50 protein-coding genes, 26 tRNA genes and 1 pseudogene (1 of these 77 running past the window's edge) are annotated in these 57,671 nt (G+C 42.6%); 22 read left to right on the top strand and 55 right to left on the bottom strand.

Annotated features, from left to right (window positions below):
- From V7K35_RS06865 to V7K35_RS06840, 5 genes and pseudogenes are all read left to right on the top strand, one after another.
- Positions 1-781, top strand: the 3' portion of a protein-coding gene (locus tag V7K35_RS06865; RefSeq protein WP_334795784.1) for a phosphoribulokinase. The gene continues 224 nt to the left of window position 1, outside the view; 781 of the gene's 1,005 nt are visible here — the last part of the coding sequence; its start codon lies off the left edge, out of view; it ends in the stop codon at positions 779-781.
- 270 nt (positions 782-1,051) lie between these two features.
- Positions 1,052-2,326 carry a methionine adenosyltransferase gene (gene metK, locus V7K35_RS06860; RefSeq protein ID WP_334795783.1) on the top strand — a complete coding sequence of 425 codons (1,275 nt, stop codon included), beginning with the start codon at positions 1,052-1,054 and terminating at the stop codon, positions 2,324-2,326.
- 554 nt (positions 2,327-2,880) lie between these two features.
- Positions 2,881-3,843 carry a protochlorophyllide reductase gene (locus V7K35_RS06855; RefSeq protein WP_335077449.1) on the top strand — a complete coding sequence of 321 codons (963 nt, stop codon included), beginning with the start codon at positions 2,881-2,883 and terminating at the stop codon, positions 3,841-3,843.
- 285 nt (positions 3,844-4,128) lie between these two features.
- Positions 4,129-4,591, top strand: a pseudogene (locus V7K35_RS29615) (DUF29 domain-containing protein).
- A 309-nt stretch (positions 4,592-4,900) separates the two neighbouring features.
- Positions 4,901-5,521: a TMEM165/GDT1 family protein gene (locus tag V7K35_RS06840; RefSeq protein WP_335077443.1), complete on the top strand. Its 621-nt coding sequence runs from the start codon at positions 4,901-4,903 to the stop codon at positions 5,519-5,521.
- 116 nt (positions 5,522-5,637) lie between these two features.
- On the opposite strand, the gene V7K35_RS06835 is transcribed toward V7K35_RS06840, so the two are convergent.
- Positions 5,638-6,531, bottom strand: a complete 894-nt coding sequence (locus V7K35_RS06835) for a tetratricopeptide repeat protein (RefSeq protein WP_335077441.1) — start codon at positions 6,529-6,531, stop codon at positions 5,638-5,640.
- Between the two features lie 378 nt (positions 6,532-6,909).
- Here V7K35_RS06835 and V7K35_RS06830 point away from each other — a divergent pair, with 378 nt between their 5' ends.
- A complete protein-coding gene (locus tag V7K35_RS06830; protein WP_335077439.1) occupies positions 6,910-7,932 on the top strand; it encodes a hypothetical protein in 1,023 nt (340 codons plus the stop codon).
- Between the two features lie 123 nt (positions 7,933-8,055).
- Here the strand turns inward: V7K35_RS06830 and V7K35_RS06825 are convergent, their stop codons facing one another.
- The 4 genes from V7K35_RS06825 to V7K35_RS06810 form a co-directional block, all read right to left on the bottom strand.
- Positions 8,056-9,225, bottom strand: coding sequence for a homocysteine biosynthesis protein (locus V7K35_RS06825; RefSeq protein WP_335077486.1), 1,170 nt, complete (start codon positions 9,223-9,225; stop codon positions 8,056-8,058).
- Between the two features lie 224 nt (positions 9,226-9,449).
- Complete coding sequence (locus tag V7K35_RS06820; RefSeq protein WP_335077437.1) at positions 9,450-10,043, bottom strand: hypothetical protein; 594 nt, start codon at positions 10,041-10,043, stop codon at positions 9,450-9,452.
- 147 nt (positions 10,044-10,190) lie between these two features.
- Positions 10,191-11,918 (bottom strand): succinate dehydrogenase/fumarate reductase flavoprotein subunit, encoded by a 1,728-nt coding sequence (locus tag V7K35_RS06815; protein ID WP_335077436.1) that lies wholly within the window; start codon positions 11,916-11,918, stop codon positions 10,191-10,193.
- A gap of 352 nt (positions 11,919-12,270) precedes the next feature.
- Positions 12,271-12,588 carry a hypothetical protein gene (locus V7K35_RS06810; protein WP_273765957.1) on the bottom strand — a complete coding sequence of 106 codons (318 nt, stop codon included), beginning with the start codon at positions 12,586-12,588 and terminating at the stop codon, positions 12,271-12,273.
- A 981-nt stretch (positions 12,589-13,569) separates the two neighbouring features.
- Between V7K35_RS06810 and V7K35_RS06805 the strand changes: the two genes are divergently transcribed.
- Positions 13,570-14,418, top strand: a complete 849-nt coding sequence (locus V7K35_RS06805; RefSeq protein WP_335077434.1) for a hypothetical protein — start codon at positions 13,570-13,572, stop codon at positions 14,416-14,418.
- Between the two features lie 419 nt (positions 14,419-14,837).
- On the opposite strand, the gene V7K35_RS06800 is transcribed toward V7K35_RS06805, so the two are convergent.
- The 6 genes from V7K35_RS06800 to V7K35_RS06775 all read right to left on the bottom strand — a co-directional run bounded on the left by V7K35_RS06800 (position 14,838) and on the right by V7K35_RS06775 (position 20,325).
- Positions 14,838-16,160: an ABC transporter substrate-binding protein gene (locus V7K35_RS06800; protein WP_335077432.1), complete on the bottom strand. Its 1,323-nt coding sequence runs from the start codon at positions 16,158-16,160 to the stop codon at positions 14,838-14,840.
- 192 nt (positions 16,161-16,352) lie between these two features.
- A tRNA-Ser gene (locus V7K35_RS06795) sits at positions 16,353-16,444 on the bottom strand.
- 80 nt (positions 16,445-16,524) lie between these two features.
- Complete coding sequence (crtB, locus tag V7K35_RS06790) at positions 16,525-17,457, bottom strand: 15-cis-phytoene synthase CrtB (protein WP_335077430.1); 933 nt, start codon at positions 17,455-17,457, stop codon at positions 16,525-16,527.
- Positions 17,441-18,880: a 15-cis-phytoene desaturase gene (pds, locus tag V7K35_RS06785; RefSeq protein WP_335077428.1), complete on the bottom strand. Its 1,440-nt coding sequence runs from the start codon at positions 18,878-18,880 to the stop codon at positions 17,441-17,443. Before pds ends, crtB begins: the two co-directional genes overlap by 17 nt.
- A 64-nt stretch (positions 18,881-18,944) precedes the next feature.
- A complete protein-coding gene (locus tag V7K35_RS06780) occupies positions 18,945-19,103 on the bottom strand; it encodes a hypothetical protein (RefSeq protein ID WP_335077426.1) in 159 nt (52 codons plus the stop codon).
- Positions 19,104-19,368: 265 nt separating this feature from the next.
- Complete coding sequence (locus tag V7K35_RS06775) at positions 19,369-20,325, bottom strand: phytanoyl-CoA dioxygenase family protein (protein WP_335077424.1); 957 nt, start codon at positions 20,323-20,325, stop codon at positions 19,369-19,371.
- A 398-nt stretch (positions 20,326-20,723) separates the two neighbouring features.
- On the opposite strand from V7K35_RS06775, the gene V7K35_RS06770 reads away from it, so the two are divergent.
- Complete coding sequence (locus V7K35_RS06770; RefSeq protein WP_335077422.1) at positions 20,724-21,812, top strand: glycoside hydrolase family 3 protein; 1,089 nt, start codon at positions 20,724-20,726, stop codon at positions 21,810-21,812.
- Here V7K35_RS06770 and V7K35_RS06765 read toward each other — a convergent pair.
- The 24 genes from V7K35_RS06765 to V7K35_RS06650 all read right to left on the bottom strand — a co-directional run bounded on the left by V7K35_RS06765 (position 21,813) and on the right by V7K35_RS06650 (position 24,233).
- Positions 21,813-21,883: transfer RNA gene (locus V7K35_RS06765), tRNA-Lys, on the bottom strand.
- Positions 21,884-22,038: 155 nt separating this feature from the next.
- Positions 22,039-22,121 (bottom strand) — tRNA-OTHER (locus tag V7K35_RS06760).
- 7 nt (positions 22,122-22,128) lie between these two features.
- Positions 22,129-22,202: transfer RNA gene (locus tag V7K35_RS06755), tRNA-His, on the bottom strand.
- A 6-nt stretch (positions 22,203-22,208) separates the two neighbouring features.
- A tRNA-Ala gene (locus V7K35_RS06750) sits at positions 22,209-22,282 on the bottom strand.
- Between the two features lie 114 nt (positions 22,283-22,396).
- A tRNA-Thr gene (locus V7K35_RS06745) sits at positions 22,397-22,469 on the bottom strand.
- A gap of 8 nt (positions 22,470-22,477) precedes the next feature.
- Positions 22,478-22,554 (bottom strand) — tRNA-Met (locus tag V7K35_RS06740).
- A 10-nt stretch (positions 22,555-22,564) separates the two neighbouring features.
- A tRNA-Leu gene (locus tag V7K35_RS06735) sits at positions 22,565-22,637 on the bottom strand.
- A gap of 4 nt (positions 22,638-22,641) precedes the next feature.
- A tRNA-Pro gene (locus tag V7K35_RS06730) sits at positions 22,642-22,714 on the bottom strand.
- 86 nt (positions 22,715-22,800) lie between these two features.
- Positions 22,801-22,873, bottom strand: a tRNA-Pro gene (locus V7K35_RS06725).
- Position 22,874: 1 nt separating this feature from the next.
- A tRNA-Leu gene (locus V7K35_RS06720) sits at positions 22,875-22,952 on the bottom strand.
- Positions 22,953-22,958: 6 nt separating this feature from the next.
- Positions 22,959-23,035, bottom strand: a tRNA-Leu gene (locus V7K35_RS06715).
- 6 nt (positions 23,036-23,041) lie between these two features.
- Positions 23,042-23,117, bottom strand: a tRNA-Gln gene (locus tag V7K35_RS06710).
- A gap of 3 nt (positions 23,118-23,120) precedes the next feature.
- Positions 23,121-23,193 (bottom strand) — tRNA-Gln (locus V7K35_RS06705).
- Positions 23,194-23,239: 46 nt separating this feature from the next.
- Positions 23,240-23,314 (bottom strand) — tRNA-Asn (locus V7K35_RS06700).
- A 6-nt stretch (positions 23,315-23,320) separates the two neighbouring features.
- Positions 23,321-23,395, bottom strand: a tRNA-Phe gene (locus tag V7K35_RS06695).
- 15 nt (positions 23,396-23,410) lie between these two features.
- Positions 23,411-23,485, bottom strand: a tRNA-Arg gene (locus tag V7K35_RS06690).
- 4 nt (positions 23,486-23,489) lie between these two features.
- Positions 23,490-23,578, bottom strand: a tRNA-Ser gene (locus V7K35_RS06685).
- A gap of 4 nt (positions 23,579-23,582) precedes the next feature.
- Positions 23,583-23,665 (bottom strand) — tRNA-Tyr (locus tag V7K35_RS06680).
- Between the two features lie 8 nt (positions 23,666-23,673).
- Positions 23,674-23,744, bottom strand: a tRNA-Glu gene (locus V7K35_RS06675).
- A 72-nt stretch (positions 23,745-23,816) separates the two neighbouring features.
- Positions 23,817-23,888: transfer RNA gene (locus V7K35_RS06670), tRNA-Trp, on the bottom strand.
- A 3-nt stretch (positions 23,889-23,891) separates the two neighbouring features.
- Positions 23,892-23,967: transfer RNA gene (locus tag V7K35_RS06665), tRNA-Ile, on the bottom strand.
- Between the two features lie 15 nt (positions 23,968-23,982).
- Positions 23,983-24,056 (bottom strand) — tRNA-Cys (locus tag V7K35_RS06660).
- A gap of 3 nt (positions 24,057-24,059) precedes the next feature.
- Positions 24,060-24,136 (bottom strand) — tRNA-Glu (locus V7K35_RS06655).
- A gap of 4 nt (positions 24,137-24,140) precedes the next feature.
- A tRNA-Asp gene (locus V7K35_RS06650) sits at positions 24,141-24,233 on the bottom strand.
- A gap of 507 nt (positions 24,234-24,740) precedes the next feature.
- Between V7K35_RS06650 and V7K35_RS06645 the strand changes: the two genes are divergently transcribed.
- The gene (locus V7K35_RS06645) at positions 24,741-25,577 is read left to right on the top strand and encodes a polysaccharide deacetylase family protein (protein ID WP_335077420.1); all 837 of its coding nucleotides are present in this window, start codon (positions 24,741-24,743) and stop codon (positions 25,575-25,577) included.
- A gap of 34 nt (positions 25,578-25,611) precedes the next feature.
- Here V7K35_RS06645 and V7K35_RS06640 read toward each other — a convergent pair whose 3' ends face one another.
- From V7K35_RS06640 to V7K35_RS06630, 3 genes are all read right to left on the bottom strand, one after another.
- Complete coding sequence (locus tag V7K35_RS06640) at positions 25,612-26,004, bottom strand: alr0857 family protein (protein WP_335077418.1); 393 nt, start codon at positions 26,002-26,004, stop codon at positions 25,612-25,614.
- A gap of 16 nt (positions 26,005-26,020) precedes the next feature.
- The gene (locus V7K35_RS06635) at positions 26,021-26,527 is read right to left on the bottom strand and encodes an HNH endonuclease (protein ID WP_335077484.1); all 507 of its coding nucleotides are present in this window, start codon (positions 26,525-26,527) and stop codon (positions 26,021-26,023) included.
- A gap of 114 nt (positions 26,528-26,641) precedes the next feature.
- Positions 26,642-26,890: a hypothetical protein gene (locus V7K35_RS06630; protein ID WP_334794634.1), complete on the bottom strand. Its 249-nt coding sequence runs from the start codon at positions 26,888-26,890 to the stop codon at positions 26,642-26,644.
- Positions 26,891-26,962: 72 nt separating this feature from the next.
- On the opposite strand from V7K35_RS06630, the gene V7K35_RS06625 reads away from it, so the two are divergent.
- From V7K35_RS06625 to V7K35_RS06615, 3 genes are all read left to right on the top strand, one after another.
- Positions 26,963-27,298 (top strand): hypothetical protein, encoded by a 336-nt coding sequence (locus tag V7K35_RS06625; protein WP_273765967.1) that lies wholly within the window; start codon positions 26,963-26,965, stop codon positions 27,296-27,298.
- Positions 27,299-27,820: 522 nt separating this feature from the next.
- Entirely contained in the window at positions 27,821-29,839 is a 2,019-nt protein-coding gene (locus tag V7K35_RS06620) for a sensor histidine kinase (protein WP_335077416.1), read from the top strand.
- 8 nt (positions 29,840-29,847) lie between these two features.
- Positions 29,848-30,456 (top strand): SRPBCC family protein, encoded by a 609-nt coding sequence (locus V7K35_RS06615; protein ID WP_335077414.1) that lies wholly within the window; start codon positions 29,848-29,850, stop codon positions 30,454-30,456.
- An 81-nt stretch (positions 30,457-30,537) separates the two neighbouring features.
- Here the strand turns inward: V7K35_RS06615 and V7K35_RS06610 are convergent.
- Positions 30,538-30,610 (bottom strand) — tRNA-Glu (locus tag V7K35_RS06610).
- 325 nt (positions 30,611-30,935) lie between these two features.
- Between V7K35_RS06610 and V7K35_RS06605 the strand changes: the two genes are divergently transcribed.
- Positions 30,936-32,855, top strand: a complete 1,920-nt coding sequence (locus V7K35_RS06605) for a cation:proton antiporter (RefSeq protein ID WP_335077412.1) — start codon at positions 30,936-30,938, stop codon at positions 32,853-32,855.
- Between the two features lie 73 nt (positions 32,856-32,928).
- On the opposite strand, the gene V7K35_RS06600 is transcribed toward V7K35_RS06605, so the two are convergent.
- Positions 32,929-33,588 (bottom strand): cytochrome b N-terminal domain-containing protein, encoded by a 660-nt coding sequence (locus V7K35_RS06600; RefSeq protein WP_335077410.1) that lies wholly within the window; start codon positions 33,586-33,588, stop codon positions 32,929-32,931.
- A 364-nt stretch (positions 33,589-33,952) separates the two neighbouring features.
- Positions 33,953-34,648: an esterase/lipase family protein gene (locus tag V7K35_RS06595; RefSeq protein ID WP_335077408.1), complete on the bottom strand. Its 696-nt coding sequence runs from the start codon at positions 34,646-34,648 to the stop codon at positions 33,953-33,955.
- A 610-nt stretch (positions 34,649-35,258) separates the two neighbouring features.
- Between V7K35_RS06595 and V7K35_RS06590 the strand changes: the two genes are divergently transcribed.
- The gene (locus V7K35_RS06590; protein ID WP_335077407.1) at positions 35,259-36,815 is read left to right on the top strand and encodes a hypothetical protein; all 1,557 of its coding nucleotides are present in this window, start codon (positions 35,259-35,261) and stop codon (positions 36,813-36,815) included.
- A gap of 280 nt (positions 36,816-37,095) precedes the next feature.
- Here the strand turns inward: V7K35_RS06590 and petJ are convergent, their stop codons facing one another.
- The 6 genes from petJ to V7K35_RS06560 form a co-directional block, all read right to left on the bottom strand.
- A complete protein-coding gene (gene petJ / locus V7K35_RS06585; protein ID WP_273765975.1) occupies positions 37,096-37,440 on the bottom strand; it encodes a cytochrome c6 PetJ in 345 nt (114 codons plus the stop codon).
- A gap of 247 nt (positions 37,441-37,687) precedes the next feature.
- Positions 37,688-38,107, bottom strand: coding sequence for a plastocyanin (gene petE, locus V7K35_RS06580; protein ID WP_335077405.1), 420 nt, complete (start codon positions 38,105-38,107; stop codon positions 37,688-37,690).
- Between the two features lie 402 nt (positions 38,108-38,509).
- Complete coding sequence (gene psbV, locus V7K35_RS06575) at positions 38,510-39,001, bottom strand: photosystem II cytochrome c-550 (RefSeq protein ID WP_334794642.1); 492 nt, start codon at positions 38,999-39,001, stop codon at positions 38,510-38,512.
- Positions 39,002-39,133: 132 nt separating this feature from the next.
- Positions 39,134-39,349, bottom strand: a complete 216-nt coding sequence (locus V7K35_RS06570; protein WP_335077403.1) for a hypothetical protein — start codon at positions 39,347-39,349, stop codon at positions 39,134-39,136.
- A 149-nt stretch (positions 39,350-39,498) separates the two neighbouring features.
- Entirely contained in the window at positions 39,499-40,335 is an 837-nt protein-coding gene (locus V7K35_RS06565; protein WP_335077401.1) for a carbohydrate ABC transporter permease, read from the bottom strand.
- A complete protein-coding gene (locus V7K35_RS06560; RefSeq protein WP_442939695.1) occupies positions 40,332-41,258 on the bottom strand; it encodes a carbohydrate ABC transporter permease in 927 nt (308 codons plus the stop codon). Before V7K35_RS06560 ends, V7K35_RS06565 begins: the two co-directional genes overlap by 4 nt.
- A 182-nt stretch (positions 41,259-41,440) precedes the next feature.
- Here V7K35_RS06560 and V7K35_RS06555 point away from each other — a divergent pair, with 182 nt between their 5' ends.
- Positions 41,441-42,091, top strand: a complete 651-nt coding sequence (locus V7K35_RS06555) for a hypothetical protein (RefSeq protein ID WP_335077400.1) — start codon at positions 41,441-41,443, stop codon at positions 42,089-42,091.
- Positions 42,092-42,231: 140 nt separating this feature from the next.
- Here the strand turns inward: V7K35_RS06555 and V7K35_RS06550 are convergent, their stop codons facing one another.
- Positions 42,232-43,122: a proline iminopeptidase-family hydrolase gene (locus tag V7K35_RS06550; protein ID WP_335077398.1), complete on the bottom strand. Its 891-nt coding sequence runs from the start codon at positions 43,120-43,122 to the stop codon at positions 42,232-42,234.
- Between the two features lie 56 nt (positions 43,123-43,178).
- Here V7K35_RS06550 and V7K35_RS06545 point away from each other — a divergent pair, with 56 nt between their 5' ends.
- The 3 genes from V7K35_RS06545 to V7K35_RS06535 are packed head-to-tail and all read left to right on the top strand — an operon-like array spanning position 43,179 to position 45,329.
- Positions 43,179-44,555 carry a hypothetical protein gene (locus V7K35_RS06545; protein ID WP_335077397.1) on the top strand — a complete coding sequence of 459 codons (1,377 nt, stop codon included), beginning with the start codon at positions 43,179-43,181 and terminating at the stop codon, positions 44,553-44,555.
- 12 nt (positions 44,556-44,567) lie between these two features.
- A complete protein-coding gene (locus V7K35_RS06540; protein ID WP_335077395.1) occupies positions 44,568-44,972 on the top strand; it encodes a hypothetical protein in 405 nt (134 codons plus the stop codon).
- Positions 44,973-44,978: 6 nt separating this feature from the next.
- The gene (locus V7K35_RS06535) at positions 44,979-45,329 is read left to right on the top strand and encodes a hypothetical protein (RefSeq protein WP_335077393.1); all 351 of its coding nucleotides are present in this window, start codon (positions 44,979-44,981) and stop codon (positions 45,327-45,329) included.
- A gap of 154 nt (positions 45,330-45,483) precedes the next feature.
- Here the strand turns inward: V7K35_RS06535 and V7K35_RS06530 are convergent, their stop codons facing one another.
- Positions 45,484-46,704: an ABC transporter substrate-binding protein gene (locus V7K35_RS06530; protein WP_335077481.1), complete on the bottom strand. Its 1,221-nt coding sequence runs from the start codon at positions 46,702-46,704 to the stop codon at positions 45,484-45,486.
- A 229-nt stretch (positions 46,705-46,933) separates the two neighbouring features.
- On the opposite strand from V7K35_RS06530, the gene V7K35_RS06525 reads away from it, so the two are divergent.
- Positions 46,934-48,352 (top strand): MFS transporter, encoded by a 1,419-nt coding sequence (locus V7K35_RS06525; protein ID WP_335077391.1) that lies wholly within the window; start codon positions 46,934-46,936, stop codon positions 48,350-48,352.
- An 82-nt stretch (positions 48,353-48,434) separates the two neighbouring features.
- On the opposite strand, the gene accD is transcribed toward V7K35_RS06525, so the two are convergent.
- The 5 genes from accD to V7K35_RS06500 all read right to left on the bottom strand — a co-directional run bounded on the left by accD (position 48,435) and on the right by V7K35_RS06500 (position 54,049).
- Positions 48,435-49,385 carry an acetyl-CoA carboxylase, carboxyltransferase subunit beta gene (accD, locus tag V7K35_RS06520; RefSeq protein WP_334796923.1) on the bottom strand — a complete coding sequence of 317 codons (951 nt, stop codon included), beginning with the start codon at positions 49,383-49,385 and terminating at the stop codon, positions 48,435-48,437.
- A 592-nt stretch (positions 49,386-49,977) separates the two neighbouring features.
- Positions 49,978-50,847, bottom strand: a complete 870-nt coding sequence (locus V7K35_RS06515; protein ID WP_335077389.1) for a prepilin peptidase — start codon at positions 50,845-50,847, stop codon at positions 49,978-49,980.
- 130 nt (positions 50,848-50,977) lie between these two features.
- Positions 50,978-51,238, bottom strand: a complete 261-nt coding sequence (locus V7K35_RS06510; protein ID WP_094329947.1) for a hypothetical protein — start codon at positions 51,236-51,238, stop codon at positions 50,978-50,980.
- A 194-nt stretch (positions 51,239-51,432) separates the two neighbouring features.
- The gene (gene leuB / locus V7K35_RS06505) at positions 51,433-52,521 is read right to left on the bottom strand and encodes a 3-isopropylmalate dehydrogenase (protein ID WP_335077387.1); all 1,089 of its coding nucleotides are present in this window, start codon (positions 52,519-52,521) and stop codon (positions 51,433-51,435) included.
- Positions 52,522-52,774: 253 nt separating this feature from the next.
- The gene (locus V7K35_RS06500; RefSeq protein ID WP_335077385.1) at positions 52,775-54,049 is read right to left on the bottom strand and encodes an APC family permease; all 1,275 of its coding nucleotides are present in this window, start codon (positions 54,047-54,049) and stop codon (positions 52,775-52,777) included.
- Positions 54,050-54,171: 122 nt separating this feature from the next.
- Between V7K35_RS06500 and V7K35_RS06495 the strand changes: the two genes are divergently transcribed.
- Together V7K35_RS06495 and V7K35_RS06490 are read left to right on the top strand one after the other, a co-directional pair.
- Positions 54,172-55,092, top strand: coding sequence for an NADP-dependent oxidoreductase (locus tag V7K35_RS06495; RefSeq protein WP_335077382.1), 921 nt, complete (start codon positions 54,172-54,174; stop codon positions 55,090-55,092).
- A gap of 357 nt (positions 55,093-55,449) precedes the next feature.
- The gene (locus V7K35_RS06490; protein ID WP_335077381.1) at positions 55,450-57,012 is read left to right on the top strand and encodes a GAF domain-containing sensor histidine kinase; all 1,563 of its coding nucleotides are present in this window, start codon (positions 55,450-55,452) and stop codon (positions 57,010-57,012) included.
- A 58-nt stretch (positions 57,013-57,070) separates the two neighbouring features.
- Here V7K35_RS06490 and V7K35_RS06485 read toward each other — a convergent pair whose 3' ends face one another.
- Positions 57,071-57,310: a hypothetical protein gene (locus V7K35_RS06485; protein WP_335077379.1), complete on the bottom strand. Its 240-nt coding sequence runs from the start codon at positions 57,308-57,310 to the stop codon at positions 57,071-57,073.
- A 157-nt stretch (positions 57,311-57,467) separates the two neighbouring features.
- Between V7K35_RS06485 and V7K35_RS06480 the strand changes: the two genes are divergently transcribed.
- Positions 57,468-57,599 carry a hypothetical protein gene (locus tag V7K35_RS06480; RefSeq protein ID WP_335077492.1) on the top strand — a complete coding sequence of 44 codons (132 nt, stop codon included), beginning with the start codon at positions 57,468-57,470 and terminating at the stop codon, positions 57,597-57,599.
- Positions 57,600-57,671 lie beyond the last annotated feature (72 nt).

Here is a 57,671-nt window from a genome sequence, read left to right as displayed (position 1 = left end):
TAAAGCGCTCAAAAATGGTCAAGGGATTGATAAGCCGATTTACAACCATGAAACCGGCTTGCTTGATCCGCCAGAGCGGATCGAGCCAAATCGCATTATAGTTGTTGAAGGACTGCATCCTTTATATGATGAGCGGGTGCGATCGCTAATCGACTTCAGTGTTTATTTTGACATTAGCGATGAAGTCAAAATTGCCTGGAAAATTCAGCGAGATATGGCTGAACGTGGTCATCGCTACGAAGATGTGTTAGCCCAAATCAATTCTCGCAAACCTGACTTTGATAAGTTTATCGAACCACAAAGAGAATTTGCCGATGTAGTTCTTCAGGTATTACCCACGAACTTGATCAAAAACGACACCGAGCGCAGAGTCTTAAGGGTACGTATGCTCCAGCGGGAAGGTAAGGAAGGTTTTGATCCAACCTACCTGTTTGATGAAGGGTCAACAATTAATTGGACTCCCTGTGGACGCAAGCTGACCTGTTCCTACCCTGGTATGCAACTGTACTACGGTTCAGATGTTTACTACGGCCGCTATGTCTCAGTCCTAGAGGTGGATGGTCAATTTGATAACTTGGAAGAAGTAATTTATATCGAAACCCATCTCAGCAATACATCCACAAAATATCAGGGTGAATTGACTCATTTGTTACTCCAGCATCGTGAGTATCCAGGTTCCAATAATGGTACTGGTTTCTTCCAAGTACTTACAGGTTTGAAAATGCGTGCTGCCTATGAGCGGTTAACAGCTAAGGAAGCAAAGTTAGCGGTTCAGGTTTAAAAGCAGCAGTGTTTGTGTCAAAGTTTGTGGGGGCGCTTCTGGGTGTCCCCCATTTTTTTGTGTTATTAAATACATTTTATCCACAAAATAATTAGCATAAATTTATCTTATTCACAGATACTTACCTTATAGCTAGTGGTTTTTATCAATATTCAGAAGATACTAACTACTGAAGTATAAATATTGTTATGATTTCATAAATTAGATAGTTGAACTAAATATCCACATTTAGTCAGCGAAAAAAACTCATCAATAAAGGAGGAATTTCCTTTGTCTCGTCGATATCTATTTACCTCCGAGTCAGTCACCGAAGGTCATCCCGATAAAATCTGCGATCAGATTTCTGATACCATTCTGGATGCACTACTGACACAAGACCCCAGCAGCCGTGTCGCTGCTGAAGTAGTAGTTAATACTGGTTTGGTGCTAATCACTGGTGAAATAACCACCAAAGCCAATGTGAATTTCGTCAATCTTGCCCGCAAAAAAATTGCCGAAATTGGCTATACCAATGCTGATAATGGCTTTTCTGCTAACAGCACCAGCGTTTTGGTAGCTTTAGACGAACAATCACCTGACATTGCCCAAGGCGTTAACACCGCCCAAGAAACCCGCCAGCAAGATAGTGATGAGCAATTCGACAAAATTGGCGCCGGCGATCAAGGTATAATGTTCGGTTTTGCCAGCAACGAAACACCAGAACTGATGCCCTTACCCATCAGTCTCGCCCACCGCATTGCTCGCCGATTAGCAGCAGTCCGCAAAACGGGTGAACTACCATACCTGCGTCCTGACGGCAAAACCCAAGTAACTGTAGCTTACGAAGACGGGCGCCCTGTAGGCATTGATACTATCCTAATTTCTACCCAGCATACAGCGACTATTGGGGAAATTACAGATGAGGCGGCGGTACAAGCCAAGATTAAACAAGACCTCTGGTCCGCAGTAGTCGAACCTGTTTTTGGCGACATTGACATTAAGCCTAATCAGGAAACACGTTTTTTAGTTAACCCCACTGGCAAATTTGTCGTTGGTGGCCCTCAGGGAGACTCTGGTTTGACAGGACGGAAAATAATCGTTGACACCTACGGTGGTTATTCACGGCATGGTGGCGGCGCTTTTTCTGGCAAAGACCCCACCAAGGTAGACCGCTCTGCTGCCTATGCAGCTCGCTATGTGGCGAAAAATATTGTTGCCGCTGGGTTAGCAGAAAAAGTTGAAATCCAGCTATCCTATGCTATTGGCGTAGCGCGACCAACAAGCATTCTGGTGGATACCTTTGGCACTGGCAAAGTAGATGAAGAAACCTTACTGGAATTAATCAACCAGCACTTTGAACTGCGTCCAGCAGGGATTATCCATGCCTTCAAATTACGTAACTTACCAAGTGAACGAGGCGGACGTTTTTATCAGGACGTCGCGGCTTACGGTCACTTTGGGCGGGCTGATTTAGACTTACCTTGGGAACAGACCGATAAAGCCGAATTGTTGAAGCAAGCAGCAAACGAGTCACTTTCGGCAGTAGTTGCTCCGGTACTAACTTAGACTAATACGTTACTACAAAACATCTAACATATTTATCTGAGGGTATAAGCAACTTAACAACTTGCTTATACCCTTGTTTATCTTTCAACTGTCGTCAGCCATTTCACCAATGTCATAACTGTCTCAACCCAGAACCAAGCTTCTGTACAGACGAAATAACACCATTATCGGATCGGTCTTAACTGTCAGGACACAATAAGAATGTAGTTTTTTTCGGTGCATCTTTTTTTGTTTCTTCCATCCATAACGCAAGCGATAGCGTCCGTAAACAGCTTCTGTCACTCTCAGGAGTGAGCAAGTAGTAACTAAGTGAAATTGTCCAGAAGCATCGCAGGGTTTAACGTCAACACAGAAACCCTGTACTGATCATTCATAGTGGCTCGCTGTGACTTTTGGCAAAAAAAAGGGTTAGATCAACCAAGTACAGCTTTGAAATAACCTGTTATTTAGTGAGAAGCGATCGCCAAGCATAACACCTCGAACAATCAGAGGTGGTAACTCAGTGATGTAAAATCCTGAGGATAGTAAAAGGTGATTAACAGAGTCTGAATAGAATGGTACAGGATAGGAAGTCAACGGTTGTAATCACAGGTGCCTCTTCAGGGGTCGGTTTGTACGCTGCCAAGGCTCTTGCTGAAAGGGGATGGTATGTAGTGATGGCCTGTAGGGATATAGCGAAGGCTCAACTTGCAGCCCAATCTGTGGGAATCCCCCACCAGGGCAGCTACACTATCATGCATATCGACCTTGGCTCAATGGATAGTGTTCGCCAATTTGTGAAGAACTTCCGAGCAAGCGGTAACTCCTTAGACGCTTTGGTGTGCAACGCCGCAATTTATATGCCTTTGTTAAAGGAGCCACTGCGAAGCCCAGAAGGATTTGAGTTAAGTGTTGCGACAAATCACCTCGGACATTTCCTTTTGTGCAACCTAATGCTAGAGGATCTGAAAAAGTCATCTTCAGAGCCAAGGCTGGTAATTTTAGGAACTGTTACCCACAATCCAGATGAACTAGGTGGGAAGATTCCACCGCGTCCAGACTTGGGCGATTTGCAAGGCTTTGCAGAAGGATTTAAAGAGCCAATCTCGATGATTGACGGCAAGAAGTTTGAACCCGTCAAAGCTTACAAAGACAGCAAAGTTTGCAACGTGCTGACTATGCGGGAACTACATCAGCGCTATCACGAGTCAACTGGTATCGCCTTCAGTTCTCTCTATCCGGGATGTGTTGCAGAAACGCCGCTATTTAGAAACCACTATCCCCTGTTTCAGAAAATCTTCCCTTTATTCCAGAAGTACATCACTGGGGGATATGTGTCTCAGGAATTGGCGGGAGAAAGGGTTGCGGCGGTGGTTGCTGATCCTGAGTACAATCAATCTGGTGCTTATTGGAGTTGGGGAAATCGCCAGAAGGAAGATGGCAAGTCCTTTGTTCAAAAGGTTTCTCCTCAAGCGCGTGATGATGAAAAAGGCGATCGCATGTGGCAACTAAGCACCAAGTTGGTTGGACTGGCATGACTGAACAGGATGCAATAATTTAATTTTTACTTCATAAATGACCTCAAAAGGTGAGGTAAGTGATGGCAAAGGTAAAACGCAGTGTTGAAGAAGGTTTTGGTTCACCGTTCCACTCGATGCTGATGAATCAACAGAACATCGCAAAATTTACATACTATAACGCGAGACTACATCCCTGAGAAAAGTAATACCTCCCAATTCTTAGAATCCGTAGGGTGCGTTACACTGTGTTAACGCACCGATGTTAATTGTAAAGATATGCGAGAAATTATCTAACCATTTCCGATGGAAACTGCCATGTCTTCTCTAAAGGCACATTCCCAAACGCTATATGAAACTGATTACTTGCAATGGATAGAAACGGCTGTAGAAAAATTGCAAAGTCAGGATTACGCGAACGTTGAGTGGGAGAACCTAATTGAAGAAATTGCCGATATGGGAAGGAGTGAGCGCCGGAGTTTCAAGAGTAATTTGATTGTAATTCTGATATTTGCTCAAATGGCAATTTCAGCCCGACAAAAGAAGTGGTACCTGGGAAGGAAGCATCATTGAACATCGTAGACGCGTTAAAGAAGCTCTAGATGATTCACCTAGTCTCAAATTCTATCTTGAGATAGTTTTTGCTGAGTGTTATGCACAAGCAGTTAAGCAAGCAAAAGCTGAAACTGGCTTGTCAATGGAATCCTTTCCTCTGAAGTGTCCATACCAGCTAGCAGAAATCACAGATGATGAGTTTTTACCTCAATAAGCACTGAATCGTTTTGTATGTGCTGCTTCACTCTAAAGTTATACCTCTCGATTCCCTATCACCTTGACTTTTACCTGTAACAGATGTAAAATTACGATCACGTAGAAGGGGAGTAGCTGCTGGCATAAAACATAAAAGCCAGTACATCTGAATCAACATACTGGCGATGAGCCTGGTTCAGGTGGCAAGTAATAAATATTTGAAAGCGAGACCTTCACTAAGTTCACACCGAAAAGTGTAAACTTGGTGAGGTCTTTTGGTTCTCATCAAGCTTCACATCGGTAAACGATTCTTCAGGAGCTTGAGAGAGTGTTTACAGCTTTTACCGCAGCTTTATTATTAATTACAGTTTCAGAACTAGGCGATAAAACATTTTTTATTGCTGTGATTTTGGCAATGCACCACTCGCGGCGATTAGTATTTACAGGTGTGACAGCCGCTTTAGCCGCAATGACAATCCTTTCGGTGCTATTTGGACAAGTGGTATCTTTGTTACCAAAAAATTATATTCATTACGCCGAAATAGCTTTGTTTATTGCCTTTGGTATCAAGTTGTTATACGACGCTAGTAAGATGTCCGCAGCAGCTTGTGATACAGAAGTTGTACAAGAGGCTGAAGCTGCGGTGAAAAAAGCAGATTTGCAGCTACCAAAGCAAAAGACTTCCTTGGGAATTGTAATAGAAGCCTTTGTATTGACATTTATGGCAGAGTGGGGCGATCGCACCCAAATTGCCACCATTGCCCTAGCAGCCGGAAATAATCCAATTGGAGTGACAATAGGTGCAATTTTCGGACATGCCATTTGTGCTGCGATCGCAGTTATCGGCGGAAAAATGATTGCCGGACGCATTTCTGAGCGTCAACTCACCCTGATTGGCGGATGCCTGTTTTTGGTCTTTGGTATTGTTGCTGCCGTTGAAGGAGCGTGAGGGGATGAGGGGGACGAGGAGACTGGAGAGTAAGAATTTTAGATTTTAGATTTTAGATTAAATTTCAATCTAAAATCATCAATTCTATTATCCAAAATTGAATTGCCCAACGCCCATTACTTGGGAGTACTCTCCAATGATGGTGCAGGAGATGCAGCAGGATTTGGGATAGGGGAAGCCGTTGCGGCGTTTTTAATTTCATCTTTGTACTGAGCAGGTGCTAAAGCTGCGGCACTATTAAACAAAAGTTTTGCATCTGCGTCTTTGCCCTGTTGTTTTAAGAGCATCGCTTTTGCCACAACGGGGCGAAAATCCTTGGGATCTTTATTAATTGCTTGATCATATACAGAGCTAGCTTGAGCGTAGCGTTTCTGGGAAGCGTGAACAGAACCTAACAGTACTTGTACGGCTACTGTATCTACACTTCCAGACTGAATTGTATTTGCTTGGGCTGCGTTAGAGAGGGTTTCTTGCAGCAAACCAATGGCCGCTTCTGGGCGTTGCTGACTGATCAACAGAGTCACCATTCCTTGCAAAGCCTTCAAATCGCCTGGTTTCGTGGACAAAACCGAGCGATAAGCTTGAGCAGCTCCTTCGCGATCGCCAATTTGCTGTTTGGCTTGAGCCAGTAGCACTGAATATTCTGACTGTTCGGGATTCAGCTTGGCTAGCTTTTCTAAAGGTTCAATGACGACTTGGATATCAGCTGGTTTAACCTCACTTTTTTCTTTTTGACTCAGTAGTTGTAGCCGCGCCTGCAATAACCCCTTGAGCGCAGTCTGATTTTCTGGTTCCCTTTGCAAAACCTGTTCATAACCCCGTACTTCGTCTTCCAGTTTTGATTTTTGGTCAGCAGAGGGCAAACTGCCTCTGCTGCTAGCTGCATTCTGGCTTGAGGGTGGCGTATTATTAAATGCTCCAATTATGGGAATCACCGAAACACCCACAAAAGCAAGAATTGCCAGCGCCAAGACGACTTGAACTATCCAACGATTGCGCGGTTGAGACACAATTTTGTCTTCTCCTAAATTTTAATGACATTATCATTTACACAAATCGTAAAGTTAAAAATTTCCAAAACTTTGCGGAATACCGCCAATTGCCTGTGAATTTTATAACAATTAACTATCTACACTGCTAAAGTAAGTGATGACTTTAGGAGGAGCCGTCAGTATTGTAGCTATGATATGCTTCCGAAACTAGTGTAAAGGCGCTAAATTACACATTTAGTGTTTATCACACTAAATTTAGCGCCTTTAGTATTGTATGGAGTACCCTAGTGTGACTTTGTGAAAAGCAAATATATTTTCATTAGTCGCACAAATGCTCTTTCCAGCTGCCTTTGTAAAATCCCACAATGGGATGTGTCTGTGCCGCAAGGAGTTTTTATGAATTCCGACCTGATGCCGTTGCCTGAATCCTCCAATTCTTCTGCCTCTAACCAGGGCCCAACTAACGTAGAGGCAGCCGCTAATGTTCACATAGCAGCCCACTCCTCTAAATCTGAAAATTCGCCTGTCAAACCCAGTGAGACTGACTCAAATGATGGGTTTGCCAATCGACAGCAACCGATTCCGCCTCCCAGCGAACCGATGCAGTACCGAGCGATCGGGTTAGTCCGGGGTCGCTATCATGCTAGCAGCGAACAATTTACTCAAGGTACGCTGCTGACCAAAGATGGTGTAGAACTCAATGCCGTCCTCCTAGGCCGGATTATGAGCTTAGTTAAAAATCACCTAGACTTAGAAAAAGAACATTTGTGGGTGGTATATCCACGCACAAGACAAGAAAATGATACCTTGCACATCCAAATCGTCGGAGTTTGGGAGCCAGAAAATCTGGCTAAAAACTCAATAGATGAGGACGAGTCCGACTTAGAGTTGCAAGAGGTACAGACCCCTGATCATGGCTTATCCGAAAACTCTGAATTAAGTACAACTGCCTTAATACCCTCATCAGAAGTTGCAGATGGTGGTTTTTCTGTTCGTGGTGAGGTAGTATACCAGTCTTTTGACGCTAAGAGCTTAGTAGTCAAAATTAGGCAGGCTGCACGCAAACCAAATGACAAACCCAAATATTTTAAGTTGAAATTGAGGGGTGTGCTGACCACCAAAGCAGTAGGAAAGTTCTGGGACTTCCAAGCCAAGCGGGAAGCTGACGTTTTGATAGTAGAAAAAGCTGAGGCGATCGCTGACTTGCCCAAAAAACGCAAACCACCATTCAAAGGTGGTCCTCGTGCTGGTGGTAGTGCTGCTGGTGGTAGAAAACCATTCCCCCCCAAACGCAGTGGCGAAACCCCTCGTCCCATCAAGAAAATAGGTGCAAGCGGCGACTCTTCTGTAGTGTCAAAACCTATACCAAAAACGCCCGCTCCTAAGCCCATCAAGCGACCAAAACCAAATCAAGAGTAGGGCTTTGGGCATGGGGCAATTCAATTTTAGATAATGGAATTGATGATTTTAGATTAAATTTCAATTCTTTAATCCAAAATCTAAAATCTAAAATCTAAAATTCTTACTCCCCAGTCCCCAATCTCAAAAATCCGTTCGACGGTCTTGGGGTAGAAAAGATCGCTCCATCGGAATCGGGGAAACTGGTTCTGTAAGGGTAAACGTACCTGCTTCGATCCACTTTTTCAGTTCTAGGGCGACTTGCCTAGAAAAAAACAAACTCGCTAAAGGGGCAACGCGTACTGCTTTGCCCTCAATGGTGATACTCCCAGACTTGAGTTGAGCGTAACTCACTAAACCAAAAGTGGGACGGACGCGCCGGGGAATAGAAAAGTCCACTATTGGGGCTACTAGATCTTTATTTTGCACGGCACAGTGTTCAATTACTTGTTCATTTAATACAGGCAGTGGTACACCAACGCCTAACATCAAAGAAGGGCCATAACTTTTGAAATAACAACCTCGCACCCAATGAGCATCCATTTGCTTGGCATCACCAATTAAAGCTAAAGTGGCGGAAGGTCCAATCGGTGTCCGATTAGCTAAACGCTTTTGTAAAGGGAAGTGCTGAGTGCCTTCCCAAGCGACATAGCCAACACCGCCGCCTAAAAAAATTCTTGTACCTATACCAACGAGTTGCAAATCGGGGTCGTTGAATAAGGGGGAAATAGCACCGGGATTAGAGTAAACGGCATTCCCCAGACGCGGTTGTAAAGGACCGAGGTAAGTGAAGAGAGGGCGATCGCCACCATTTACCCCAACAATAAAATTTTGATAAAGATTGCGTGGATTGAATAAATAAAACTGATTAATCGTGTCACTAGTAACTGTAGTTTCAAAGGTTGCTCTAGGATAACAATCTGTTACTTGTCCCTGTGCTTTGACGTGTATAGGTTTACCAGCGATCAAATCTTCGATTACATGACCCCCGCCGCGTTCTCGGACTTCTTCCCCATCCATCGTTTCCACAGCACAACTCGCACCCAAATATAAATCTACTGCCCCAAAACCAGAGTATGCTGGCACGCCATCTAACCAGCAACGGCGAATTTTTATCGGGGGGTCAGTGTGTCCGAGATTGATAATTGCACCACTTGATTCCATCGGCTCAAACGTGCCAGTGGTAATTACATCAACTTCTTTAGCAGCTTTAGTAACACCGATTTCTACAACTCGTGCTTTTAATTCTTCAGTTGTCAACACTACCGCACGTTGGCGGCTGATTTTCTCATTAATTTCGGCAATTGTTCGCATTTTGTCAGTGGTAGTGCTTCCTGTCTTCCTCTTTGAAGGATATCTTGATAAATCACAGACTCTTGCATAATTTCTTCTGGAAATAGTTGTCGCCAATGCTACGCGACTGTTTAAACCTCTTTGCACAGTCATTTTGGGTTGAATCTTCAATGTGAATCAATAACTCAGCATAAACGTTTCACACCCTATCACGATCTAAAATTTTTCTCGCGGTATTGATTAAATTATTGAATTATTGATTGATAATTTTGTATTGCCTGACAAAGCATTGCACCCTTGAAGCTAGTCTTTGACCACGCTTCCATAGCTTCTTGAGTTATATTTTCATCAATCTTAACTGAGACTCCATACTTCTCCATCTCATCTTGGTTTAACCATAGATAATCATCAATATCAGTTCTTTCCCAATTATGTCCCTGCTCTAGAGAATTTGATTTGTAATGCTTACTAGTGAAATCGATAAACTCAAAAGGTTTGATTACTTGGCGTTCTCGACACAAACCAACAATCCAACAATGGTAACTTCCAGTCTTAAAAGATGGGTTTATTGCTCCAAAATTTACTCCTCTGCTTACATCTTCAGGATCAGATGCTACTCTTACAGAAATACTACCTCCTTGAAGAGAGTAATAAAGAGTTTCATCTTTATTTACCTTCTGATATACAAATGTACAAACATCCATACCAAGACCTGCATAGTATAGGCATAGACCATTAACGTTATAATGAAGTCTATCGGAAAATGCCTGAACAGTTTGATGTATGGAAGTAGCAATTGCATCTCTACGATTATTAGAAAGCTTTAGAACGTTTCCCATATTGCATAATCTGTTATCAACAATCAACTCTTGTCGAATGCTCCAAGCTACATGTTCTTTGTACGATTGTCAAACACTCCGTCAAATTGACTGAAAATAATAAAGTTATAAAGGATGAAATTCTTTATTTCACCCTTTAGCTAAAGTTTAATACTTCCGCTCTTTTGGCTCAAACATAGTAATCGCCACAGGCCGATATTGAATATCAATTCCTGCTGGTGAATAGTAAGCCATTGTGTGTTTGAGGAAATTAGCATCATCTCGCTGGGAATAATCTTCGCGGAAATGAGCGCCACGACTTTCTTGGCGATTTAGGGCTGATGCCAAAATCGTCTGTCCCACTACCATCAAACTTCGCAATTCCAAGGCTTCCACAAGTTCCGTATTCCAGCAACTGCCTTTATCATCTAAATAAATTTGCGGAAATTGCTGTTGTATTTCTTCTAACTTATGTAACCCTTCACTCATTAATGCCTCAGTGCGGAAAACGCCGCAGTACTGAGTCATACAATCCTGGAAGGCTTGACGGACATGGTTAATGCGGTACTGCCCTGGTTGTTCTAGCAAAGCTTGAATTTGTTGCTGGGCTTCGGTTACATAGCGTTGCTCATCCACAGAGGGCAACTTACGTTTTTGTACAAATTGGGCGATCGCAGCCCCAGTTCTTTTGCCATAAACGACACACTCCAGCAGGGAATTACTCCCCAAGCGATTAGCACCATGTACGGAAACACAAGATGTTTCGCCAGCTGCAAAGAAAGCATCAACTAGACCATCACCACTGCTGCGGACTTGCCCATCAGTATTAACTGGGATACCACCCATACAATAGTGAATTGTCGGGCGGACTGGCATAGGTTGAGTTACCGCGTCAACACCTACCAAACGGTGTGCTTCTTCCCAACAGAAGGGGACACGACTCATAATTTTTTCTTTGCCCATGTGTCGTAGATCCAGATAGACAAAGGGGCCACCAGCGCTACCATTGAGATGAATACCACGATCAGCACGAATTTCATAAGCGATCGCTCGTGAGGTAATATCACGAGGAGCCAGTTCCATGCGACTGGGTGCGTAGTTCGCCATAAAGCGATCGCCTTCACTATTAATCAGATACGCCCCTTCTCCCCTTACCGCTTCCGAAATCAGCACCCCTACCGGATACAAACCAGTGGGATGAAATTGGACGAATTCCATATCTTCAAGTGGCAAACCTGCGATCGCAGTCATTGCCAAACCATCACCCGAAGAAGCGTAATCATTAGAGGTGGTATTATAAACGCGACCATAGCCCCCGGTGGCAAACATCACCGCCTTAGCCCGTACTACCTCAATATGTCCATCTAAAAGATTGAACATTACCACACCTTTGGCCTCATTCTCTGACAAAATCAGACGCATCACGTACCATTCTTCATAAACTTGTACGCCATAACGCCGCAGGTTGTTAACCAATTCGTGCAAAATCGCATGACCGGTCTTGTCTGCGGCGTAGCAAGTGCGGTTGTGGGAATGTCCGCCAAAAGCCCGTTGGGCAATGCGCCCATCAGGTAAGCGAGAGAACAAAACGCCCATGTGTTCCAAGTCAATCACCACATCTGGCGCTTCCTGGGCGAGAATTGCCACAGCGTCTTGGTCTGCCAAGTAATCAGAACCCTTGACAGTATCAAAGGCATGTGCCTCCCAACTATCTTCTGAATCAACATTTTTCAGCGATGCAGCCATACCACCTTGAGCCGCGACCGAGTGGGAACGAATTGGGTGGGTTTTAGCAACCACAGCAATATTTAAACTAGGGTCTGTGCGGGCAATTTCCACAGCAGCGCGACATCCCGCTAATCCACCACCGACAATAATTACATCATGTTCCAGCATAATTAGCCCCCGACTGCAAACCACTGCTGTTCTATTGTAGAGACGTGATTAATCAGGCAGTGCGTTAGAGAGCATCCCAATTTTGCCAAAATACACAGGATTGGTACAAAAACCCTTTATAAACTCTTTCCTTGTGAAAGAAAGTAAACTTGCATATTTTGGGAGGCTCCGTGCGTTGCAACAGTGGCGTCTCTCTAAAAAAATTCCCTGCCTATAGACAGGGATGTTATTACAAATTTTGAAAGTCAAAAATGAAGGGTTATGGGACAGATGGAGTGACTCCTAACTCCTATAGAGACGCGATTAATCGCGTCTCTACTTCCTAACTCCTAACTCCTAACTCCTAACTTCTTTAGCTAGTTGCTTGTACAGGTTGTTGCTGAGACACATTACCTGGTATAGGTTCCATTTTGGTTCCCGGTCCTACAGGAGTGACTTCAATATGATTTAACAAGGTAGTGACAAACGCAAACAACAAGAAAGGTAGCGAAAGCAAAACGACAAGACCCGCTGTTGCTAAAGCGTACACGGGTCGCTTGGCACCCATCAGCGCCAAGGCTGATGCCAAACTTAGGGTAATTGTAATCAACCAAACAATTATTTGACCGTAGATATCACCGAAAGTCAGGGTACAGACAAACCGATACTTTTGAGTATTATTTCCGCTCATCACATTTGCCTCAAGTCTCTCCTAATAGGTTCTAGGTTAGAACCATGTTTACCTTCTAGACAATTTCTAAATATTTTTGCAAGCTTCGTAATATCACTTCACAATCAACTTATTTCTGTTACAAAACATAATTCCTAGTACAGCATGACGTAAATAGACCAACTATACTCTATGGGAAATCCTTCTCCTGTAGTCGTCGCAGCTTCAAATTCTCTCCCTTCCCTTGTACTATTGTGTATACACAAGTCCTAAAAACCTAGTAGTGCAAGAGTGTGTTATGCCGTAGCCTAAGGCACCATCCTAGATTCAAGCCAATGTGCTGAACAGTTGCCACAAAGACTAATACAGCATTTGATTAATTTATAGCGAATTAAATTTGGCAATATGTTGCAATGGCATTGCATCCCGATACAATGCCAATGTATCCCGATACAATGTTAATGCATCGGCTGCATTGTGAATGCGTCTCCCTGCAATGCCAATGCATCCTAATGCAATCTTAATGCGTTGACCACATTGTGAATGTATCCCGATACAATGCCAATGCATCCCAATACAATGTTAATGCGTCGGCCACATTGTGAATGTGTCCCCTCGCAATGTTAATGCATCTCCATGCAATGTTAATGTTAGCGTGTTCCGTTGCATTAAAAACGCTACACTTTTACGCAAAACTGGACTAAGAAAGCTTGGTGTTTATATAGACTAAGTTTTTTGGTAAAAGTTTTTACAATCCTAATGACCTCTTTAACAAATAGACTGTTTGCTTAAAGCCAAGATAAATTTTGCGATTTGTAAAATTCCGGAGATTTAGGATATAGTATTTAATTTTTTGCTGGGAAATATTAAGTAGATAAATCCAGCAAAGTCAGGATGTAAAAACCGATTTTTTGATGTTAAATTTTGAATGTTGCCCGAATTTGTTGACTTAAATCAACAAAACCCTTTATTTTTCGTGGCAATATTGTTTTAGGAGTGAATGTGAATACTATTTTTCTTCGTAAAGGTGTTTTTTGGTTGCCAAGTATAGCTGCTCTTACAGTCCTGAGTAGCAGCTTATCTGCAATTGCCCAGACAGTTGATAAGGTGAACAGTCAGCCATTAACCGACCCTTCCGCAATCGTGGCGTCTCCCAACGACTTTAGTACAGAACTAAACACTGCAAGCCAAAATCTCTCTACAAAAACAACTGAAACATTTACAGTCACAAATTTAGCTAAGGTACAGCAGCCCCCCAACGCTGCAATACCGGAAAAAGCCAGTGTAACGCCTACACCCATTCCAGGCACAGTGGCAACCTCATCTGCAACGCTCACTTCTGAGTTTGTACAACCAACTTCTCAAACTACTGCTCAACCATCTGCTCCCAAAGTGGCGCAATCAGATATTGATTTAGGTAGAACTACCACCCGTGGTGGCAGCAGCTATATTGGCGTGGCTGCTAACATTGGTTTGAGTGGTGATGCTGACTCGTCTTTGGCCGACGGTAACTTCGCGGTAGTCAGCAAAATCGGACTGACAAATTCTATATCGGTGCGACCCTCAGCCGTATTTGGGGACAACACTACTATTTTACTTCCGATCACTTACGATTTTACCTTCAAATCAGCAGATGCTTTTAGCGAACCGTTAGCTATTGCACCTTACGTCGGAGTAGGTGGAGCTTACAAAACCGGTGATGATTCGCAATTTGCTTTTTTAATAACTGGTGGGATTGATGTGCCTCTAACTCCTCAATTCACGGCAACGGCCGCTGTGAATGCCGGATTTTTTGATAAAACTGATGTAGGCTTGTTGTTAGGAGTTGGTTACAACTTCACTGGCTTTTAAGCTTGACTTTATCCATTTTTTTCGCAACGTGATTGCTATCGCTGAAACCTCTGGGGTTTGGTAGTTTTACTTTTTTAACTTCATCGATAATCTGTGACGTGGAAAAAGTATTTGCCGAAAAGCCAGGGTTTTTACCGGATAAAGAAAACCTTAATTTTGGATAAAGTCGAGTTAAGAGGATGTTTGAAAAGTCGTAAAGTCTACCATCAACTCTGCTTCTATTCCTCTCTACCGAAAGGTCGAGAGGCTTTGAACCCTTGATTCACTTGTAGAGAATAGAAGCTGGGGGTTAGGTTATCGAGATTTTAGTGTTAGCAATAATACTTTTAAAACATCCTCAAAGAGTTAGGAGTTATGAGTTAGAAGTTAAGAGTTAATAATGTTTCACTCATAGCTCTTAACTCATAACTGCTAAGTTTCTACTTGGGGGTAACTTTGCCAATTACTTTGATTTTGCCATCGTCTCCTACTGTCCAAACATCATATACACCGACGACATCGCCGTTAGCATCAACATCTACGTTGCCACTGGCTCCTTGATAGTTAATCTTCTTACCATCTTTAAGTAACTTCAGTCCCTCGCAGACATCAGTAACTTCTGTACCAGGTCCATCAGCGACTTCACGAATTTTGTTGGCTATACCAACACCTGTATTTTCTTTAGCAGCTTGCGCTGCCAACGTCAATAAGGCAGTCGCATCCCAAGTTTGAGGAGCGTATTCCCCTGGTGCACTACCCTTTTTATCCTTCCACAGCTTGTTGAAAGCTAAGAGTGCTTTACCATCAGAACCAGGTACTGTACCGATCGCTCCACTTAAGATATACTTGCCATCACTGCCTTTGCCAACTTGGTCTGGGAAAGTAGGTGATTTCACACCATCTGTAAGCAGAATCTGCACACCCTTAGCCACACCTTGCTGATAGGCGGCTTTCAAGAACAGACTGCCAGTTTCAGCATATAGTACGGCCAGCACTGCATCTGGCTTACCAGCAAATGCAGCTGCTGCTTCTGTATCAAATGTCTGCGCTTTCGGGTCGTAGCGAACAGGCTTATCTTTATTAACGATGGTTCCACCCAATTTTTCAAAAGTTTGCACAAATGCTTTTTCAAAGCCAACGCCATAGTCATTATTAATCACGACTGTAGAAATTCGCTTGAAACCTTTTTGATTAGCAAGTTGGGCTAATGCCAGTGCTTGGTAAGTATCCGGGGGAGCAGTACGCGCCCAAAAGCCTTTAAAGTCACCCTTTTGGGCCTTTTCAGTAAAGACAGGACTGGTACTACCAGGAGAAACCAGCATGACTTTATTCGGCGTGGCAATGGAGACTGCTGCACTAGAAACACTACTGGCAAAGGAACCAACTACACCTGCTACTTTATCTAAAGTTGCTAGTTTGGTCATACCCGCAGCACCAGCTTTGGGGTCGGTTTGGTCGTCTACTTGCACCAAGGTCACTGGTTCGCCATTGACACCACCGCAAGCGTTGACTGTATCGACAAGTAAAGGGACAGAACCTAGCATCTGTTGTCCGATAGAAGCCAAGTCGCCTGTTGTCGGTAGCAGGGAACCAATTTTTAGCCCTTTAGCACTGCTTGTGGTAGTTGAATCTGCCGCTGGAGTAGCGGTACTTCCATTGTTAGCTGTGCCATTTGGGGTACTAGTATCACCACAAGCCCCAACTAGGAACCCAATTGCTAGGGTAGCTATACTGAAGGTTAAGGCGGCGCTAATTTTTTTCATAAATCACTTTTACTCCTCAGATATTTAGGAGCCTAAAAGTAAGATTCAAACTAGATTTGTAAGTTAGCTGGATCTTATCGAGACTCCAAAGGATAAATCATATCATCCATCTTTGGAAGTAGAAGTATTTACCCCTACATTAATATTTACTTTTGTACACACAAGATATTGCGTATATCAAAGGCTGGAAAACGGAGAGGGAGGGATTCGAACCCTCGGTACGGAGTTGCCTGCCGTACAACAGATTAGCAATCTGCCGCTTTCGACCACTCAGCCACCTCTCCTGACTTACGATTAATGATTTTAGCAGATTTGTTGGGGATAGTCAATAGTCATTTGTCATCAGCAACAAATGACTAATTGCTCAAAGGACTTGCGATCGCATCCAAGCTACGGGCAAAGTGCGTAATTTTTTCCACTGGGGAACGTAAGCCCGCCGACTGAATACATCGTAATTGTTGCGTTCTATCACCTCCAAAATCTGACCGTACAACATTGATGCTGCCCACACGGGCCAACGGGCATCCGGTGCTAGATAAGTAATTCCCTGGTCTGACGTCGTATAGAATTGGCGGGCTCGTTCAATTTGAAAGCGCATCAATGCCCGCCAACGCTCATCTACCACACCTTTGAAGAAGTCTTGCTCGGTGTAGTTGAATTTTGCCAAATCCTCAAGGGGAATGTAGATTCGTCCCCGTCTGGCATCTTCTCCCACATCCCGCAGGATGTTGGTAAGTTGATTGGCAATTCCCAGAGCGATCGCTTCTTCTGTGGGAATATATGGTTGTTTGTTCTGACGCCACGGAGCTGTGTATATGGTGCTATCCACACCCATAACTGCTGTTGACATTAAGCCAACAGTGCCAGCAACGCGGTAACAGTAGAGGTATAAGTCCTCAAAGGTTTCATAACGACTGCGATATAAGTCCATCCGCTGACCGGCAATCATATCCCGAAAGGGTTGAATGTCCATTGGAAAGCGTTGGAGAGTATCAACTAAAGCGACATCGTAATTTTCTAGTGGGCGTCCCGCAAAAATCGATTCCAGCTGCTGTTCCCATAGGTCTAGGGTTTCTGGCGTGGTAATAGCAGATGCGGGCCCATCCACCAATTCATCTGTACGGCGACACCAAGCGTAAATTGACCAAATAGATTGACGTTTTACCGGACTCATGAGCAAAGTACCCAGGTAAAAAGTCTTGGCATACTTTGCTGTGAGATGCCGACAAAGTTTGTAGGACTCGTCTACAGAGACCAGCGTTTTCATGCGCGGGGGGGAATCAGGCAGTTGCAGCATTCGTTGCGGGCGGTCGGGTGAGCGTTTGCAGGTTTGAGGGATTTGCTACCGGGAGAGCCTCAGAAATTGCCTGCGCTGTCAGCTTACCAGAAAGTACGGCACCTTCCATACTGCCTAAGTAGCGTTGCATGGTATAACTTCCGGCGAGATAGAAGTTTGCAATGGGCGTAACTTGTGCAGGACGGTACTGTTGACGACCGGGGGTCGCTTTGTAAACTGAACGCGGCGTTTTCACCACATGAGATTTTAGCAACGTTGCTGGGTTGTCTCCCCCAAAGTGGTCGGGAAAGAGTTTTTCCAATTCAGCAAGCGTTGCAGCCACAATCTCCTCATCAGATTTGGCAATCCAATCTTTTGCCGGAGCTAGAACTAATTCCAGCATCGAGCGATTGGGGTTGGCGTATTCACGGCAGGTATTGCTCATATCAGCATAAACGCTTAGGAGGGGCGATCGCGAAAAAAGCAAGTGATCAATTTCTGTAAGTTTCCGGTCAAACCACAGATGCAGGTTAATCACTGGTACTCCTTCCAAACCTTCTAGCTTCTTGAAAAACTCCATTTGCTTCCAAGGCTTAGGCAACATGACCTTCAGAGGATCAACCGACATGGCAGATACATAGGAATCTGCTGTGATTACTTCATCTTCTGCCCCATTTAACCCTCGAATCAAGTATCCTTTCACCGTGCCATCGGCGTTGAGCAAAATCTCTTTCAAGGGGGCATTCAACCGCACTTCCCCACCGCGTTCTGTAATGTAATCTACGATCGGGCTGCATAAACGTTCTGTGGGAGAACCATCCAAAAAGGCAATCTTGGAGCCATATCGTTCTTGCAGAAAGCGATTCAGTGCAGTTAACAAGATCGTTGCCGAAACTTCATCAGGATTGATAAAGGTAAGTGCTTTACATGCGGCGATAAAAACGTCACTAGTTACTCGCTCGTCAACACCTTGCCTTTTCAACCAGTTTAAGAAGCTGTACTTGTCCATGTCTTCAACATACTTCTGGCCTCGAACCACTGCTGGAAGTAGGCCAATTGCAAATCGAATCTTCTGCTCCCAAGTCAACATGTCTTTGTTACGAAGAATCGAGGCAATCACGTTAAAAGGAGATGGAATATCTGGAACATCAAAACGTGATAGTGTCCCAGGCTTATCCGGTTGATTAAAAATCAGCGTATGCTGCTTCCATTGGAGTCTGTCTTCAATGCCCAACTCCTTGAGCAATTGAAGCATGTTGGGGTATGCCCCAAAAAAGGCGTGTAACCCGGTTTCGTACCAGTCGCCGTCAGAGTCTTTCCACGCCGCAACAAGACCACCCAGTACGTCCCGGCTTTCCAAGACAATGGGAGTGTGACCTGCGTCTGTGAGATATTTCGCGCAGGAAAGTCCTGCTAAACCAGCACCCGCGATCGCTACTCGCATTTAACTCTAATGCCCTTAAATATTTCTTAATGGTTTTGTCGTTATCATTATACGTTGCAATCCGTTACATTTGGCAGTTATTGTGCGATCGCTTCCCCAAAAAACTTCTGTAAAAGCGAATTTTGCCTGACATACACCTACCAGAATAAATTGCTAATATCATTGTCAGCAATGGTTTTGCGGCGTGCATTTCATCTAGATTTACACCACCAAATGTCAACAATAAAAGTCATTCCTTTGACTGAGAATAGGTAGTTACAAACTCTTGTCTTAAAGTAGTTGATTTCTTTGGTAATCCGTGTATTTGCTCTAAGTAAATATCTAAGGCATTGGTAAAGCTTGCTAGTTGATATCCAGTTTACTTTCAATCAGCAAACACTTAATAAATGTAAATATAAAGACTTAGGATGTATTATTTGAGTAGAAATACTTAAATAATAGGGTTACAATTGTAGAAACTAAAGGGGAAACCCATACCACACAAGTTACTAAATATATTTCAGTAGAGAAGCTGCTCGGAAGTCGTGCTGCATCCCATAGTCAGTTCGGGCAAATTCTATTTGTAATATTAAACGGTCTTTATGAGTAGGAGTAATTCCTTTATGAAAACAAAGCGGATCTTCCGCAAATCCAAAACCAGCTTTGCCACAAATCTTTACTAAAGATTCAGAACCATAATAATCGGTGATATCTTGATCTGTCTCTCGTTTACGTAGCCAAAGATGTGACAGCTTCTTCTTATTATGACTACCACGAACACAGACATGAGGACCGCTTTGATCATCTATATCAGTTAAATAAAAGAAAAACTTCAGAAAACGATAATCGTCTATATCGTAGTGAAATAATTGAGCAGCTTGACTTTTTTGACGATATGTTATAGTACCTGAAAAACTCCACCACATTAGATTCCCTTGATGTACTGCTTGAGCATCTAAATATTTAGTAGCTATTGCCAATAACTTTGGATCATTTTGAAGTTTTTTTATAGCAGGGCAGAGTAAAGACGTATTAAAATAACTACCGATGAGAAAATGTTTTCCTGACTTAGTTTGTGCTTGTTCCTTTTGATCATAAAAGAAACCCATATTTGTTTTTCTATTGCCATAACAAACTGTTGAATGAGCAAATTCGACTATTTCTTTAACAATATCTTGGGGTAAATTAATTCCTAAATACAACCCTTCAGTTTTCAGGGTGTTAACAACGTCATCTACATTCACATCTGGAAAATAACAATTGCTCTCATTGAAAACTGATAAATATAATTTGACTGAACGTTTTAAGAAAAATATCATCATAGTTCGCCCAGTTTTAAATCGAGCAATTTTACGCATTAAAAGCCATTTAGGATTTTTAGTCAATCCTTTGTAATTTTCATAACAAGTATCATAAAATTTTGAATAAATTCTATTTAGATAGTTATTGAATAAATTTATAGACATAAGTCTCCTGAGATTTATATGGTAGGATGCGTTCACGGAGTGACTCCAAAGGAGGATCACAAAAATGCTTTTGCAGAAAAACTAATTTATACTTACGTAAGTAATACCATGTAATATATTATTTTAATTGTTAAAAATCAATAATAATATTTGCTGATAGTATATTTACTGTTTCTTTTTATAAAGTTAGTATTTTTTAAAGAGTTAGTGAGAGGTTGAAGGGTATTGAGCATAGGGCATTGTTCAAGAAGCGGGACAAACAGAAAATTCTTCCCCCTTAGTACCTCTGCCCTCTGCCTCTTAAAAGTCCCACTCTCCATAAGGGTGTAGAATCAGGGTTTATGTCTTCTAGGTTAAACATCCCAAGTTGTTTGCTACACAACTATAGGTAAAGGATTATGCCAGTATCGCAGGAGCTAAGGCGCTTTGGACATCACCTGATTCTAGGTATTTCCGGCACTACATTAAGCGATGATGATAAACGTGCACTCAATGAATTGAAACCGATTGGGGTGATCTTTTTTGCTAAAAACTTTCTGGATGGCACCCCCTATGAGGTTTGGCTGGAGAGCTTCAAGGATTTGAACAGCCAGATACGAGAATATACTGAACGTGATTCAATGTTTGTGACTCTAGATCATGAAGGAGGTCGTGTAATTCGTACACCACTACCGATTACCCGATTTCCTCATGCCTTGTTGTTGCGATCGCACGCCCATGAAGTAGCAAAAGCCACATCTGTAGAACTCAAATCACTGGGAATAAATTTATCGTGGGCACCTGTAGCAGATGTTTTTTCGCATCCCAACAACCCCGTGATTGGGCCTCGCGCCTTTGGTAACACTCCTGATACTGCTACTCAAGGTGCCTGTGACTACTATCTTGGACTTCGAGAGTCAGGAATTTTGGGATGCGCCAAGCACTTCCCTGGACATGGAGACACCAGCAAGGACTCTCATATCGAGCTACCAATACTTAATCTGACTCTAAAAGAACTGCGACTTCGAGAACTTATACCCTTCAAAGCGCTAATCGAATTACAGATTCCTTTGATTATGACTGTCCATATCTTATTTCCCAAGATAGATACTGATGTACCAGCAACCCTTTCCGAGGCTATCCTCAAAACCATACTTAGAGAGGAACTTGGCTTTAAGGGAGTGGTTGTATCTGACGACTTAGATATGAAAGCTATCTCAGATATGTTTACTAAAGCTGGTACTGTGGCACGGTCATTTCATGCAGGCTGCGACCTATTTATTGTCTCACGCAATATCAATTCATCATCTATCGAAAGAACCCATCAGATTGCTGAAGATTTCCTTGATTCCCTCAGCAAGGGTAGCTTAGACGAATCAGTAGTGGAAGCAGCCAGAGAAAGAATCGATCAACTACTGGCAGTAACACCGCAATATCCCATCTATGCTTTGGATAAAAATATACTATTGCAACATGCACAACTAGCGATCGCTAGTTCCTATTCATAATGGGTGGTATAGGGGTCGAACCTATTTCTGCGGGTTAAAAGCCCGCTGCACAGCCGTTATGCCAACCACCCTGGTTAATTTAAATAAAGAAATGAGCCGCTGCGATCGTATTACATCGCAAGCGTTGTAACACCAATGTTAGATATAAATCCACCTGGGAGGTACTGCCCCTCCTGTCTCTGTGTTATCAGCACAGCGCCTCGCTTTTCGGCTTCAGGTGGAAAAGAGGAAGATGGAGGAATCGAACCCCTACAGTTGCCCATACCCTGGTTTTCAAGACCAGTTACCGTCCATTCAGCGGCATCTTCCATTCAAGGGTGTCTGACGGGACTTGAACCCGCTATGACTGGTTCCACAAACCAGCGCCTCGACCACTTTGGCTTCAGACACCATCAGTGGAATCAATGGGACTTGAACCCATAACCTCCTGCTTGCAAGGCAGGCGCTCTATCCATTTGAGCTATGACCCCATCAAACAAGTAAAAAGAGCAAAGTAGAAAGAAAGAGATTGCTTCCTGTAGGGTACTCGCACGAAGACGTTGGAAGCGTCTCATGCTGCCGTTACATCACATCCGCATTAGTCAAGCTGGTAACAGGAATTGAACCTGCAACCTACTGATTACAAGTCAGTTGCTCTGCCAATTGAGCTACACCAGCACTGTTTTTGGTGACGGGGGCAGGAGTCGAACCTGCTGATGTTCAGGTTATGAGCCTGACGAGCCACCGTTGCTCTATCCCCGCATATTCACCAATACCCCTGACTGGATTTGAACCAGCAACCTCTTCGTTCTAAGCGAAGCGCCTCTTCCGTTGGGCTACAAGGGCAAAGTCTGAGTGGCAGGGATTGAATCTGTGACCTGGAGTTCCCGAAACTCCCGCGCTCCCAACTCCGCTACACCCAGATATTTTGGTACTACCGACAGGATTTGAACCTGCAAAATCTGGACTCTGATTCCAGCACGTATACCAGTTCCGTCACAGAGGTATATCGGGATGGCAGGACTCGAACCTGCGACTCCATGCTCCCAAAGCATGGCTTCTCGCCACTGAATTACATCCCGTTGGTACTCCTGGTGGGAGTCGAACCCACAAACAAACAGATTTTAAGTCTGCTACCTCTTCCAATTGGGCTACAGGAGCAAGTTTTGGTACTCTTGGTGGGAATCGAACCCACAACATACCGTTTTTGAGACGGCAGCCTCTTCCAATTGGGCTACAAGAGTAAAGTTTGGCAGCCCCACCAGGACTCGAACCTGGAATCTTCGCCTTCAAAGGGCACTATGTTGCCAATTACACCACAGGGCTTTATTGCCAGGGCAGGGCTTGAACCTGCAACCTCATCGTTCAGAGCGATGCGACTTACCAATTCGTCCACCCGGCATTAAATAATTCGTAGTTCGTAATTACGAATTACGAATTATTATGAATGGCTGCCTAAGTAGGACTCGAACCTACAACCGCGCGGTTAACAGCCGCTTGCTCTACCATTGAGCTATGAGGCAACGAAGCCCCCCAGGTCGGAATCGAACCGACGACCTCCTGTTCTTCAGACAGGCGCTAACTACCAACTGAGCTACCGGGGGATAGGAGAAATGTAACGAGAGCGGAGGGAATCGAACCCTCAAATCTTCAGTTTCGTAGACTGAGATGTTATCCAGTTACACCACACTCTCAAAACGGAGAGGACAGGATTTGAACCTGCGACGGGTTATACTACCCGTTTCCTCTTAGCAGGAGGACGCTTTTAGCCACTCAGCCACCTCTCCATAGTGGGTCGAGCAGGATTTGAACCTGCGTGCAAAAAAGAACAGTTTTACAGACTGTCGCCTTCAGCCAGACTCGGCCACCGACCCATAAATCATTCCCTCGACGAGAATTGAACTCGCATCTGTGCTTTGAAAGAACACTGACTTAACCATTCGTCCACGAGGGCATAATTGACTGAATTTTAGATTTTAAATTTTAGATTTTGGATTAAAAAATTTAAAATCCAAAATTGTCTGACACAGGGACTAGGATTTGAACCTAGAACATCGGATTTGGAGTCACGAGGTGTTGCCGTTACACCATCCCTGCATTTGGTGGCAGCGGCGGGATTTGCACCCGCATATACCAGGGTATGAACCTGGGGCTTTTCTGGTTAAGCTACACTGCGCTGCGATCGCACCAGAGGTCAGAGCGGGATTTGAACCCGCGCTAATCGGTTTTGCAGACCAACGCCTTCAACCACTTGGCTATCTGACCATTTGGGAGTCCTGACGAGATTCGCACTCGCAATCTTCAGCTTGAGAGGCTGACGGCTTAAACTATTCGCCTACAGGACTGCAACCAGGGTGACGGGATTTGTAGCTTGCTTCCCGCAGGGTACCGGCAACATTTCCGCAGACAACGGAATGCTCTAACCAGTTAAGCTACACCCCGATTTTTTGGAATCTGTGCCTAAACTTTTAGGTTTTTAGGCACAGAATTTTGGTGAACTTGCCCATTTCTTATTTAGTTTTCAAGGTTCAGAAAAATTACTTTTTACTGTTAGAAACTGTTAGGAAAACAACCGAAACTCTAGGTAGCAAGCCTATTGTGTATACGGATGTATTCTGTGGTTCTGCTGAGTGCAAACTTAAAACTTTTTTGGTTGATTGCCTCTACTTCAGATGTTTTACAAGTAGAAGCGGCTTTCTTGACGGGAGACTCTGGTTGATTCCAGCGCCTCTGTTTAAGTTGTATGTAAAACATGACTTTGACCCTTGCGAAGCTTTGTCTTTCACCTCACTACATTTATACTACAAAATACTACAAAAGGTGTCAAGGGGTTTGAGAAAGTTTTTTTGAAATTGTCTAGAAAAGCTTCTGCACTTAGATTTGAACTTGCTAACCCCTCTTAAAAGTCAAACTACAGCTTATGATTAGGTGAGTCTTTAAAAGCCTGACGTGACAGATAACTACTTCAAGCGACAAAAAATAATTAGTTTTGTCGCGATCGCCTCTACGATTACAGCTTGTAGTATCTCCCCAAAATTGGGGTTGAACAAGCCTTTAAGCAAAATCCATATTGCACAAGTTCAAGCTCATCCACCAAAGGGCCAAATTAATGCCCAACTACCGCCAGCCAAAGTAGAAAACCTTACCTTTACAGTCCCAGCTAAATTTCAGGGAAAAACAGTTTATCAGGTGCATCCCAGGAATAACGAGAAGGTTATTGCTTTAGGCATTGATGATGGCCCCTGGCCAAAGACAACCCTAGAAATGCTGGATATCCTAAAGCAAAATGATGTTAAGGTGACATTCTTTTGGGTAGGACAAGCTTTACAAGCAAATCCTGACTTAGCCAAGCGTGAGGTAGCCGAAGGACACGCCATTGGCAACCATACTTGGCATCATTGGTATCGACGAATGGATGAAGTCACAGCCAAGAGTGAAATTGATCGCACATCTGATCTGATATACAAAACTACAGGAGTGAAAACGGCTCTGTTTCGTCCTCCTGGAGGCTTTTTAGATAACGGATTAGCCGCTTACGCTAAAAGCCAGAAAGATGCTGTAATTATGTGGTCGCTAACTTCAGCTGATACTGACCCTCACGCGAAACCACAAGCATTTGTAAATAATGTCCTGAAAGGCGCGAAACCAGGTTCTATTGTTTTGATGCATGACGGTGGTGGCGATCGCCGAAGAACTGTAGAAGCTTTGCCACAAATCATCAGCGGACTCAAACAGCAAGGCTACCGATTTGTGACAATTCCCGAACTTCTAAAAATGGGGCAATAAAGGGTGAGAAATTCTCCTCACCCGACGATTTCATTTATTCGCTCATCACAGAAGCACTGCTCTCTTGAGCTTCCTGCCAAAGTTTGTGCAAAAAGAACTCAGCGCGATCGCTCATAGTGGTGACAAACACACCTACAGCATCCTTAGAACTATTTGATAGCCAAGAACCTTGCAGAATGACTTCCATATATTGGGTATCGCAGGCACACAGAGCTATGATTTCTCTGTCATCTCTTTTCACCTCAGATTTAAGCACTTCTACTTCTGGCAAATCAACAGGAAGCAAAAAGGAAGCGCTACTAGGTTCAATGCACAAACTTTGCCCAACTCGCAGGGCCAAAATCACTCGCTGCGCTACCCATTCTTCTAGCGACAGAGTGAAACATTCCAAATAAAAGCTGCTTTCAGTGTAAGTTAATTTCAGCATTCCTTATGCTCTCCTGCTATTCCAGGCTTGCTTGCATATCTATCCAAAACTGTTCGGCAAAAGAAATCGCGGGGTGGATTGGTGCTTTTGGTTTGGTACGCAGTTGCATACCAGCCTCAAATAAGGTGCGATCGCCTTTACGGGAGTTACATCTTTCACAAGCTGTGACTACGTTATGCCAAGTGTGAGAACCGCCTCTTGATCGCGGCATCACATGATCTAGCGTTAGATGTTTGCCGCTACCGCAATATTGGCAACTGTGATAGTCTCGCCGCAATACTTCCCGCCGATTGACTGGCGGAACACTCCACATCCGCTCATTAGAAGTGATTGTCAAGCGAATGTGTTTTGGCACATCAATTACCAAACTGGGTGAGTGAACTCGCCATCCGCTTTCTGTGGTAAAACCCAGCGGTTGAGCTTTGTTGGTTACTAACAGCACAATCGCCCGCTTAATATTGATCCGACACAGTGGCAAGTAATTTTGAGAAAACACCACTACAGATTGCTCTAACACTTGCATTGCGTTCGCGCCGCGCAGAGAAGATATCGTCACAGCTTCACTCCTTATAAAAAAACCCCCGCTTCAAGTTTTAAGTGAAGCGGGGGTTAGAATTGACCGGAAAATTTTCTGGTCTCATACTGGTACAGTATTCTTTTGCCTGTACCCCCCGCTTTCTTCATCTAGTTGTGGTTTTGCAATCAGCCTACTAATGCTGAGATGTCTAAAATCATAATTACCTTCTGTGATTTGCCCATAATTCCGGCTACCATCGCCCATAAATAAATACTCCACTTCCATAGCAGCTGATTCCCAACCGGCTCGAAAATTGGTAGCGTACAAAGAAGTGGAGATGGGGTAAATGGATTTCACAGAAAATTTCACCTATTGAACATTCCTTTAAACATACTACACTTGTATTACTATCCTGTCTATACCTTTAAGGAGAAATCAGTGATGCATACGATCGCTCGCACCCCAACTACCGATATGGAAGTTACCAGCATCCGCCTAGAGCGGGAACTCAAAGATAAGCTCAAAGAAATAGCTGGCAATCAGGGATATCAAGCTTTGATCCGAGATATCCTTTGGAATTATGTCCAGCAAAAATCAGGTGAGTGGAAGCCTCGATTTTCGCGAACTGACATTCGAGCTAGCATAGCTGCCACAGCTCAGCAGGAAGAACGCTGTGTACTCACAGGTCAACTAATTCAACCCCAACAACCAATGTTGTTAGGACTGACCAGGAATGGCGATATGGTTCCTCTGAGTGTCGAGAGCTTGGCTGGATAGTTTTATATACAGGCGAATGCAGCCCAGTTATTAGTAAAAATAATTGGGCTGCATTTAGAATTTAGCCTTATTAATATTTTACTGAGAGTTACGGAGATAAAAAAGTAGCTTGTTAAACCTACTAATTTAAAAAAAATGTAATAAAAATTTATTAAGTAAGCTAACTAATTTTACGTAATATTTGAGGGCAATTTTGCTGGAATTCCAGAGAAATTACGGTTTATGTATCCTTAAAGACAGGATAAGGTTAGTAAATTATTTCAACATAGAGCAGTCCAAAATAAGCTAACTGAAGCATTTATAGGATATCTTGAGTATTTTATTACTTATGTATAAATGTAGCAATTTGCATGATCAAGCGGAAACTTGGCCATCTGAGATAGAAAAGGGCTATAACAGGTGAGAGAAAGTATTCATACAAGATTTGTCAATTATCAAGGTGTATCAACACATAGTGCTGAAAAATATGCCAAAAGGTTGGGTGCAAGAAGAATGGGGTTATTATCCGAGGGCGTGCCAAGAATGAAAAAGCCTTTATCGTCGCCGCCACATTACGTAGATGACATAGATCGACTACAACCTTACCAAGTTAAGCTGATGCAGCATCAGGAAGAACCTACCCGCCAGTTGGTGCAAAAGATTAACCAAATCATTGCCAACAATTCAGCGATGGCATTGATGGTGCAAGATATTGCCCAATTGCTAGGAGTTACTTTTCAAGTAGATTGCTGCTGCTTGGTTTCAGTAACGGGTGAGAAATCCGACGAAGCGACTACTACTAATTGGTGTGCTGATGAGTATCTAGGGTTACCACACCCAGAAGAGATGTTTTCGATGGAACAGTTACTTATGCACTCGCCTGTGCTGCAATGTGCTGCTGAACCATTGACTATTCAAGATATTTCGATCATTCAAAATAGTCTGGTAATTGGCTGTCAGTATTTGCCACTACCGATAAAAGCCGTTTTGGCAATTCCCACTCGGTTTGGTGGCAATAATAATGGGGTGATTAGTCTGATTAAATTCCAACCCTATGATTGGAGTGAATCAGAAAAACAACTGCTCAAAGAGGTGGAGTCGTCTTGCGCGATCGCTTTTTCTCAAGTGGCACAAGCTAAACTAATTACTCATCAACAACACTATTTGCAAAAGAGCAATCAGTATCAAAGCTTGATCAAGCAATTAACCTTACTGAGTCGGAGCAACTTGGAGTTGAATCAAATGCTCCAGTTAGTTATCGCCTCTACTGCCGAATCTCTACAGGCAGATCGGGGTTTGCTTATACTACTAAAATATACAGATCCACTGTTTAGGACTCAAGCTAAAAAACAAATCCCCAAAGCGAAAGCTACCGTGGTTGGTGAATGGGCTAGGGAAACACAAAATTACGGCACTACTAAACCAGATATCTTGAATCAGTCTTTCTTGATATCAGAGTGTGGTTTATGCCAGCGTGCCTTCATAGATTCTGTAAAACCAGTAATCTTTGATGACTATACAGAACAAAACGATACCTCCTGTGCGGCTTCATTATTTGCAATAAAGGAATTACCTGCGGTATTATTAGTGCCATTAGAGAATCAAGGTAAAATCTTAGGATTCTTGGTGCTACAGCAATCTGTTACTCGCAGTTGGCAAGCAGCAGAATTAAATCTTGTAGAAATGGTTTGTGCTCAAGTCAGTAATGCCATAATTCAGTCACAGACATTGCGCCAAGTGCAAACTTTGGTAGATGAGCGGACGGCGAAACTCCAGAGTAGTCTCGAACTCCAGGCAAAATTGCATGAAAGAACCCGGCAGTATGTTGAACAACTGCGGAAACTCAACGAACTCAAAGATGAATTTTTGAGCAACATGAGCGATCGCTTGCGTTATCCTTTGACAAACATGCTGATGTCAATTCGTAACTTACGTTTGCCAGGAATCGCGCCAGAGCGTCAGGTTCGATACATGGATATCCTTGAGCAGGAATGCACAAAGGAAATCAACTTGATTAATGACTTGTTAACACTACAGAAACTAGAGTCGCCTCACGAAGCTCCACAATTAGAAACTATAGATTTAAATACTAGAATACAGGATATAGCAGCATCTTTTCAGAAAAAGTTTTTAGAGAAGGGATTAAAGATTTCTGTAGATTTACCAAAGAAGTCGCTAAAACTGCAAACGGAACTGGAAAGTTTTGACCGCATCCTCCAAGAACTGTTAACTAATGCCTGTAAATACACAGAGCATGATACCACCGTCCATTTGGAAGCTGTTCACCGAGTTGATCAACAAATTGATCAAGTTATCATAAAAGTGACGAATACAGGACGTGCCATCTCTGAAGAAGAAGCAACCTACATCTTTGACAAGTTCCGTCGCGGAAAAGGACGCTGGACTCCGGGGGCTGGCTTAGGACTTGCTTTAGTCAAGTCTTTAGTGCAGCATTTGAATGGAACGATCGCAGTTGAGAGTCTCCAAATCTCGGATTCTGAACAGAGCGAAATTTGCTTCACCCTGACTCTGCCCCAATTTTGTGACCAAAGCAAACCATAATTCTGAAAGTGACTAAAAAACAGAACACAACCCAGAATCTTGATTTCCAGTCTCTTAGTAATGACATCATCCTCGAAGGGGATTTGACTGCTGATGCAGTCGCTTTGGCAGCTAAGGTAGAAATAGAAATTGAGAAAATAGCAGAGCGACAGCGAAAAATCAGCGCTAAAGTCCAAATTCCCCAACCAGTGGAACTGATATGGAAGGTTCTGACAGATTATGAAGCCTTACCTGACTTTCTCCCTAACCTCGCCAAGAGTCGTTTAATCGAGCATCCCAATGGTGGAATTCGACTTGAGCAAGTAGGCTCCCAGCGCTTACTGAATTTCAACTTTTGGGCGCGGGTAGTTCTGGATTTGAAAGAATGTTTCCCCAAAGAAATTAATTTCTGCATGGTAGAGGGAGATTTTAAAGGCTTTTCTGGTAGCTGGTATTTAGAGCCTTATTCCCTAGGTAAGTGTGTAGGAACAAATCTTTGCTACACAATTGAAGTTTGGCCTAAACTCACTATGCCAGTGGGAATTATTGAAAACCGATTGAGCAAAGACCTGCGGCTAAATCTTCTGGCTATTTACCAACGTGTAGAAGAGTTAGCTAGCAAAGAACCTTGTCTATGATTAAACAATCATTCAGGATTTTTTCTGGATGATTGTTTTGATTTGTAAATTTGCAAAGAAATGCACTTTTACTTTCTTAAGTACCCCCAGGGGAATTCGAATCCCCGTTACCTCCGTGAAAGGGAGGTGTCCTAGGCCTCTAGACGATGGGGGCATCGAACTCAGACCTTTTATAAGGTAACGAATTTCCTTGCCGTTGTCAACAGCTTTTGCCAAAAAAAGTTTGTGGCAGCTAAACTAGGTGGAAGCAAAAGCTTGAAGAGAATACAAAAACATGGAGACACAAAAAGAATTTCGTAGACTCTTGTGGGGGAAGCTGCAAGGTGTCTCAGCGTCTGGGACTTGGAATTTAAGGGGATGCCCAGATAGAAAAAACGCTAAATTCAGCAAGGGCAAAGGGTATGATGTTGTACCCTGTAGAGTTAATATCTCCGATTTTTTACAAAAGATTTTGAAATAAATCGCTCAAAATCTACAACATGGAAGCATCTTTTGAAATTACCCTACAGATGGCGATCGCTGTCTTTGCAGGCATTAGTGCCCAAGTGCTGGCTGCATACTTTCGGATACCTAGCATCGTCTTGTTATTGCTGTTAGGTATCCTGTTTGGCTCTGATGGCATAGGGCTATTGCATCCCCATTTGTTAGGCACTGGAGTGGAAGTTATTGTCGCCCTAGCAACGGCAATAATTTTGTTTGAAGGCGGACTTAACTTGGATCTGCGAGAGTTAGGTAGAGTTTCAGTCAGCCTGCAATTGCTCGTTACTCTAGGAACGCTGATCACATTGCTTGGTGGGAGTATGGCTGCTCACTGGCTGGGTGAATTTCCCTGGAACATAGCTATTCTTTATGCTTCCATAATCGTGGTGACAGGCCCAACTGTCGTTGGTCCTTTGCTCAAACAAATCAACGTAGATCGGCAAGTAGCAACACTTTTGGAAGGGGAAGGGGTTTTAATTGACCCTGTAGGAGCTATCCTTGCCTTCGTTGTCCTCGATACCATTTTGAACGGCGATGCTGGGCCCATCAATGCAATCATCGGTTTACTCATGCGCCTGGGCGTTGGTGCGGCAATTGGTGGTGCAGGCGGTTATCTGATGAGCTTGATTTTCAAACGCGCCAGTTTTCTGTCATTCGAGCTAAAAAACTTAGTGGTGTTGGCGATACTTTGGAGCCTGTTTACCTTATCGCAAATCATCCGCAGTGAATCGGGAGTAATGACAACAGTAGTTGCAGGAGCAGTATTTGCTAACTCCTCAGTCCCAGAAGAACGTCTGTTACGGAGCTTTAAGGGTCAACTGACAATTCTCAGTGTTTCGGTGCTATTTATCTTATTAGCGGCTGATTTATCCATTGCGAGTGTGTTTGCTTTGGGTTGGGGTAGTTTATTCACTGTTTTGGTATTAATGTTTGTCGTTCGCCCGATTAATATCCTCTTGTGTACCTGGAACAGTAACCTAAACTGGCGACAGAAACTATTTTTAAGCTGGGTTGCTCCGAGAGGAATTGTTGCCGCCTCGGTAGCTTCTTTTTTTGCAATTTCGCTGACACAGCGTGGCATTAACGGCGGTGATTCTATTAAAGCTCTAGTATTCCTGACAATTATCATGACTGTTGTCTGTCAGGGGCTAACAGCTGGCTGGGTTGCTAAATGGCTGCAAATCACCTCCAAGGATGTGACTGGAGCAGTGATTGTGGGTTGTAATCCCTTGAGTCTTTTAATTGCCCGATTTTTTCAAGAACGGGGAGAAAACGTGGTCATGATTGATACTGACCCCCAATATCTTGTTCAAGCGGAGGCCCAAAATCTGCGGGTGATTGCCAGCAGCGGGCTGGATGCTGCTGTTTTGGAAGAGGCAGGACTTGCGTCTATGGGTACTTTTTTGGCTATGACAAATAATGGCGAAGTGAATTTTGTTTTGGCTCAACGGGCGGCTGAGGAATTTAAGCCGCCGCGTGTCCTAGCTGTTTTCCCCCGTGATCCGCAAGCAAGTACCTCGGTTAGTAATAAAGTTAATCAAGCTTTTATCTCAGACTTAGCGATTAAGACTTGGAATGAATATTTGAATGATGGGCGAGTCAAGCTGGGGACAACTACGCTAAATCAGTTGGAATTTTCCCCTCAATGCGATCGCATCCAAGAAAAGATTCAGACTGGGGTGTTAATACCGCTATTGGTAGAACGAGAAGAACGCTTACAGGTGATACCAGCTAACCAAGAGTGGGAAGTTGGCGATCGGATTATTTACCTATTGCATGATCCTAGACCTAGCCTTTTAAAACGCTTATCTGGTGCTACCCAATCCACTCCCCTCTCTCTAGAAAAGTTACCAGAGGTTGAAGACCTATCCCTCGCCCAATTATCTGGAGTTTCCGCTAGTGAGGTTCCTGGGGGATGAAGAGGCTGAGGAAGAATATAACTTCTAACTCAGCACTGGCTCAACCATAGCTATCTGCTAACAGCACTCTTTATTAGCTTTGGGAAGGAACAAACTCGCCTTCTGGTGGTTGTTGCAAATTACCAATTTCTGATTTTGGCGCTTCTTGATACATTTGCCATTCTTGCCACAGTAAAGCAGATAAATGAACTATGGCAAGAATCAGCGTCGCCATCGAAATTAGATAACTGTGTATTGTGTAAAGGTGTTCGACAGTAACTGTGTTAATCGCTCCACCCCCAGTCAGAATGTCGCGCACTTGTCCACCAATGAAAGGAATAGCTTCGATGGTTCCCAACTCAATGTTAAAACGCCAGTATCCTTTCTGAGTCCAATCTAGGATCATCGCTGTCCAGTCCAGCCCGATCGCACTTAAAGTTAACAAAATCCCGCTAATCCAAGCAGCCAGCCAACTCTTGCGAAATCGCCGACCTAAAAACATCACCACAATTTGAATCAGAGCGATCGCAATTACTGCGTTACCAGCAATATCATGCGCTCTCAAAAACAACCAGCCGTATGGCAGTTGTGTATTAATCATTTTCAATGAGTTATAAGCTCCGCCTGCTGTCGGTTCATAGTAAAAAGACAGCAAAACTCCCGTAGACACATAAATTAAGCACAAAGTAACAATAACGACCGATAATATCGTCGCTATTCGTCGCAAAATATTGTCGAACTGGGTGCTTTGCATGGTTCACCCCTCCTGTTCTTAACTAAGTATTTATTCTTATTACAATTTTAGCTAATAAATATTAATAAATGTTGCAATTTTCAAAAAAAGATAAAGTTTTTTAAATCTGATATATTGCACCATTCTCAATGAGCCAATTAGCCCGCCTCAGACTTAGGTCTGAGGCTAATAACCCAAGTCCACTTAAGTGGACTAAAACTGTTTACTACTCGTCTTTAGACGACTTTAACTTATTACTAGGCGATTGTTGAATTAGTGCGGGCGCGTAAATCCAGCTACCATCTCAATTAACCAGACAATTGATTGAGCAACTGGTTAAAAGTAGGCAAAACTGACGCCACAGTGTATTAGTACAAAATATCAGTTAAACTAAATATTGCACCCAAGCTTTTAAGGGTTCTGCTGAACCATACCAGATCCCAGGACTTCTCGGAGAATGCCTCACACCTTGAATAACAAAATTTTCTGCGCCTTCTAAATGAGCAGCTTCAATCGGTGTGATTCCATCTCCCCAAGTATTACCCTTGCCACAGGTTAATTGGTAACTACTGTAAGCTAACCAGCTACCGCGCCGCCTTTCCCCAAAGATAGTTTTGCCAGCCACACAAACGTAACGAACGTTTTTGTAAAAAGCTCCTGGGTAGTTATTGATCACAAAATCTAGATTAGAGCGTGTCCAGCGTTCTTGGCTAATATGGGGTGTCCCCAAGGTGATGAGAGTAGCAACCAAGGGATGTGCTTTCCAAAGAAATGGTTTGACATCACCACGTGCTAAGTAAGGCTTTTCTCCCATATAGATGCGGGATATCCAACCTCCGGCTGAGTGACCAATCAAGTTAATTTGAGTAGCATTATGTTGCTGCAATGTATGCTTGATTGTAAGATCAAGTTGTTGCAGAATCGGTGTTACTGATCTTCCTCCAATAGTAGGTAGCCAGTCACGCCGTCGCAGTGGTACTGTAACTGTAGGAAAATCTAACTCTTGTAGGGATTGTTCTAGTTGGCGATAAGCGATCGCATTTTCTAGATATCCAGGCACAATAACTGTCGGTAACGGCATTTTAAATTTTGGCTGCAATAAGTGATGGTCTGAAACTTTTTTACGAAGAAGTAGTCAGATTTAGAAGCTAGAATTGCGATTGGATGACTGACTCCTTTTATAAAAACTCAAATAGCTTTAATTGTGGATACTAAAATGTCAATAAAATTGTACAATTTGCAACAGTTTTAGAGGCTGCTGATGTGGTAGTATTTTCACATAGGACTTAGATTCGGACAAGTAAGTGTGCCATCTGTTACAAAAGCGTAGTTAAACTGGAAAACAGTAGACAAAACCAGGCAACTTCAGCAAATGTTGTAATGTAGTCAGACTTGTACGTTTACTTCAATTTTATAAATATCCTAGATATTAATTTTAATTGTGTACGTCATAACAATAAAAAATCAAAAGTAGTAATTTTTCAAATATTCTTTAGCAAAGTCAAATTTGAAAATATGATCCAGCATCATTGATCAATTAAAAACATGAATAAATGGCAATTTTGGCGTTTTGATTGCCAACGTCAAAAGTTACTATTTCCTTAGAGGGACGCATCTTTTACAATATTCTGCAAGTCGAAAAGATAAAATCGCTAGTCAACTGCAACTGAGCCGAGTGAACGATAACAGCTATGTCTTACGTCTCCCTGTTTAAAAATATACCAGAAATCTTAAGCCAGCCAATTGGGATAGCAGCTATAGCTTCTCTTGGTATCCACGGTGCTATTGCGATGATTGTGCCATTGATGCCTATGGACTCTAACAAGCCTAAAGAAACAGCATCATCCAAAACAGTCGGACTTTTGGAATTGAGCCAAGCCGATCAAAATCGTTTGCCGCAAAGCACATCCCAAGTTGGTTTACAACAGTTTCCTCCAGTAGCACCACTTTCTGCCCCTAACTTTAGCGCCCAAACTGGATTGCCCCCATTAGCACCAGCCCCATCCAGTCAGCTAATACTACCTCCGCTACCACCATCATCGAGTAACTATCGAGTCTCCTCTTTGCCTACAAGGCAGTCTATGCGGATGATTCCTAGTGAAAATTTGCGATTTGACGCTTCTAAATTTGACAGTTCTAAATTCAATACCAGCCCCAAATACTCGCCATCAGTTCCTCGTTTGAATAATAGTGACACTAAATACCAGGTAGTCAAGCCACTAGCTGTAAGTTTGAATAACAGTGACACCAAATACCAAATAGTTAAGCCACTGCCTATTAATAGGTTGCCAGAGTTGCAGTCGCAGAAAATACCTGATGATATTCTGCAAAATGCCCAGTCTCCAAACCTATCTGAGGCTACCCCCGTTCCAACAGCACAGGGAAATAGGACTTTACAGATGATGCAACCGGGTAATGATGCGTCTAGAATTGCTCAAAACCCGCTGATGAATTCTCTAAAACAAGCTCCAAGGGCTGGGGATAGTTTAACCCTAAATAGGGGAACCATGCTCAAGACACCTGATTTATCTGGAAAAGGATCTGAACTGGCGATCGCCCAGTTAGACTCCTACGCAAACCTGAGAAAAGAAGTCCAGCAACAATATCCTAACGCTGAACAAAAACCAGTCATCCGCCAAACATTACCCATAGATAAGCCGAATCTTGAAGGTGCTGTTTTGGGTGTATTAGTGGTAGATCCTGATGGTAAGGTCTTAGATATCAAGTTTCAAAACAAGTTAGTTTCCCCTGAATTGCTTGTTAAAGCAAGGGAATACTTCAACAAGCAATCCCCCAAGGGAGATAAACAGATTAGTTCCTATCCATTTAACCTACGTTTCCAAAACAACATTAGCAACACCACTGGGACTACTCAATTATCTGCACCGATAATCAATAATAATCAGTTTACCCCCTCACCAGCAGATACTTCTAAACCATTTCCAGAACTACGAATCAAAAATAATCGGCCTGCCTCCTTGCCGATAGGTACTCTTAAACCATTATCTGCACCGGAAGTCAATAGCAATCAACCTACGCCCTCACCAGCAGTTACTTCTGAACCATTATCTCAACAACAAATCATAAATCAGCCCACGCCTTTATCACCAGCTACTACTTCCGAAATGTTATTGCTGCCGAGAGTCAATAAGAGTCAGCCTACACCCTCTGTTGAATCAGATGGAAAATTAGTAGAACGGTTGCGCGAAGTGAAGGAAAAGAGAGAAAAGTCTAATCTAGAAAAATAATTACAGCGGGTGATCTTGGATTAAGAAGCTAAAAGCTATGAATGATAAAGATTTTGAATTTATCATTCATCTTTAAAATATCGTTTTTAGCAGTTGACGAATTGGCGATCGCTAGTTCGTCACACTTAAATAGGTAGGCATAATTGAACATATAATAAAATCCTAGTTCCTAGTTTCCAAGAAATAAATTCTCTAATGTTGTGGAGTGGGCGTCTCGTCCGCCAATAATTAAAGGTAAGCAAAAACACCCACCCCACAAGAACTAAACAGTATTTCTACTTTACCAGCCTTGTTCTGCATTCTGAAAAACGTAAGCAGCTACCTCCAAAATCTCCTCAGGGCTTAACTTGCTTTTAAAGGCAGGCATGGCATTTTTTCCATTTTGCACTTGGTGGATAATTGCCTCGATTGAGTCACGATCATAATTTTCTAAGTACTTTGACAATGCTTCCTTTTTCAAGGTTTTCTGGCTAATAAGGATGTTACCGCCACCTATATGGCAAGAAGCGCAATTAGCCTCGAAAATTTTAGCACCGTTAGATGTTTCGGCAGCTAGTGCTGGACTAATGAATGTCAATTTGAATTGAGCGATCGCTAACAGTAGGATTAATAAAAGTATTCTCAACAGTATTTCCTCGCAACAAGCCTCCAGCAAGAGTATAAACGCGATTAATCCCTGATTAAGTCAAATTTGATCAAAAGTGGCGGCAACTAGTTCACACCTCCATCGCCACAGGTTGTTTAGCGTCTTTGGGGAGGATAGGACTTGTTACCGCCATTTATGCATTTTGTGCGTCACTCTAGAAGTGTGGCGTCTTGCTATGAGCTAATTTCACTGAGAAATCATTTTGTGTCGTCAAAGGTTGGTATTTCTAGCCTTGGACAGTGATTGTACCAACCATGCCAGCACCACGGTGAGGTTCACAGTAGAAGGTGTAGTCACCAGCAGGTGCGTCTGCTGCAAAGGTGGTTGTTTCCTTTTGACCAGGAGTCATGAGCAACTTCTTATGAGACAGAGATTTTGCTACATCGGCGCTCTTAGCGGGGTTTTTGGCAGAATCAAACACAACATTATGGGGGGGAACTTTGTTGTTCACCCATTCAACTGTGTCGCCTGGTTTAATGGTCAACTTTTTCGGTTCAAATACTAGCAATCCTTTATCACTACCCAATTTCACCTGGTAGGTTTCAGCCGAAGCACTGGGAGTAAAAACAGCAAAGCTGCTAACAACTAAAAGGATTGTCAACACAGTTAAACCAAGACGTCGCCAGCTTGCTGAAATCAATTTCATGACTGTCTCCTAACAAATAATTTTTTTCCTTTCCTCATTTTAAATAAAATCAACACCAAATATGACAATCTGTCATAGATACAATTTTTTTTTTAAGAATGGGCAGCAATTTATTGCCAAAAGCTGTGCAATCAGTAATAAATACTAGACTGCGATCGCCCAAAAAGCCTGTGAAGAAAGGTAAACAGTCAAACAAGAGATTTTTATTTTTTCTTTAGGAATATTTTTAATTTTCAGAATTTTTTATGCACTAATCAGGAACATTTTGTGCTGTGGTGATAACGAGAGCAGCTAAACTTTGGTAAAAACTAGGGATTGGGGACTAGGGACTAGGGACTGAATTCTTTTCAATCCCCAATCCCCAGTACCCAATACCCAATGACTCAGTACTAATTCCGGGATTTAGTAATAGATTTTTCCGCCTCCCCACTTAGTGCCAACGATTTTGGGTTGTAAGAGAATATGACCGGCGATCGCCCCCAAGTCATCATCCGTCAGATTTCGCATTGTTGTGAAAATATCTGCGCTTTTGATACTGGGGTGTATTTCGGAAATCTCTTCTTCCCCGTCGTAAGTAGTGGGATTTTTCAGGTAATCCACTAAGCCTTCAACGTTGTTACGGTTGGGTGTTGCCAATGCCAGATCGTCTGGAGTGAGTCCCACGTTCTGGTTTGTCTTGGTAACTCCCCCAGCATGACATTGGGCGCAAGCGTAATTAAATAAGCGTTTGCCTTCTTTGACTTGTTTAAGGCTAAGTACGGTAGTTTCACCTTGAGTATTTAATGGCACTGTTCGGGTAGCTTTGTCTAGTTCCACTGCTGTCGCGCTACCGACAAACAATTGAAACGAGAGTAAAACAGTGGCTACAACAACGCCAATTAGTCTTCTAAACATGTTTCCCCTTAAAAATTTTGACGCTCAACACAGCTAAGAAAGCGATTCTCAATCTCCAAGCTACTAATTGCTAATGACTCATTGTTTTTTGTCATTAGCTATCAGTGATTAGCCAAAGTCCGAGATAACCCTTTAGGTGATCTCGTGATCACCCACCAAGTTGCTAGTACCTTTTCGGGGTATTTCAGACGATATTTGGGAAATAATTGCCTTTGCATCTTCTAACGCCAAACGGGTCTTTTGGTGTTTATAGGCGATTCCCAGTTGGTTGCACAGAGAAAACACTTTTTCTACAGGAATGCTGTAGTCGGCTGCTATCTCTGCGATCGATAGGTCTGCAAAACCCATAATGCTTGTTAACTGATAGATAGAGATTGAGTCGCTGTAATACCAATATCACGTTAAGAGTGCAATTTATCGCCCAAAATACGGTTTGGGGATCGGGAGGGGGTAAGGGAAGAGTTTTCCAATGCTCTATGCCCAATGTCCTATGCCTGTTAACCCTTTCCCCCGGTAAAGGTAACGCTTTGAATAAAGTAACGATTAAAAAAGGCGTAAATGCCTAGAGCCGGCAAGGTGAAGACCATAGAAGCCGCCATAATGTAGTTCCAATAGCTGATATATTGACCTTTGAAGGTGTTCAACCCCAAAGGGAGAGTAAACATTTCTGGGTCAAATAGGATAACTATAGGCAGTAAAAAATTATTCCAACTCCCCATGAACACAAAAACTGCCTGGGCTGCTAATGCTGGTTTTGCCAAAGGTAAGACAATATGTCGAAAAATTCCAAAGGTATTTAAGCCATCCAGTTGAGCTGCTTCTTCTAATTCTTTAGGAAAATTAACGAAAAACTGCCGCATCATGAAGATAAAAGTGGCATTAACCATGCTAGGCACAATCATGCCTTGGTAAGAATTCAGCCAGCCGATCGCTTTTAAAATCAAAAATGTCGGAATTAGGGTGATTTGTGTCGGTACTGCCAAGACTGCCAGGATTAGGAAGAACCAAAAGCGTTTGCCCACAAAACGCAGTCTTGCCAAAGCATAACCAGCCATTGAATTTAACAACAAGTTTAAAAGCGTGACGCTGACGGCAATCACCACACTGTTGAACAACCAGTGCCAAAACAGCGGTTCTTGCAGAAAGATTTGCCTGTAGTTGTCAAGAGTAAAATTCTTGGGGAGAAAGTTGGATTCACCACTGACAATCTCTGTTAGCGGCTTAAATGATGCTGAAAGTGCCCAGAGGAAGGGAATTAAGGTGACGATCGCATAGAGTGTCAGCAAGATGTACAACAGGGCTTTGAGCCAGGATAAGCCAGAGATGTTAGTCAAATCCGTTCGCCTCCAAAAAGTCGCCGCTGAATCAAAGTGATGGCAATGATCACTGCTGTCAACAAAAATGCGATCGCAGCTGCATATCCCATTTGTAAATTCCGAAACACAGCTTGGTAAATTAGCAGCACTACAGTCAAAGTAGCGTTGTTTGGCCCGCCAGTACCGCCAGAAAAGATGTAAGACTGGTCAAAAAGTTGAAAAGTCCCAATCACCCCAACTGTTACCACAAAGAAGGTTACAGGCTTCAGCAAGGGAAGCGTAATGTGGATAAATTGCTGCCACCCATTTGCGCCATCGAGTTCTGCCGCCTCATAAAGTGTTTGGGGTATATCCTGCAACGCCGCCAGATAAATCACCATGAAAAACGGTGCAGTTGACCAAATGTTCATGATCATAATCCCTTTGAGTGCAACTGCTGGATCACCCAACCAGTTATAAGTAGGTAGCCCTACAAAAGCAAGAAAATCGTTTAGTAGCCCATCGGTGTTATAAATCCACATAAAGATGAGCGTCAGCACTGCTGAAGAAGTGACTGTCGGCAAAAAGTAGAGGATGCGCCACCAGTTTTTACCGCGAATCCCAGAATTCAAAGTTACCGCCAGAATTAAAGCCAGGATAGTTTGAGTTGGCACAACAATGGCTACATATTCTGCTGTGTTTCTCAAAGCAATCCAAACCCTTTCATCTTCAGCTAATCGTGTGAAGTTCCGAAAAGCGATAAATTCGTACTTAATACCGCCAAGGAGTTGAACTTTTTGCAAGGAAAGAAAAACGGCGTAAAGAATGGGTAAGACTACAAAAGTCCCCAACACTAGAATGGTAGGCATCATGAACAGATACCCAGCCAAGTCTTCTGTAATGTTCCACCTGGGGTTACTCCGCCGTCTGCTAATTTCAAACACTATTGAATGAACCTCCATAAAATCCCGCACTAACCCGACTGTAGCGATGGGTCATGCATGATTATCTATCGTACTCCTGACTCCTAAATTTTGTTCGATAAAAAATTGCCAATCTTATCAAAGGATTATTCATTGTAACTGCTCATTATGTATTGTAAGGTTTGTGTGAAAATCGATTTTTCTGAAAATGGAGATTTTAAATGGTATTTAATTCACTCAAAATGTGGATTTTTCCACTAATTATGACCTCAGTTAGTCTTTATTCAAATCTAGACAGAGCAACAGCACAGACTATTTATCCATTTGTTGGCAACTATCGAACAACAGTGAATATTACGCCTATTTCAGGTAACGTTTCGCAGGTATTTGAGGTTGGTTTGAGTGATGATGCACCCAATGATTTAGGATTATACAAAGGTTTGACATACTCCGTGATTGATGACAAGGGAAATCTAACTTTTAACAATAATCCAGAAGTATTTGGTGTCAAAGGTTTTCCATTAGGTTACATCGTGTTTGGCGGCGGTGCTAACAAGTTATTTGGAACTAGTGATGCTACTGCTTCAGTAAATTTTAAAACCCTCAAAGCCCTTGGCTCTGGCATCGTGAATATCACTGACGGTGAGGGCATATTCAAAAACGCTACAAGCACACTATTATTCTCCGAAAAGGACATAGTTAATTTGGGATCAACTATTACCTTGAATGGTCTGGCTTTAGTCAGTGGTTCTATCAAAGTTCCTCAAGAAGTTCCAGAACCAACAACCATCATGGGGACAGTAGTAGTATTTGGTGGATTAGCTATTGGTTCCTTTGCAAAGCGAAAGATAACTGCTAAAAAACAATATTAGTGGTAAACATTAAAGCATTCATAAACGCTTTAATTCTTATTATGAATAGTTTAATGTTTACAATATCGGAACTTCGAGAATTCGAGAATATATAAAGACTTAAGTTCAAGGATTATGAAACTCAACTTACAATCTCACCTTTACAGGGCTGTTTCGACACGATTCAAAAATTCGCTCAAGACTTGCAAAAATCGTTCCGTCTCTTCCAGATGAGGCATATGTGAACTGTTTTCAAACAGTACCCACTCAGAGCCGGAAATACCTTGGTGAACTGTTTCAACATAAGTAGGCGTAACCTCATCGTAGCGACCTGAAAGCAGTAGTGTAGGCACAATAATTTCACCGAGGCGGTCTTGAATATTCCAGTCGATGATTTTGCCTGCACCCCGAAACTCTGTACCAACTTTGCTGTAGGCTCTAGTTAAGCTGCTGGGCCAAGGGTCTACTCGGCAAAGAAAAGAATGATTGAAAGCTTCCATTGCCTGTTTATATTCGGGGTTTTGAGTAGTACCATCGGCTTCGTGTTTACGAATGACCTCTTGTACTTCCATTGGTAGCTCATTCATTAGGTTATAAGCTTCAGTTACAAATTGTCGAATGTTAGAAGGCGTACTAGATAGAACGAGACTGACTAACCCAGTCGGTTGAGAAAGAGCATGTTCTAAGGCTAAACAACCGCCCCATGATTGCCCAAAAAGATGAATTTGGTCTAAATTTAAGGCACTGCGGACGGTGAAAAGTTCTTCTTTGAACAAATCAATGGAATATAAGTCGGGGTCTGTGGGGCGATCGCTATTACCACACCCTAATTGATCGTAAAAAATAACTCGCCTTCCGGTTGCGGCGATGCCTGCGGGGGGCGAAGCCAACGCTTCTAATGGTTCTAAGTAGTCGTGGGGTACTCCTGGGCCTCCGTGAAGACACAACAGGGGTAGCTTTTTAGAATCTTCTTGGTCTGGTTTAACGATGCGATACCATACCTGATGACCACGGAATGAGATAAAGTCTTCGAGGACAGAAGTGTTAGACATGGCACAAAAATTATTTGACATTATAATAGTCGACTATACGTAGACAAAAATAGCAAATGGGGATCATCCACCCAAGAATAATTGATTACCACGGCATTTCAGCAACCCAAGCACAGCTAGATTTTGCCATAGCATTTCTAGATGAAGATATTCCCCTTTACGTTGACCCTTTTCTTTTATGGAAGTCTCCCTCACAACAAGACCAATCACTTCATACCTCTATAATTAATTCTTTTAATAACCTAAACTTTCTTGTTCAGAAAGGCAAAATAGATCAGGCTCGTGACAACCTCATTCTTGCATCTGAATGCCAAGAGATTGGACTGGGATTGTCAAAAAAACGAAAAGGTATAAAAATTAGCCGTAATAAAGCAGATGAAATTATCTCTTTATTTCAGAAAATTCCTGAGTATGGAAAATATGGATTTCTTCAAAGTGAACAAATCCAGTTTTATGTAGATGGAATTGCAAAAGATCGGATCAGTGATATTTGTTGTAATTTTATTAAATCATTTTTAATAGACTTTACAATACAACAATGCGAACAACTAGGGATACCAATTGGTAAAGCTGTTGTTTCTGGACTTTATGACTACCGTAAAAACTCATTTATCTTAGATGAGGAAATTACTTTACCTGTGAATCCTGAAACCAAAGAGCCTTTAATTTTTGTTCCTAAGAGATGGCTAAAATTTTCTCCGTGGATCAACTTTGAGGACTACTTTAAGGATTACTGTCCTCGTGATGAAATTTTTAATCCTGGTGAGCCAGAAGAACGTGTTAAGGTTCTAAACTTCAATAGAGAGAATTATGGCATTGTTCAGGAATATATCAAAGTAAAAGAGCGAACTCAGGACGACTGTAAAAATGATCCGCTCTTTAAACAGATTCCTGTCTTGTCCGCTAAACGGAAATTAGGTGAAATACAAAAGCTACCAACAGGAAAAACGGATGAAGCAGACATTAAATACGAAAATTATATCTGTCAACTTCTTGCGTCGCTTTTCTATCCAGACCTTGACTTTGCAGCAAAGCAGAGTCGTACAGAATCTGGAAGACTGATTCGAGACCTCATTTTTTACAACAATAGATCAATTGATTTTCTTCAAGAAATTCATCAAGATTATGGCAATAGACAGCTTGTTTTTGAGTTAAAGAACGTCAAGACAATCGAGCGTGAACACATTAGCCAACTTAATAGATATCTTGATTCTGGTCTGGGTAAGTTTGGTGTTCTCGTGACCAAAAACCCTCTCTCAAAAGCAATGTTCGGCAATACTATTGATTTATGGTCTGGACAAAGACGATGTATCATTACGCTTACAGATGAGGATATCTCGTTAATGGTTAATATTTTTGAGAGTAAGCAACGCTCCCCAATTGATGTTATCAAAAAGAAGTATGTGGAGTTTCGTCGAGCTTGTCCTTTGTGAAAGGTGAAATAGATGAAGCGTAAAGATGTTGATGAGTTTGAAAAACTATCGGGACAACTTCAAGGTATTTACGAAGAGATTTCTGTTTTGTCTAAGAAATCTCCCAATGATGCAATCAATAAGTTTAAGCTCAATTTTATCAACCAATTGTTGAATAGCTCGAATGAATTTCTTGAAGATAAATATCGACCTTTTAAAGAATTTTCAGAATTTGATACAGATGATGTTCCACAAAATAGTGATGTAGTGTTTATTCTCTCACAGTATCTACAATGCTTTGAGAAGTTGCGTGCAGATAATGTACAGATCCGACCTGGCGGTTGGTGTTGGGTAGTAGATGCTGAAGAAAACGAAATTGGAGATGAATCAGGCAAAATTTATATTCAAACAACTCGTCCAAAGCGTTTAAGAGAATAAATTATTATGATGAAAAAAGATCAACAGCAGACAAGCCTGGTGAAAGCTGATCTGCATGAAGTTACAATGCCCTTGATACATGCTATGCATGTAGAATTTAAAGAACTGAGCAAGAAGAAGCCGGACGCTGTGTTAAGCGAGAATAAGGTAAAAATTGTCAACAGACTTCTAGAAAGCTGTCGTAAAGTATTAGATTCGGAAACATCGCTTGACTATCTTGATCTCATTGATGAGGATGATATCCCTCGAAATAGCGATGTGGTACTGATGTTATCTCAGTACGTAGCCGCTATGAAGCAGTTCAAATCCACTTATTATAGCTGGGATGGTCAAAAGTATCGCTGGTATAGTGAATAAATACAGCGTTTTTAAACTGATCGAATCATACTACTGACTTCTAGAAAGTAGAGATTTCCCTACTTTCTGCCTTAACAATAGTCCATTTACCTGTAAATTGCGCCCTCATACTTGATCGTTAGCAGTTAAGTATTATGCAGTGGATACTCTTAAGTTACTCCATCGCCTTAATCTGCTGATTCGCATCATTCTGTGCCTTTAGCATTGCCTGCTTTAATGGTTGTTGCCCCAATAAAGCGCTGACAAACTGGTTATCAAAGTTATTGATGATCGCCCCTGGATATTTACCTACCTGCCAAGGTGTAGCATAATCTACTCCCTCCACTAATGGCGATCGCAATGGGTCTTGGTCGTAGCCCAAATTCTTTGCAACTGATTTACGTGTTGGTAAAGCAAACCCTTTTCCTGTCCACTTCTGCATCCCTTCTTTACCCGTGAGATAAGAAATCAACTCCCAAGCTTCGGCTTTGTGCTGTGCTAGCTTGTTCATCACGTAGGCAACCGTAAATACCATCGTGCCTTTTTTGTCATTAATAGTAGGTACTGGTGCGGTAGCAAACTCTAATTCGGGAAAGGTTTCAGTTAGATAAGGAATTGCCCAGTTACCTTCAATCACCATTGCCACTTTACTCTGACCAAACATTTCACTACCTGAGTTTGTCCCCACATCAGATTTTTGAGCAGAGGAGTGGTCTTTTTGATACTGGTCTACTACTAACTCTAAACCTTGTAAACTTGTCGCACTGGCAAAGTTAGCATAACCATTTTGATCAACAAGTTGTCCACCAAAGGCTTTAATTTTATAAGCCTGACGCGCCAATTCGGGAATTTCTCCAAAGCCGTATTTGTTAATTTTGCCTGTCAATTGTTTCGAGTAGTTACGTAATTCCTCCCAAGTAGCTGGCGGATTACTCAAGCTTGCGGCGGCGAATGCTTTTTTGTTATAAAAGAGAGCAAGGGTAGAATAGTCTTTAGGAAAACCGTAAATCTGGTTTTGGTATTTGAAGTTGTCGAGTAGGGTATCTTCAAAGTCCGTTAGGTCAAATTCGGGAGTGATGTAACCATCTAACGGTTCCAAAACATTCTGACTCATCAATAAAGGAGCTTCCAACGCATCCAGATAAAAAACATCAGGCGCAGCTTCTCCAATTAAACGAGTTTTGATTACATCCATGTATTGGTCGGAGATTACTTCATATTTCACCTTAATAGTTGGATGCTGTGCCTCAAAGTCTTGCAACACCTGTCTCAAAAGTTTTTGCTCAACAGGAGAACCTCCCCAACCACTAAGTTTAATGGTGACTGCGGTAGACGCTAAGGGTTTGCTTGGTAATTGTAGACTGTGACAAGCAATGATGGCGATCGCGATCGCCATTACCAGTCCTAAAAAATTCAACAATCTTTTCTTAATCACAGACAAATAACACTCTCTCTCACCTCACTTATATCTTGTGTTATTAATGAGTGAGATTTTACTTCTCTGAAATTTTGTCGAAAATTGCAAGCTGAAATAACCAAAACTTATCATAAATATTAATGAAAGCATACTGAGTTCCAGGGCAACCGGATTTATATCAGGATGTTTTACTCATTAAACATACATTATGGATTTTGTTCAGGTTGAAACAACTGAGCCATTGACTCTAGAAATTTCCCAGACTGCCTTACCACCAACAGCACTCTCTCCAACCTCTCGAATTCCCAAGGATACTATTCGCACAAGTCTAAGAGCCTCCACTACAGATTCTGTCTTAGCAGCGGTTTACTCCCTTGGAACTGGCGGGATTTTACTCAGCAATTTCTTAGTGGAATTGGGTGCTAGTCCAGTGGTATTTGGGATGGTTTCCTCTATCCCCATGTTGGTCAATCTGGTTCAGCCGTTGGGTGCTTACTTGTCTGAACGCAGCACCAGTCGATTTCAATATTCTCTTCGGACACACGGAATTGGTCGGCTGCTATGGCTGGTTATAGTAATCAGTATTGCAGGTGTAAGCTGGGGAGTGGTTAATACTCACCAGTTAGTGATATTGACACTCTTGATTGTCCTATTTAGCAATCTTTTGGGAGGATTAGGAACAGCATCGTGGTTAAGTTGGATAGCAATGATAGTTCCCCGGCAATTGCGAGGCAGGTATTTTGGCATACGCAATAGTGCTGCTAGCCTCACAAATTTGGTTTGCGTACCAATGGCCGGTCTAGCTGTATCACATTGGTATGGTGGAACTCTGCAAGGCTATGGGGTGATTTTGCTGGTAGGCATCGTGTTTGGAATTATAGGATTAGGGTGTCAGTATTTCCAAGTGGATATGAATCCGCAATCGCAAAACACTTATTCTGGCAAGTTACCTCAAACAAGTGAGATTCAGCCAGAGGTTGCTAAAGATGAATCTTCTGAAGTCGCTCAATCAATTCATCCACCACAAAACGAATTAGCTGATAGTTTTTGGAAAAACTCTAACTTTTTGAGATTTCTGCTGTATTTCAGCTTCTGGGCGCTTGCTGTCAGCCTCAGCGAGCCTTTTTTTAACCTCTACATGCTGGACAGGCTGGATTTAGATGTGAGCTACGTGACTATCTACAACAGCCTTCAGGCGGGGGCAACTTTGCTAATGCTCATCCTGTGGGGCAAATTAGCAGACAAGATAGGCAATCGTCCCATCCTCATCTGTATTGGGATTTTGGTTGCAGCCGCACCACTGCTGTGGCTGGGAATTGGTGTTAATCGCCTTGACATCTGGTTGTGGTTACCCCTGTTACACATCTTGAGTGGAGGGACTTGGGCGGCGATTGACTTGTGCAGTAACAATATACAATTGGCGATCGCACCAACTAAAAATCAGTCTATCTATTTTGCGATCGCAGCTGCCGTTGCTGGGGCGAGTGGTGCTTTGGGCACAACTATCGGTAGCTTCATTATCCAATTTGCTCAGTTTGGAGGCTTACTGGGGTTGTTCGCCCTCTCTAGTCTATTCCGAATAGCAGCGCTTGTTCCACTGCTTTTTGTCAAAGAGCCGGGAAGATGAGGGAGTCAGAAGTTAGAAGTTAAAAGTCAGGAATTATGAATTTTATACTCATAACTCCTGACTTTTAGCTGCTCACTTTTAACTATTCTGCTGCGGTAGAAGTCAAGGACATTGTTTCCCACAAAACCATATGAGGTGTTGTTAGTGCAGGCTGATGTAGGGCAATCAGCTGGCTTAATGTGTTTTTTAATTGGGTACGGGATACGATATCATCAACAAAACCGTGCAGGAGCAAATCTTCAGCAGTTTGAAAATCATCGGGTAATTTTTCGCGTAGGGTTTGCTCAATCACTCGCCGACCGGCAAAACCAATGGTTGCCTTGGGTTCTGCCAAAATGATATCACCCAACATTGCAAAACTTGCGGTAACGCCGCCCGTAGTAGGATTTGTCAAAACGGGAATATATAATAGTCGGGCATCTTTATGGCGCTGTAGGGCTGCTGAGATTTTCGCCATCTGCATCAGGGAGAGCATTCCTTCTTGCATTCTTGCGCCACCGGAGGTGCAGACAATAACTACAGGATACCGCCGTTGAGTGGCTTGCTCAATCATCCGGGTGAGTCTTTCTCCCACGACCGAACCCATACTACCACCCATGAAACGGAAGTCCATAACCCCAAGGGCAATAGGCAAGCCGTTGATTTGACCTAAACCTGTTTTAACCGCGTCTATTAAGCCAATTTTCTCCTGTAATTCCCGCAAGCGATCGCTGTAGAGTTTGCGATCGCGAAATTCCAGCGGATCGGTTGGACGCAAATGCTCGTCCAGCGGTTTCCAGGTATTGTTATCTATCAATTGACGGATGCGCTCATCACTGTCTACCCGATTGTGATGACCACATTCGACACAAACCATCTGATTGGCTTTCAGGTCTTTTGTGTATGCCAACACACCACATTTAGAACATTTATGCCACAGACCATCAGCAATTTCACGTTCTTGGCGTTCCAGGCTGGTAGATCCTGATTTTCGTCGATTTGCAAACCAATCAAATAGAGACTTTAAACCGCGTGATTCTTCGTTGTTAGCCATTTTTTATTTTATTTTAAGTGGGTATGAGGTCGAAAACATGTCAAACCGTATTGGGTTATCCTTAGCCTTTTGTCATTTATCTTTATTAATGACTCATCACTACATCGTCAAACTTCGCTTTTAAGCAATTCAGACCTTAATTTTCATCTTTGGTTGCCAGCTTAACGAAAATACTTATGCCAATACAAGTCTCTTAGTCTTTATTTCAGCAGACTTAATTCTATGGACGTACTGACAAAGCTATGAGAATACCAACCTCCAAATAAGATGCTCTCCCCTCCTACCCAAATCAATTATTCGTATTGCTAGGTTATGAACAACCAGCATCTATTGCACTAGTTGTGCTTGCCAACGGTTAATCGTCGTTAAGAGGGTAATACAAGTCACAAGCTGAATATTATCAAAATATGAAGGGCAGATGGGGTAATGCTGGTTACAGTCACGAATTATAAATATTTCTTATGTAAGGGCATTGGGAAGAGGCAGAGGGGCAGTTCTTGCTGGAAGAAGAGGAGAAAGAGATAATTTTATTATTCTCCCCCTTGCCCTCTACCCCCTGCTTCCCTACCTCTTCCCCAATCCTCACTCCAATTCAAGAGGCTGGAAAAAATAACCGCAGGTAGCTAGACAAAATGGCTTCGCCGCTAAACAGGGTAATCACAGATCCTAAAGCCAGAAAAGGGCCAAAAGGCATCTTTTGTCCTAACTTTTGTCGTGATGTCTCTTGAGTCACGGTTTCTCTACGAGACGCTTTGCGGATGCGTTTAGGCATAATAACACCGCCGCCAACTAATGCGCCCAATACACAGGCAATAAAACTAGCCAAGAGCAAATATTTCCAGCCTAACCAGGCTCCCATCATGGCTGCTAACTTGGCGTCACCCGCACCCATTGCAGCTTTACCAAAGGCAATTGAACCCAATATAGCGATCGCATCAAACAGCCATAAGCCCAATACTGCACCAACTATCGCCATCATCAGGTGATTTACCAATGCTATAAAGCTAGCCTCTGGTAAAAAACCAACCACCATTTGAAACAAAATCCCTACCACCAAACCCGACTGAGTAAGTGGATTGGGTAGAGTCATTGTATCTAGGTCGATAAGCGATAGCGCCAATAACCAACTACAAAAAGCCCAATAGCCTATTGTTAAAGTCGAAACTTGAAATACTAAAAAAACTAGTAAAAAAATTATGCCCGTTACCCCTTCTACTACAGGATAACGGACAGAAATTTTGCTTTTGCAATATCGACACCGCCCTTTTAACGAAATCCAACCAAATACTGGTACATTATCGTAAGCTTTTAGCTGGTTTAAGCAATAGGGACAACGAGAAGGCGGCCAAAGAATTGATAATCCAGCAGGTAGCCGATAAACAATAACGTTGATAAAACTGCCAATAGATGTGCCCAAAGCGAAGACCATTACACTCGCCAAAACGGCGAACAAAATGTCCATATAGTCCTTTATCAATTGTCCTGTGTCATTTGTCGTTTATCTTTTGTCCTTTGTCGAGAGTTAATCAATATTGACTCTTAACCAATGACTAATGACTAATGACTAATGACTAATGACTAATGACCAATGACTAATACATGTGCGATTCAATTTGACTCAAGGGCACAAAACATTCTTGAGGTAAGAGAACTGGTTGGTTAGTAAAAATAACCTTACCTCGATGATTCACACGATTAATTGCTACACCGGAAGGTTGCCCAGCGATTTCGGGATGTACTTCACAGTGAGTATAGTATATCTGCCCAGCAGCTCTGATTACAGCGGGATCAATCAAAGGCGATTGGTTCTTCGGGGCGGTAAAATTTACTTGACCTTGTCGTAATGCGTACACTATCGACTGTTCTTTGATTGCTAGATTTCCCTCTAGTCTACCCGAAACTTATAGCAAAGGTTGCCAAATTGCCCAGGTTGCACTTTAAAAACTCGTAATTCGTAATTCTCTAATAGAAAGGGGATTTAGACTCCACTTGAAAAGTTAGCTACCTGTGGAGGTAGTCTTAAACGCTATGCTTAATTACAATTAAATTATTTTGTTTCAAGAGCTAGAATCAGTGCATTGCCCATAGCACGGCAACCCAAGAGATTTTTTCCAGGAGAAATTATATCCCCGGTGCGATCGCCTTGCTCTAAAACTTGCAATACGGCTTGTTCGATGTGATCTGCCGCTTTTGGCTGGTCTAAACCGTAGCGTAACATCATCGCCGCACTCAAAACCTGTGCTAGAGGATTTGCCTTATCAAGTCCGGCAATATCTGGGGCGGAACCATGAACTGGTTCAAACACACCAGGCCCTGAAGCGCCCAAACTAGCCGAGGGTAACATCCCAATACTACCCGTGAGCATGGCAGCAGCATCAGAGAGAATATCACCAAACAAATTGCCTGTGACGATGGTATCGAACTGCTTGGGAGCGCGTACCAACTGCATAGCAGCATTATCTACATATAAATGAGAGAGTTCGATATCTGGAAATTCTGTACTAAGTTGGGTGATGCGATCGCGCCACAACTGAGATACTTCTAATACGTTTGCCTTATCCACCGAACAAAGTTTTCCGCCACGTTTTTGCGCTGCTTCAAAGGCCACCCGCCCAATACGTTCAATTTCTGATTCTGTGTAAACCATTGTATTTACACCGCGTTTCTCACCAGTTTCTGTGGCAAAAATCCCTTTAGGTTTACCGAAGTAAATCCCACCAGTGAGTTCGCGCACCACCATAATATCTACGCCTTCCACAACTTCACGTTTTAAAGTCGAGGCGTCGATTAGCTGGGGCAAAATTTTCGCTGGGCGCAAATTGGCAAATAATTCCAAACCTGCACGTAGTCCTAACAAACCTGCTTCTGGGCGTAAATTAGATGGTAGGGAATCCCACTTATAACCACCAATGGCGGCTAATAACACAGCATCACTATTACGGCAAGTCTCTAGAGTGGCAGATGGTAGGGGTTCCCCTGTGGCATCAATTGCTGCACCACCAATGAGGGCTTCTTGGAATTCAAACTTCAGATCAAATTGCTTCCCTACGACTTTCAGCACATCTACCGCCACTGCCATAATTTCAGGGCCAATGCCATCGCCGGGGAGTAGAGTAATCCGGTAGTTCTGGGTCATAACTGGTTTTTACTCGGTAAATGCTTGCAGATTAAATATCATACATAGCAAAATGTACCGATGGAGTTTTTAATTTATTTGGGTGCGGCTCTTTTAATCCAAAGAAAAACGTGCTGCCCTATGCTTTGTGAGGTATTCGCCCCCAATGGCCAAAACGAGGAAAGGAAAACCAGAAAAAACAGAGTCAGACTCATTAACATATCTGTTCCTAGATTCACTTTTGAAATGCGTTCTAGATTTGAGCAAAGCTTCTTCAAAGGTGTAACTGTCGCTTCTTGGACAAGTAGTAGATTACTTCGATACCTATGGCTACTGCTACCATGAACACTAAAACCCAGACGGTTTGTGGATCTGTTTGCAAAGCAAACCAAATTAACATTCCTAGTGCTACCAAACATATTCCAGCACCTAAAAGTGAAATCCACTGCTTACTTTTGGTATAACGATGCATCCGAGCATTAGCTAAATTAACCGCAGCAAATATCAGGAGAAACCCGGCACTACCCATCGTTGAGATCCGACTTATATCAAAGAAATTGGCGATTATTAGAGTAATACCACTAGTAATAAATAAGCCAATTGAAGATTGGTCACGGCCATTTATTTCGCTGCCATCAAATCCTTTAGATTTAGCAATAACAGAGCTAAAACGAGCTGAACCGTAGAGTGTTGCGTTACTAGCTGAGAGAGTTGATAAAAGAGCAGCAATAGTCATCAAAACAGATCCGAATTGCCCCATAATTGGTTTGGCAACTTCAGCCAAAGTATAGTCTTTTGCTGCCAAAATCAGTTCTATTGGTTCTGCTCCCAATGTGACGAGTGCTATTAAAACGTAAAGCAAAATAACGAACCCGATTACAGAGTAATAAACTCGTGGCAAAGTATACTTGGGATTGACAAGATCCTCTGCTGTATTGGCGATTAGCTCAAAGCCTTCATAAGACAAGAAAATCACCATTGCTCCTGCGAAAATTGACTGTAGCGACGACACTGAAGCTGGTTGTAGATGAGAAAAGTCGATATGACTACTCCCCAGAGTAATGAACAGTATCAAAATCCCCAATTTGAAGCTGACAATCCAGATTTGAGATTTACCAATATAATTGGCAGTCAGTAGATTTAGTCCAGTTGTCCCTAAAATTGCCAAGCTAATGAGTAAGTGCTTCCAAATAGGTTGAGTAGACGCTGTGAACAGGCTAATTCCGTAACTACCAAAAGCCTGCAAGTAAAACGAAAGCATGATTACATAGCTAAACCATAGTAAAAGATTCAGTGTCCCACTAAACAGCCCTAGACCAAAAGCCTGGTTTAAGAAGGTTACTGTCCCACCTCGACATGGATGAGCTACCGAAAGTTTTGCATAAGCATAAGTAGTTATCAAAGCTATTGTCCCTGCGATCGCAAATGCTAGTGCTGCGCCTGCATCCGCTATTTGAATTACAACTCCCAGCGCTGGAAAAAGTCCACCGACAATGCCTCCTACACCTAATGCCCACACAGACCAAAAACCTATTTTTTTGCTTGACACCTGTAACCTCTTTGAGAATAGATAGTCTTATAGTCGTTGACCAGCACGCAAATAATCAAGCTGCACATTCTTATTACACTCTTCTCTGTCCATATCTATTGAATTAAACAGGAGCGAGGAAAATGAAAGCAATAGTAATCAAAGAATACGGCAACGACGACGTTCTAAATTATGCCGATGTCGAACGCCCAAAGCCGAAGGCGGACGAAGTTTTGGTGAAAGTTCACGTCGCAGGGGTTAATCCGGTTGACTGGAAAATCCGCAACGGTTTGGGCGAAAGGCTCGGTCTGAAACTACCCATCATGCTCGGCGGCGAGATTGCCGGAACAATCGAAAGAATCGGCGATGATGTCAGAGGTTTCAAAGAAGGTGATGCGGTTTACGGCATCATAAGCTCTGGAGGTTTTGCCGAATACGCGATTGCCAAAATGGGGGATATTGCGGCTAAACCCCAAAGTCTCGATTTCGAGAACGCGGCGGCGGTTCCACTCGGCGCGTTGACCGCATGGCAGGCGATTTTTGATTTAGCCCATCTCAGCAGCGGTCAACGAATTTTGATAACCGGCGCGTCAGGCGGAGTCGGTTCGCTGGCTGTTCAACTTGCCAAAGCAAAAGGCGCATACGTCATCGGTACGGCTTCGGGACGCAATGAAGATTTCGTCAGAAATTTAGGCGCAGATGAATTCGTTGATTACACAAAGCAAAACTTTGAAGCAGTCGTTAAAGACGTTGATGTCGTCTTTGATGCAGTCGGCGGCGACACGTTTGAGAAAGCGTTCAAAACGTTGAAAAAAGGTGGCTTCCTGGTAACGTCAGTAGCGTTTCCGTCCGAAGATAAAGCGCAGGAATTAGGCGTAAAGGCCGCGCGGGTCCACTGCAAGCCAAACGCAGACCAATTAGCCGCCATCAGCGCATTGGTTGACGAAGGCAGATTGAAAGCGCACGTCGCAACCGTTTTGCCGCTCGTAGAAGTGAAAAAAGCATTCCAACTTTCCGAAAGTGGGCGTACACGCGGCAAAATTGTTTTGCAAATTGGGACATAATTTTGAAACACCAGGCGCGGCAACGGCAACTCACCCAAGCGCAGCCTAACAAAACTCTATACCCGACCGCCTATAGCTTTGCTCGTTCCTCGCTGTGCTTCCAGCGGCGGGTGTGCTTAGTCGTTGGGTGGAGCTTGCTTTGACCACTCCTAAATTTTGATTTTTGGAGTTCATCAATAAGCCAATCTTAGTAGAATTTTGAAGCAGAATAAGGGAACTATAGGTAAGAGTTGATTTTTGTTACATCTAGTATAATTACGGTTTCACACAATCAAGGCTTAGATTTGCCGCAAGTTTCCTTTTTAAAACTTTAATACTAGATTGATTGTTAATTATCTTAAACTCTTATCTAAAATCATGTTACAGCCCAACAAAAAATTAGAAAAACCCAGTTTTCAGCCTGTAGAATTACTACAAATAGAAGCACTCAAAGCAGAAAATTCTCAAAGGATTGTTGCTATCACCGTTGAAAAAATCCGTCAATCTCTTGACTTAGAATATATTTTTCAGACAACTACTCAAGAAATTAGGCAATTATTCAACTCTGACCGCGTAATTTTATATCGTTTCAATCCAGATTGGAGTGGAACATTTGTCTCTGAATCCTTCGCACAAGGGTGGTTGCCTCTAATTCAGCAGCAAGTGGATCAACCAGAAATAGTAGAAAATATCAGCGAATGTAACTTGAAAAATTTATCTATTCCTCCAATTGTGGATACTTATTTACAAAACACACAGGGAGGACGCTTTTCTCAAAATGAAAGTTATCGTGTTTGTCACGATGTTTACAGTGCTGGCTTTAGTAAGTGCTACCTGAAAATTTTAGAGCAATGCCAGGCAAGAGCTTACGTGATTACTGCTATTTATCAAAGTCAACAACTTTGGGGACTGCTAGCAGTTTACCAAAACGATGCACCTCGAAAATGGGAAACAGATGAAGTATATATACTTAGCCAAATTGCTTCTCAGCTAGGTGTAGCATTACAGCAAGCAGAATTACTCAAACAAACTCAAAGTCAGAAAGAAGAACTCGCCGCAGCTTTCAAAGAGTTACAGCTGGCTCAAGCTCAGTTAATTCAAAATGAGAAAATGGTCAGTTTGGGGCAATTAGTGGCTGGAATTGCCCATGAAATTAACAACCCAGTTAGCTTTATTTATGGCAATCTAAAATCGGCTGATGAATACACCCAAAATTTATTTTCACTATTAGATATTTACCAAAGACATTATCCCCAATCAGTCAAGGCAATTGAGGAGTTTACAGATCTCATTGAACTAGATTTTTTAAGGTCAGACTTTCCCAAATTATTCAAATCGATGCTCATGGGGGCAGAGCGGATTCGAGATATTGTTCTTTCCCTGCGGACTTTCTCACGCTTAGACGAGGCTGAAATGAAAGCAGTTGATATTAATGAGGGAATTGATAGTACGATAATGATCATTCAAAGCCGCCTTACTCCTACTAACCAGCGCCTACAAATTGAGGTGATCAAAGAATACAGTAGGCTCCCCTTAATTGAATGTTATCCTGGGCAGTTAAACCAAGTATTTCTGAATATTTTAGTGAATGCACTCGATGCTTTAGAAGATTCAGCAGTTAAAGGTCGATGGACAACAAAAAAATACAATTTAATAGATAATCCCCGAATTTATATTCGCACCCAATTGTTAGAACCAGATCAAGTCACTATTACCATTGCCGACAATGGACTAGGAATACCAGAAGATACTTTAAAGCAAATATTTAATCCCTTTTTTACGACCAAGCCTGTTGGACAAGGTACAGGGATGGGACTAGCTATTAGTTACCAAATTATCACACAAAAACATCGCGGTTCTTTAGAATGCATTTCGCAACCAGGAGTTGGGGCTGAGTTTATTATTCGTATTCCCCTGATTCAACTTGTGTCAAATTTATAACGCTTGGTATCATGTCTCTAGCTTTTCAACGAAGAGGCAGTTCTTGAAGCCAAATTCTTCATACTTGTAAACTTTGCTGTAAATGAATCTGATTTTTAAGATTTTTGATATATAGCTGTATAAATTGCTTTAACAGCGCATAGTGGGTGATAGCACTCAAGCCTTTGGAGCAAGTGAAAGTTATGATTTTCATGGATTTAATTTGACCAAAAACCATAGCGATCGCTCGTGCTAACCCAATACTTTTTGGATAAACCCAAGAATCCAGGGCAAACGCATCTAAATTACTCTTGATCACAACCAAGGTTAAAAACCAACAATTTTAATGATTATTATTATCAAGTAAATATTGTTTCTTGATTTTCTTGGGATAATTTATTCTTTGGAAGTCCCTTAAAGCCAGTTTCAATTTCTGAAACAAGCCTGACAGAAGTTGTAGAAAGAGGTTAGGTTAAGTGTTAATCACAAGCCGCACCCCAGCAGCGATGGTAAAAGAATTAGCAATTTGCACCCGTGGACTAACTAAGCAATTTGACCGGCACGTTGCTGTCAATGACGTTGATTTAGAAGTGCGAGTCGTTGGCTAGAAACTAAGACCTATATAGGTCTGGAGGATTAGCCGCAAGGTAGTGAACCTTGACAACTGAGTGACCATGTAG

Origin of the sequence: Nostoc sp., assembly GCF_036917275.1 — a bacterium.
Taxonomy (GTDB): domain Bacteria; phylum Cyanobacteriota; class Cyanobacteriia; order Cyanobacteriales; family Nostocaceae; genus Nostoc.
Note: the sequence above shows the minus strand (reverse complement) of the source record. Positions and strands in the feature narration are given on the sequence as shown.

Excerpts from the sequence above, each read along its gene's own strand:
- V7K35_RS06605 (WP_335077412.1), top strand. The coding sequence starts at position 30,936 with ATGGAAGCATCTTTTGAAATTACCCTACAGATGGCGATCGCTGTCTTT.
- V7K35_RS06855 (WP_335077449.1), top strand. The coding sequence starts at position 2,881 with ATGGTACAGGATAGGAAGTCAACGGTTGTAATCACAGGTGCCTCTTCA.
- V7K35_RS06625 (WP_273765967.1), top strand. The coding sequence starts at position 26,963 with ATGCATACGATCGCTCGCACCCCAACTACCGATATGGAAGTTACCAGC.
- V7K35_RS06775 (WP_335077424.1), bottom strand. The coding sequence starts at position 20,325 with ATGTCTATAAATTTATTCAATAACTATCTAAATAGAATTTATTCAAAA.
- V7K35_RS06515 (WP_335077389.1), bottom strand. The coding sequence starts at position 50,847 with ATGGACATTTTGTTCGCCGTTTTGGCGAGTGTAATGGTCTTCGCTTTG.
- V7K35_RS06635 (WP_335077484.1), bottom strand. The coding sequence starts at position 26,527 with ATGCAAGTGTTAGAGCAATCTGTAGTGGTGTTTTCTCAAAATTACTTG.
- pds (WP_335077428.1), bottom strand. The coding sequence starts at position 18,880 with ATGCGAGTAGCGATCGCGGGTGCTGGTTTAGCAGGACTTTCCTGCGCG.
- V7K35_RS06570 (WP_335077403.1), bottom strand. The coding sequence starts at position 39,349 with ATGGGTTTTGCAGACCTATCGATCGCAGAGATAGCAGCCGACTACAGC.
- V7K35_RS06600 (WP_335077410.1), bottom strand. The coding sequence starts at position 33,588 with ATGCAAAGCACCCAGTTCGACAATATTTTGCGACGAATAGCGACGATA.
- V7K35_RS06560 (WP_442939695.1), bottom strand. The coding sequence starts at position 41,258 with ATGGAGGTTCATTCAATAGTGTTTGAAATTAGCAGACGGCGGAGTAAC.
- V7K35_RS06810 (WP_273765957.1), bottom strand. The coding sequence starts at position 12,588 with ATGAGCGGAAATAATACTCAAAAGTATCGGTTTGTCTGTACCCTGACT.
- V7K35_RS06590 (WP_335077407.1), top strand. The coding sequence starts at position 35,259 with ATGTCTTACGTCTCCCTGTTTAAAAATATACCAGAAATCTTAAGCCAG.
- V7K35_RS06820 (WP_335077437.1), bottom strand. The coding sequence starts at position 10,043 with ATGGGAAACGTTCTAAAGCTTTCTAATAATCGTAGAGATGCAATTGCT.
- V7K35_RS06825 (WP_335077486.1), bottom strand. The coding sequence starts at position 9,225 with ATGCGAACAATTGCCGAAATTAATGAGAAAATCAGCCGCCAACGTGCG.
- V7K35_RS06800 (WP_335077432.1), bottom strand. The coding sequence starts at position 16,160 with ATGAAAAAAATTAGCGCCGCCTTAACCTTCAGTATAGCTACCCTAGCA.
- V7K35_RS06595 (WP_335077408.1), bottom strand. The coding sequence starts at position 34,648 with ATGCCGTTACCGACAGTTATTGTGCCTGGATATCTAGAAAATGCGATC.
- V7K35_RS06640 (WP_335077418.1), bottom strand. The coding sequence starts at position 26,004 with ATGCTGAAATTAACTTACACTGAAAGCAGCTTTTATTTGGAATGTTTC.
- V7K35_RS06535 (WP_335077393.1), top strand. The coding sequence starts at position 44,979 with ATGATGAAAAAAGATCAACAGCAGACAAGCCTGGTGAAAGCTGATCTG.
- V7K35_RS06770 (WP_335077422.1), top strand. The coding sequence starts at position 20,724 with ATGCCAGTATCGCAGGAGCTAAGGCGCTTTGGACATCACCTGATTCTA.
- crtB (WP_335077430.1), bottom strand. The coding sequence starts at position 17,457 with ATGCTGCAACTGCCTGATTCCCCCCCGCGCATGAAAACGCTGGTCTCT.
- petE (WP_335077405.1), bottom strand. The coding sequence starts at position 38,107 with ATGAAATTGATTTCAGCAAGCTGGCGACGTCTTGGTTTAACTGTGTTG.
- V7K35_RS06525 (WP_335077391.1), top strand. The coding sequence starts at position 46,934 with ATGGATTTTGTTCAGGTTGAAACAACTGAGCCATTGACTCTAGAAATT.
- V7K35_RS06495 (WP_335077382.1), top strand. The coding sequence starts at position 54,172 with ATGAAAGCAATAGTAATCAAAGAATACGGCAACGACGACGTTCTAAAT.
- V7K35_RS06540 (WP_335077395.1), top strand. The coding sequence starts at position 44,568 with ATGAAGCGTAAAGATGTTGATGAGTTTGAAAAACTATCGGGACAACTT.
- psbV (WP_334794642.1), bottom strand. The coding sequence starts at position 39,001 with ATGTTTAGAAGACTAATTGGCGTTGTTGTAGCCACTGTTTTACTCTCG.
- V7K35_RS06530 (WP_335077481.1), bottom strand. The coding sequence starts at position 46,704 with ATGGCGATCGCGATCGCCATCATTGCTTGTCACAGTCTACAATTACCA.
- V7K35_RS06490 (WP_335077381.1), top strand. The coding sequence starts at position 55,450 with ATGTTACAGCCCAACAAAAAATTAGAAAAACCCAGTTTTCAGCCTGTA.
- V7K35_RS06555 (WP_335077400.1), top strand. The coding sequence starts at position 41,441 with ATGGTATTTAATTCACTCAAAATGTGGATTTTTCCACTAATTATGACC.
- V7K35_RS06620 (WP_335077416.1), top strand. The coding sequence starts at position 27,821 with ATGAAAAAGCCTTTATCGTCGCCGCCACATTACGTAGATGACATAGAT.
- V7K35_RS06550 (WP_335077398.1), bottom strand. The coding sequence starts at position 43,122 with ATGTCTAACACTTCTGTCCTCGAAGACTTTATCTCATTCCGTGGTCAT.
- V7K35_RS06545 (WP_335077397.1), top strand. The coding sequence starts at position 43,179 with ATGGGGATCATCCACCCAAGAATAATTGATTACCACGGCATTTCAGCA.
- V7K35_RS06815 (WP_335077436.1), bottom strand. The coding sequence starts at position 11,918 with ATGCTGGAACATGATGTAATTATTGTCGGTGGTGGATTAGCGGGATGT.
- leuB (WP_335077387.1), bottom strand. The coding sequence starts at position 52,521 with ATGACCCAGAACTACCGGATTACTCTACTCCCCGGCGATGGCATTGGC.
- V7K35_RS06830 (WP_335077439.1), top strand. The coding sequence starts at position 6,910 with ATGAATTCCGACCTGATGCCGTTGCCTGAATCCTCCAATTCTTCTGCC.
- accD (WP_334796923.1), bottom strand. The coding sequence starts at position 49,385 with ATGGCTAACAACGAAGAATCACGCGGTTTAAAGTCTCTATTTGATTGG.